Source organism: Rhodococcus chondri, assembly GCF_036327435.1.
GTDB lineage: Bacteria > Actinomycetota > Actinomycetes > Mycobacteriales > Mycobacteriaceae > Rhodococcus > Rhodococcus chondri.
Map to the genome: position 1 here is coordinate 1 of NZ_JAUZMZ010000004.1, position 56954 is coordinate 56954.

Below are 56954 nucleotides of genomic sequence, written 5' to 3' on the forward strand. Positions count from 1 at the left end.
CGATCCGCGCTGCGTTTTTCGCCTCGTCGGCAGAGACTGCGTCGCCGACCTTGCCGGTGCAGGTCAGGGCGCCGTCGACCATCGGCAGTTGACCGGACGTGTAGACGAAGCCCTGGCTGCGCACGGCCGGCACGTAGGCGGCGACGGGCTTGACGACCGGGGGCAACGTTATACCGAGCTCGGCGAGCCGAGCGGTCCAGGTTTGCTCGGCCACGGCCTCAGCCCTTCGGACGCTTGAGGTAGGCGACGTGCTGCTCGCCGGTCGGGCCCTGGAGAACAGTGACGAGCTCCCAGCCGTCGCTGCCCCAGGTGTCGAGGATCTGCTTGGTCGCGTGCGTGAGCAGGGGCACGGTTGCGTACTCCCACGTTGTCGATTCACTCATGTCCTGACCCTATCCGCCGCCCATAGTGCTCGACGACTTATAGGCTCGTGCTCGTGGCAACGCAGACAACTCACTCCGGATCGTGGCCGGCGAAGTCGGCTCAGGCACGCCTGCACTTCGTCTCGGGTAAGGGCGGCACCGGAAAGTCCACCGTCGCGGCAGCGCTCGCACTCGCACTCGCCGCCGGGGGACGGAAGGTGCTACTCGTCGAAACCGAGGGGCGGCAGGGCATCGCGCAACTCTTCGACGTCCCACCGTTGCCACCGGTCGAGACGAAGATCGCGGGCACCGAGGGCGGCGGGACGGTCATGGCGCTCGCGATCGACATCGAAGCGGCGTTCCTCGAGTACCTCGACATGTTCTACAACCTGGGTTTCGCTGGCCGGGCCATGCGCCGGATCGGTGCGATCGAATTCGCCACCACACTCGCGCCCGGTCTGCGCGATGTGATCCTCACCGGGAAGATCAAGGAAACCGTGGTGCGTACCGACCGCACCGGTCGCCACCTCTACGACGCGGTCGTCGTCGACTCACCGCCGACGGGCCGGATCGGCAGTTTCCTCGATGTCACGAAAGCGATGGCCGACCTGGCCAAGTCGGGCCCCATCCGGTCGCAGAGCGAAGGTGTCGTGCGGCTGCTGCACTCCGACGAGACGGTGATCCATCTGGTGACGCTGCTCGAGGCCTTGCCGGTGCAAGAAACCTCGGACGCGGTCGACGAACTGATGGCCGCAGATCTGCGTCTGGGCACGGTGATCGTCAACCGCACCGCGCCCGAACATCTTCCCGAGGACCTCGTCGACGACGTCGCCGCCGGCCGCATCGCCGGAGAATCGATCCGCGCGGCGTTCGCCCGGGCCGGGGTGAAACTGTCCGACGAGGATTTCGCCGGTCTGCTCACCGAAACCATCGAGCATGCCGCGACCCTGCAGGCGCAGCAGGTAAGCGCCGCTCAACTCGACGATGTGAAGGTGGCCCGCATGTCCCTACCCGCATTGGCAGACGGCGTCGATCTCGGTGGGCTCTACGAGCTCGCCGAGGTACTGGCCGAGCAGGGCGTCCGATGAGCGAGTGGGCGGCGCGAACCGCGCCGGCGCTGGACGTGTCGAAGATCCTCGCCGACCCCACCACGCGGGTCATCGTGTGCTGTGGCTCCGGTGGGGTGGGCAAGACGACCACAGCCGCCGCGCTGGCGTTGCGAGCGGCGGAGCGCGGACGCAAGGTCGTGGTGCTCACCATCGACCCGGCGCGCCGCCTCGCCCAGGCGCTCGGGGTGCAGACGCTCGACAACAGCCCGCAGCGGGTGTCCCTCGAGACGGAGGGCAGCGGCGAGCTTTACGCCATGATGCTGAACATGCGTCGTACCTTCGACGACATGGTGCTCGAGCACTCGGCTCCGGACAAGGCTCAGCAGATCCTCGACAATCCCTTCTATCAAACGGTGGCGTCGTCGTTTTCAGGCACGCAGGAATACATGGCGATGGAAAAGCTCGGTCAGCTCGCGTCGAGCAACGAGTGGGATCTCATCGTTGTGGACACCCCGCCGTCACGTAATGCCTTGGATTTCCTCGACGCCCCGCAGCGGCTCGGCGCCTTCCTCGACGGGCGGATGATCCGGATCTTCACGGCACCCGGACGCGGGCTCGGCCGTCTCGTGACGGGCGCGATGGGATTGGCTCTCAAGGCCGTCTCGACCATCGTGGGAAGCCAGATGCTGTCCGATGCGTCGGCGTTCGTGCAGTCGCTGGATTCGATGTTCGGTGGGTTCCGGGAGCGCGCGAACCGCACCTATCAGCTTCTGCAGCAGCCCGGTACAAATTTCATGGTGGTGGCGTCGGCCGAACCGGATGCATTGCGGGAGGCGTCGTTCTTCGTCGAACGGCTCAGCGAGGACCGCATGCCGCTCGCGGGGCTCGTGCTGAACCGGACGCATCCGACCCTGTCGTCGTTACCCGCCGATCATGCCCTGACTGCGGCCGACCTGCTCGCAGAGGAAGGGGGCGAGGATGCGGCGGCCGCCGAAGCGGTGCTGCGCATCCATGCGCATCGGGCGGTCACGGCCAAACGGGAACTGCGTTTGTTGCGCGGGTTCACGGCGGCGAACCCTCGTGTTCCCGTCGTCGGCGTTCCGTCGCTGCCGTTCGAGGTGTCCGACCTCGAAGCGCTGCGAGCGGTCGGGGACCAATTGACCCGCGAGGCGTGAGGCCCGCGGGTCAGGTAGCCGATCGCCCGATCACACGGCGTTCTGGTGCTGACGCTGGGCTTCGAAGAAGTCCGCCCAGGAATCGACCTCGGGATGCTGCTTGAGGAGCGCACGACGCTGACGTTCCGTCATGCCGCCCCACACACCGAACTCGACACGGTTGTCGAGAGCATCTGCACCGCACTGCAGCATCACCGGGCAATGCCGGCAGATGACCGCAGCTTTTCGCTGCGCTGCACCACGTACGAACAGTTCGTCGGGATCTACTTCTCGGCATCGCGCCTGCGTCACCCAAGCGATGCGTGCTTCTGCTTCGTCAACGTGGAGTCGGGCCGTCGGGGTGGTCATGTGCATTCAAGTGCCCCTTTACTCTCCGAACGCCGGTTCACGGAGTTCCGAAAATCGTGCCGACCTCGCCTAGCACGGGCGGGAGGTGCGACTTCCCAATCAAGGTGTTACCTGCATCACACTGCTGTCTCAATCTAGGTAAACAGATGCCCCGGCGCAAGGCGAGATAAACCTTTTCTGGTACGCCCGTGCATAGCCCCATGTCGCGCGCCTCTTCCGCGCCCTGGAATCGGCCGCACGGGGCAACGGGACGTACTGTGTACTCGTGTCGATCCAAGGAACGGTGGCGAAGCTCGCAGGTTGCACGGCCCTCGGCGGCGTTCTGCTGGCGGGGATGCTCTTCCCCGCGGCAGGCGGATTCGGATATGTCTCGAACCGTGCCGCCGACACGGTGGACAACAGTTCCGCCGAGTTGGTGGAGGGTGTGGTCCCCGCGGTCACCACGATGGTCGATACCGCAGGCAACCCGATCGCATGGCTGTACGACCAACGCCGCTTCGAGGTTCCGAGCGATCAGATCTCCAACGAGATGAAGCTCGCCATCGTCTCGATCGAAGACAAGCGGTTCCCCGAACACCAGGGCGTCGACTGGCAGGGCACGATCCGCGCGTTCCTCACCAACACCACCAGCGGTCAGGTCGAGCAGGGCGCGTCCACCATCGACCAGCAGTACGTGAAGAACTACCTGCTGCACGTCGTCGCGAAGACCGACGCCGAGCGTCGCGCCGCCATCGAGACGACACCGGCCCGCAAGATCCGCGAGATCCGGATGGCGCTGACCCTCGACGAGAAGCTCACCAAGGACGAGATCCTCACCCGGTATCTGAACCTGGTGCCGTTCGGCAACGGCTCGTTCGGCATCCAGGACGCCGCCCAGACCTACTTCGGCATCGATGCGAAGGATCTGAACATCCCGCAGTCGGCGATGCTCGCCGGCATGGTGCAGTCCAGTTCTGCGCTCAACCCCTACACGAACCCGGACGGCGTGACCGCCCGCCGCAACGTCGTACTCGACACGATGATCGACAACATCCCGGAACGGGCAGCCGAGATCCGCACGGCCAAGGAACAGCCCCTCGGCGTGTTACCGGAACCGAACACTCTCCCGCGAGGCTGTATTTCCGCCGGTGACCGCGGCTTCTTCTGCGAATACGCCCTGCAATACCTGGAAAGCGCAGGCATCTCCCGCGAGCAGATCGACAAGGGCGGGTACCTGATCAAGACCACCCTCGACCCCGAAGTGCAGGCGTCGGTCAAGTCGTCCCTGGACAAGTTCACCAGTCCGACCGTCGACGATGTGGCGACCGTGATGAACGTCGTCGAGCCCGGCCAGGATTCGCACCGCGTCCTCGCCATGGGCTCGAGCCGCACCTACGGCCTCAACGGTGACGCCGAGGAGACCGTACAGCCGCAGCCCTACTCGCTGACCGGACACGGCGCCGGATCCGTTTTCAAGATCTTCACTGTCGCCGCGGCCATGGAGAAGGGCCTCGGCACGAGCGCGGTCGTCGACGTACCGGCCCGGTACAACGCACGTGGCCTGGGCGACGGTGGCGCGCGCGGATGTCCTCCCAACTACTACTGCGTCGAGAACGCCGCGCCGTACCCGCAGTCGCTGTCGGTGACCGATGCGCTGGCCCAGTCCCCGAACACCGCGTTCGTGAAGTTGATCGAGGCCACGGGCGTCGATTCGGTCGTCGATATCTCCGTCCGGTTGGGGCTGCGCTCGTACCTTCAGCCCAACACTTCCGGGTTCGGTGAGCAGTCGATGGCCGACATGCAGAAAGACCAGCATCTCGGCTCCTACACGCTCGGCCCGACGTGGATCAATCCCCTCGAACTGTCGAATGTCGCGGCGACCCTCGCCTCGCACGGCAAGTGGTGCCCCCCGACTCCGATCGACAGTGTGGTCGACCGGGAGGGCAAGCCCGTGCCGATCACGCAGCAGGCGTGCGAGCAGGTCGTCGAACCGGGCCTGGCCGACACTCTCGCCACCGCCCTCAGTAAGGACACCTCCGCCGGAGGTACTGCGTCGGGCGCGGCCGGCCAGGTGGGCTGGAACCTTCCGGTTGCTGCCAAGACGGGCACCACCGAGTCGCACATGTCGTCGGCGTTCCTCGGTTTCACGAACCGCTACGCCGGCGCCGTGTACACCTACGGCGACTCCCCCACACCCGGCCAGATCTGCGCGAATCCGGTGCGCCCCTGCGGCGACGGCAACCTGTTCGGCGGCACTGCACCCGCACTCACGTGGTTCAGCGCGATGCTGCCCGTCGCCACCAAGTTCGGTTCGTTGGAACTTCCGCCGGCCGATCCTCGCTACGTGCGCGGCGCCGGTAACGCCCAGGTTCCCGACGTCACCGGACTCTCCCGCGACCGGGCCGTGCAGCGACTGCGGGATGCGGGTTTCTCGACCTCCGAGGCCACGGTCAAGGCCGAGGATCGCGCCGGTACCGTCACCGGCAGCTCACCTGCGGGGTCCGCGGTGCCCGGTTCGACCGTGACCATCTTCGTCAGCGACGGTTCGGTCCGGAAGGCTCCCACGACCAGCGCTACCCCGGCGCGGCCGAGCGGTAGCGAGGTACCGGACACGACCGTGCCGTCTGCTCCGGCACCGTTGCCCGGGCGCCAGCCGTCGCAGACGGAGTCCGCGCCGCCGCCGGAATCCGAGTCCGAATCCGAGTCCGAGAGCAGCCCGGCGACAATGACTCCCGAGCGTCCCGACAACTGACCTGCGCTCGGACTACAGACGCGATCGCACCGCCGCGGAAATCCGCTTGCCGTCGGCTTTCCCGGCAGCGATCGCTGTCGCGACCTTCATGACCTGCCCCATGTTCTTGGGACCGGGACGTTCACCGAGCTCGTCGGCGACGCGACCGAGGGCCGTGTCCACCACGTCGACCAGTTCGGCGTCGGTGAGCGGGGTCGGAAGGTATTCGTCGATGATCCGCGCCTCGGCGCGTTCCTTCGCCGCGAGTTCACCTCGACCGTTCTCGGTGTAGATCTCGGCCGCCTCGCCGCGCTTCTTGGACTCGCGCGCCAACACCGTGACGATGTCCTCATCGGTGAGTTCACGAGCCTGCTTACCGGAGACTTCCTCGGTCTGGATGGCGGCGAGCAGCATGCGCAGCGTCGAAGTGCGCAGTGGATCCTTGCTTTTCATCGCCGCCGTCAAGTCGGTTCGCAACGTGGCCTTGAGGGATCCCGTGGTGTCCGTCATGCCCGAAACGCTACGCGGCGACGACGAACCCCGTGCACGGACCAGCCGCAGCGGTACCCTGGAACGGTGCCTGACCTTTCTGCTCTCGGACGTACCGCTGTCGGTGCTGCAGGGGCTGCGGCCCTCGGCCTCGGTTACGCCACACTGATCGAACGCAACGCCTTCACTGTCCGCGAGGTGACGGTCCCCGTCCTCGCTCCGGGGGCGTCGACCCTGCGGGTGCTCCACATCAGCGACCTCCACATGACGCCCAACCAGCGACTCAAGCAGAACTGGTTGCGCGAACTGGACAGCCTCGAACCCGATCTCGTCGTCAACACCGGCGACAATCTGGCGCATCCGAAGGCGGTACCCGCCGTCGTCCAGAGCCTCGGCGGCCTGCTGGCCCGTCCTGGTCTGTTCGTATTCGGCAGCAACGACTACTTCGCTCCGGTGCTGAAAAACCCACTGGCGTACTTCGACAGGGACCACGATCGCGTGTACGGCCCACCCCTGCCATGGGGTGATCTGCGGGCCGCCTTCAACGAGCGCGGCTGGCAGGACATGACGCACGTGCGTCGCGACATCGAGGTCGGTGGTGTCCGCATCGCCGTCGGCGGTGTCGACGATCCGCACCTCGAACGCGACCGCTACGAAACGATCGCCGGGACCACCGATCCATCGGCCGACCTTCGCCTCGGGCTCACCCATTCCCCCGAGCCTCGGGTGCTCGACCGGTTCGCCGAGGACGGCTACGACCTCGTATTCGCCGGCCACACGCACGGGGGACAATTGTGTCTGCCGTTCTACGGCGCGCTGGTGACCAACAGTGGAATCGACCGGTCGCGGGTGAAGGGCCCGTCGCGGTGGGGCGCCCACATGCGACTGCACGTGTCGGCGGGAATCGGCACGTCGCCGTTCGCTCCGGCTCGCTTCTTCTGCCGTCCGGAAGCGACGTTGCTGACCTTGGTTCCCGCTCCGCGCGACGAGATCCGCCGCGCTGCGGGCAGCGCCGCCCAGAGTGCCGGATCTTCCCGCTGACCAGCCGATTTAACCTTCGAGCAAGTCGTGCTGTAAGCTAACCGAGGTTCATCACGGGGTGTGGCGCAGCTTGGTAGCGCGCTTCGTTCGGGACGAAGAGGTCGTGGGTTCGAATCCCGCCACCCCGACTCGTGGAACGAGTAGACAGGGCATCTTTTCCTCACGGAGAAGGTGCCCTGTCGCTGTTCGCGGATAAACATCTCGATCCGGTGATGAGTTCGGGTCCCGGGGTGGGTCGGTACTGGAACCACACCCTGCAGGACCATCCCGGAAGGATCCGGTCATGTTTGCAGCCAGTCCCGCTTTCAGCGGTTTTGCCGTGGACGACATCCCCGCGGCATCGAAGTTCTACGGCGACGTTCTCGGCGTGCCGCTCCCGGAGAAGGACGGAATGCTCCATCTCCACTTGGGCGGAGGCCGCGACGTTCTCGTCTATCCCAAGCCCGACCACGCACCCGCCACTTACACGATTCTCAATTTCCCGGTTGACGACATCGGGCGCGCTGTCGACGAACTGGCTTCGCGCGGCGTGCGATTCGCACAGTACGGCGACTCGGACGAGCGCGGGATCTTTCGCGGCGAGGGCCCGCTGATCGCGTGGTTCCGCGATCCTGCGGGGAACATTCTGTCTGTCCTCGAGGCAGAATCCGGGTCCGCGGAGCCTGTGGTCCGGGCCGTGATCGACGAGTACGTCGCCGCGCGCAATACCAAGGACGTCGACCGGCTCTGCGCGTGCTACGCCCAGGGCACAGCACTGTTCGACCTCGCCCCGCCACTGCGGAAGACCGGTCCCGACGCACAGATGTGGGAGCAATGGTTCTCCGGGTTCGACGGCCCGCTCGACTGCGAAATCCGGGATCTGACGGTGGAGACGGCAGGCGACCTCGCCTTCTGTCACGGACTGTCACGGCTGAGCGCTCGCACTCCCGAGGGAGAGACCTTCACGTTGTGGTTCCGCGTCACCTTCGGGTTGCGGCGCTTCGACGGCGACTGGCTGATCGTGCACGAGCATCAGTCCACGCCGTTCTACATGGACGGTTCGTTCCTGGCCGCCACGGACCTGACCGAGTAGGCGGCCGGCACGGACGCCGCCGATGGCAGAGTGGACGGTGCACACACCCGCCGACACGAAGGACAACGATGGCGTTCTGGGATCAGCTCAAGGCCAAGACCACCGAACTGAGCTCGCAGCTCAAGACCAAGACCGACCAGTTCCGGAACAAGGAATTCGCAAACGGCAGTATGGCCATGTGCGCTCTGATCGCGGCCGCGGACGGAAGCATCGACCCCAGCGAACGTCAGAAGACCGCCGCATTGATCATGAGCAACGACATCCTGGCGGTGTTCCCTCCGGATGAGCTCCGGCAGAAGTTCGATTGGTACTGCAGCAAGCTCGAGTCCGATTTCGACTTCGGCAAGGTCGAGGCCACCGCCACGATCGGCAAGCTGAAGGCCAAGCCCGAGCTGGCACGCGCGGTGATCCAGATCGGCATCATCATCGGTGGCGCCGACGGTTTCTTCGACGATCACGAGAAGGCAGCCGTGCGCAGCGCGTGCCATGCGGTGGGGATCAGCCCCGCCGAGTTCGATCTCTGACCGAGTCGTAAAACGAAGCGGGAGCCGCGAATCGAGATGAGTTCGCGGCTCCGGCTTCGTCAGCGGTTGTCCGGCAACTCTCAGAGGAGCCGGTCGAGGAAGCTGTTGCCGAAGATCCGATGCGGATCGAGACGATCGAAGGCTTCGACGGCCGCATCCCACCCCTCGGCGTCGGGAATTCCGGTCCGGTACATCGCCGGAACGGTCTCCTCGAGGAACCGCGGATTGCGGTACCCGCCTTCGTCGTCGAAGGCCCACCCCTTGGACCACTCGGAGCGGAAGGTGCCGTAGTCGCCCGAGAAGTTCGCCGCCATCCACTGTTCCATTTCCGCGAAGAAGGCAGAGAGGCCGGCCGTTCCGGGGATGGAAACGACGTTCATCCAGACGGCGGTATCCCAATCGGGTCGGTCCGGGCGCGGTCGCACGGGCGACAGGTTCGGGGAGCCGGCCGAGTCGACAAGCACCTCGGCGTCGTTGTCGACACTGCACAGCCGCACTTCGAACGGCCCGTTGACCGGATACAAACCGCGCGAGGCGTAGTCGCTCATGCGCTCGTTCAGCCACGTCGTGAACTCGTGGATGACCCTGGCGATGTTCTCGCGCTTCGTGACGACGACGCCACCGCCCGCGATCACCCGCAGGGTGGTGGCCCGCAGATAGAACAGGAGATCTTTCGACCACCCCCACAGGTCGGTGGTGGCGGTCGCCACGAGGCCGGCCGATACCGCGCCGAGCTGTGAGGCACCGAAGGCGGGGGTGATCGCCTGGGAACCGCTGACCACCTGCCCCAGCGGGGTGGTGACGAGCTCGGGGATGCTGTCGGAGAAGAAGTAGTTGTAGGGCCCGTACACCTCGCGCGAGGCGGGAGGCTTCTCGGGGCTGACCGACCAGATCTTGAGCCACGGTGTTTCGGTGAAGGGAAACCAGATGGCTTCGACGCGGCCGGATTCCTCGACGAACCGTTCGAACGTGCGGCCGTCTGCGCCGGGTGCGGCGAACAGTTCACGCCAGTCGATATCGGTGAAGCTCTGGCACCGCAGTCGGTAGTTTGCACCTGCCTGCAATGTCACCGACGTGATGAAACAGCGGCCGAGGTGGGTGAGCAACGGCGTGATGGCGGGATCGGAGCGGTCGAACTCGCGCAGTTCGTAAGCGCCTGCGCCGTCGTTCCACACGACGGCGGTCATCGCGACGACGAGGTTCGACAGCGAGCCGAAGGACTGACCGGGAACCGCCGACTCCCCTGCTGCGGGATAGGTGGCACCGTGCGCGCCGATGGACAACGCACCGGCGATGCTGATGTCGCCGATGGCGGGTGCATTCGCCCAGCCGAGCCCTTCCCGCTGCAGCGCGACGAGGATGGCTTCGATGCTTGCGCCGGCGCCCGCAGTGACCGTGGCGGGCCTCCCCGCCGGGTCGACCACCACCGAGTTCAGATGAGCCATCGTGTCTATGAGCAGCATCTTGTCGACACTTTCGCCGGGCACGACGGTGAGCGGACTCCAACTGTGCATGGTGCCGCGGGGCCGGACGCGGTAGCCGTGGGCGTGCGCCCAGTTGGTGAGGCGGACGACGTCGTGTGCGTCCCGCGCAGTCGCGGTCCACACGGCGTCGAACCGTACCGTTTTCGCCCAGTTCTCGAAGCGCTGCTGCGACAGCGGGATGTCGGCCGGGAACTCGGGTGGCACCGGGATGGTTGCCCGCGGATCGCCGAGGGGAATCGCCCCGGCGGGGGTCCACCCCACTCCCGCGATCGCGGCGGCGCCGGCCGCTGCTCCGAGGAAGCCACGGCGGCTGAGGGCAGCATCTCGGGTGGGGTCGCTCACGGGGACGAGCTCCGATCTGTCGGGACACAGGAATCAGAGCAAAAATAGAACATGTTCCCATTCGAAGCCAGTGGCTTCGAAAATCCGATCAGAATGCGAGACCCGACGCTTCGAGAGCCCCGATGATGTATTCGGGGGCGCCATCGATCGACCACACCGCAAATCCGGCAGTTGCCAGGGTCAATCCCGGGCCGAGAATGCCCACTTCGAACGCGCCGCCGGCACGGATCGCGAGCAGTTTCGGAAGCTTGAACTCCCACCAGCGTTCGCCGCGCCACGGCACGAACGGCGCGAGGAAGGGAATTCCCTCCTTGGTGATGGCGTCGCCGACGCAGTGCGTCACGCAGCCGAGCGTGACCGCGACACCGAGCCCGGTCGAGCCGACGTCTCCAGGGAACCAGGTCCAGGTCAGGTAGGAGAGGACCGCGGCGGCCGCGGTGACCGCGAACCAGCCGTTGCTCTTCGCCCACTTTCCGAACAATCCCCGCAGGGCCAGCCCGAGGGTGACGAACAGAACCGCGATGATGGCCTCACGGCCGAAGCGCACGACGAGGGCGGATACGCCCGCTCCGAGCAGCGCCGCGAACAGGGCGGTGTGGGTGAGTGTGCGGTGCCCGCCACGGCGCTTGCGGTCGCGCCGGCCCTTGGTGATCGAGTAATAGCCGAGCGACACCTTGTCGACCCCGCGGGCAAATCCTTGACTGAGCGGACCGAACGACCGCGCGACCGTGGACTGCGCGGTGTCGAGATCGGGAAGCAGTGCCGCTCCCGAGCACACTGCCGCGAACGCGAAGGTTTCCGCCGTGGATGTCGGCCCACCCCAGTCTCGCGGCAGCACATCGGCCACGAGCAGGCCGACGAGCGCCCCGGATATTGCGTGGGTGGGACCCATTACCATGTCGTGCAACACCTTTCGTTCGGGTGGCGATCGACGCACCCGGCATGGGAGCGCCGGGAGGCGGACTTCCAACCTAGCAACCACATCCGACACACCTGTCACACGGATGTTCGATTACCTGTCACCCGCCGACGGCAAGCACACGAAGGGCCGCCCACCAGGTCGGTGAGCGGCCCTCGGCAGCGATCCTCACAGTCAGGCGAGCTGCGCCTGCCACATCCAGTGCAGCTGCTCGAGTCGCGCCGTCTGCCCGATGAGCAGATCCTGCGTGACCGGATCGGCGTCGCCGGTCAGCTCGATGCGCTCGCGCATCCGGCCGATGACGGTGGTGAGGTTTCCGGTGATCGACGCGACGACTTCTGCGCCCTTGGTCCAGCCTCCACCGAAGCCCTTGGTGCCCGCATCGCGCGACACGGTGGCCGCGCGGCCATCGGGGCTGACACCGATTGCGGTGAGGCGCTCGGCGGCCTCGTCGGAGAAGTCACGTGCAACGGTGACCAGTTCGTCGAGGTCCAGATGGAGGTTGCGGAACTGCGGGCCCACGACGTTCCAGTGGGCCTGCTTACCTATCAAGGAGAGGTCGATCAGGTCGACGAGAGCGCCCTGCAGGGACTCGCCGGCGACCTTCTGCTTCTCCGGGGACAATGTGCTGGTGATGGGACTGTTCATCTCGGCACTCCTTTCGAATATGCGACAAATGGCGACGATGACGGATGATGGAGGAAGATTCGGACAATGGAAGGACGCTCGACGTGTTGGACACCGGTTCTTTGCTCGTGCTCGCGCTCGCCGCAGTGATCTACTGGTGGGGTCTGCTGTAGGTCAGACCCCTGCGCGCACGCCCTCCTCGACCTTCTTCGCGAGTTCGGCGTCGATGCTGCGCCAATACTCGAAGATGCGCTCGTAGAGTGACTCCGACGTACCGCCCAGAACGTGGCCGACGATGTTGTTCACCAGCCGTTCCCGCTGCGCATCGTCCATGACCTCGCGGACGAGCGTCCCGGCCTGACCGAAATCGTCGTCCTCGGGATGACGGATGTATCCGGCACGCACCGCTTCGGCGCCGAAGGTCCACAGTCCGTCGTCCCCGGCACGCTCCGCATCGGCGTGCGGACCACCGAAGCTGTTGGGCGCGTATACGGGAGTACCGGGATCGTTGAACGAGTACGCCATGTTCCCGTCCTGCGAGTACGAGTCCACCCGACTCCTCGGCGCGTTGACCGGCAGCTGCGCGTGATTGGCACCGATGCGGTAGCGGTGCGCGTCCGCATAGGAGAACACGCGGCCGAGCAACATCTTGTCGGGCGAGTATCCGATGCCGGGCACGATGTTGGACGGCGCGAACGCAGCCTGCTCGATTTCTGCAAAGAAGTTGCGCGGGTTGCGGTTCAGGGTCATGGTGCCGACCTTGATCAGCGGGTAGTCCTTCTGCGACCACACCTTGGTGAGGTCGAACGGGTTGAACCGGTACCCGTCGGCCTCGGCCACCGGCATGATCTGCACGTGCAGGGTCCAGCTCGGGAACTCGTCCCGTTCGATCGCCTGATACAGATCGGCGCGATGAAGATCGGGGTCGGTGCCGGCAAGCACCTCGGCTTCGGCGGCCGTGAGGAATTCGATGCCCTGGTCCGTCTTGAAGTGGTACTTGATCCAGAACCGTTCACCGGCAGCGTTGATCCACTGATAGGTGTGCGAGCCGAAGCCGTCCATGTGCCGCCACGTGCGCGGCAGCCCGCGGTCGCCCATCAGCCATGTCACCTGATGAGCCGTTTCGGGTCGAAGCGTCCAGAAGTCCCACTGCATGGTGTGGTCACGCAGGCCGGAGGCCGGAAGCCGCTTCTGCGAGTGGATGAAGTCGGGGAACTTGATCGGGTCCTTGATGAAGAACACCGGCGTGTTGTTGCCGACGAGGTCGTAGTTGCCGTCCTCGGTATAGAACTTCAGAGCGAACCCACGCGGGTCGCGCCAGGTGTCGGGGCTGCCCTGCTCCCCGGCGACCGTCGAAAAGCGGGCTACCATCTCGGTTTTCGTACCCCGCTGGAAGAGCTTCGCCTTCGTGTACGCAGAGACGTCCTCGGTGACGACGAGCTCACCGAACGCCCCACTGCCCTTGGCATGCACAACCCGCTCCGGCACACGTTCCCGGTTGAAGTGGGCGAGCTTTTCCACGAGGTAATGGTCGTGCAGCAGAATCGGGCCCTGCGCGCCCGCGGTGAGCGAGTCGTCGTCGCTCGCGACAGGATTACCCACGTCGTCGGTAGTGAATCGGGTGTTCGTCATGTGACCTCCGAAGGCTGCTACCCGGCTGGGGGTACGCAGAATCGACACGGATCGCCTCATGCGATCTGTGCTGGTGAACGTTTACGGGGTGTTATCGAGGGGGGTTGTCGCGACAGTCGGGGCACAGACCCCAGAACGTCACCTCGGCCTCGTCGATGACGAAGCCACCGGATTCGGACGGAGTCAGGCACGGAGCGGCGCCGACGACGCAATCGACGTCTACGACGGTGCCGCAATGACGGCAGACGAGGTGATGGTGGTTGTCGCCGGTGCGGGTTTCGAACCGCGCCGGGGAACCGGCCGGCTCGATGCGGCGAAGCAGTCCGGCACCCACACATGCCTTCAGTACGTCGTATACAGCCTGTGTGGAGACGGATCCCAGCTCGCTGCGCACGTGTGCGGCGACCTCGTCGGCGTCCGAATGCGGATGGTCGGCAACCATATTGAGTACGGCAACGCGCGGAGCGGTCACCCGCAGGCCCACGGAGCGCAGTTGCTCCTTCGGGTCGAAGTGGTGCTCATCCGTTTGTTGCATGACACCCAGTATGCCCCTTTTCTGGAATTAGTCAAGAAAAGGGGCATACTGGGTGGAGGCCGCCACGCTCACAGCGGCTCCCCGACAAGCACAGGGCACGAAGCTCAGTCGGCGACCAGCACCGGGACGTCCCGCTCGACGCCCGCTGCAGGAGCCGCAACCTGGTCGATTCGTCGCGGCAGGCCGAAGACCACCAACGCCGCGAGCGCCTCCGCCGCCGCCGCAATCAGGAATGCCACCTGGAATCCCTGCGAGGTGTAGAACACGGCGCCCTGAGTCAGCTCGGCGGGGATCGGGGCAATGTGCGAGTTGTTCATCGCCGCGAAGGCGATGACCGGCAACACCGCCGACAGGATGGCCTGGAGGACACCGACGACGCCGGCGGTGCTCGCCAGCATCTGCGGCGGCACCGCTTCGATCAGCAGGTTCGGAATCGCCGCGTAGGACATACCCATTCCGGTTCCGAAGATGCCGGCGAACACGCCGATCAACAACTTCACGTCCGGCACGAACGCGACACCGGCCGCAGCGAACGCCATCAGGAGGGCACCCGTCACCATCAGCAGTCGCGGCCGAACTCCTCGGCTCACAAGCATGCCGACGACGATTCCGCCTACCACGAGCATGCCGCCGAGCGGTGCCTGGAACAGTGCAAACCCCTTCGCATCGACACCGAATCCGTAGCCGAGCCGGAGGACGATGGGCGTCATCGCCAGCATCGGCAGCAGCAGGGTGAACAGGCTGGTCGTGCCGTAGGCCAGACCGGCGCCGAGCGAGGTCAGGAAGACGGGACGCTGCCGGAGGAGCTCGGGATCCAGCAGCGGTTCCCGGATGTGGCGCGCCGAGAGCAGCCAGGCTCCGAGCAGGACCAGCCCGCCGACGAGGAACGCCAACGTCGAACCACTACCCCAGCCCCACGCGGGCCCGAAGCTGACCGCGATCAGGACGCCGGCGATGCCACTCGACAGAAGGAAGGCTCCCACCAGGTCGATGCTCGAGCGCAGGCGAACAGTGGACTCGGCCGTCGTCGTCGCGATCAGCACGCCGATCACGGCGAGGCCGACCGCCGAGAACCAGAAGACGCTCCGGAATCCGAAGTTGCATCACACTTCGAGGATCGCTGTGACGCCATACACAATTCCGGACAGCGGGAAACTCCTGGAAGAAATGCCGCATATCTGGACAGATCAACGCCCACCGGGCGTCGGTCACAGGTACTGGGTACGTGACACGACGCCCGGTGGGCGTTGACGCTGGGTTCCGCTCAGGAAGCTCGCACTAGACGGGCTGGTTCCCCTTCAGCGCGGCGATCGCCTTGGCGACTCCTTCGCCGTAGGCGGGGTCGCACTTGGTGCAATTGTCGATGTGGCGCTGCACGACGACTTCCTCCGCACCGTCGATCGCCCGCGCGGTGTTCTCGAACAGCACCTGCTTCTGTTCGTCGCTCATGTTGTTGAACAACACCCGCGGCTGGGAGAAGTAGTTGTCGTCGTCCTGGCGGAAGTTCCACCGGTCGGCGACGTCGCCCACCGACTGCTGCGGGTCGCGGTACTCGGCCTGCTCCTGCCAGGCTCCGTAGCTGTTGGGTTCGTAGTGCAACTTGCCACCGTGGTTGCCGTCGACGCGCATCGCACCGTCGCGGTGGAAATTGTTGACAGGGCCCCGTGCCGCATTGACCGGGATCTGGAAGTTGTTGACTCCCAACCGGTAGCGCTGGGCATCACCGTAGGAGAACAGACGGCCCTGCAGCATCTTGTCCGGGGAGAAGCTGATACCGGGCACAACATGGGCCGGGTTGAATGCGGCCTGCTCTACCTCGGCGAAGTAATTGTCGGGGTTGCGGTTGAGTTCCCATTCGCCGACCTCGATCAGCGGATAGTCGCCCTTCGGCCACACCTTCGTGAGGTCGAACGGGTGGTACGGCACCTTGGCGGCGTCGGACTCCGGCATGATCTGCACGCACAGTTTCCACTTCGGGAATTCACCGCGCTCGATCGCGTCGAACAGATCGCGCTGATGGCTCTCGCGATCCCCGCCCACCACCGCGGCAGCTTCCTCGTCGGTGAGGTTCTTGATGCCCTGCTGGCAGCGGTGATGGAACTTGACCCAGAAGCGGTCGCCCGCCTCGTTGATGAAGCTGAAGGTGTGCGACCCGAAACCGTGCATGTGCCGGTACGTCGCGGGGATACCGCGGTCGCTCATGACGATCGTGACCTGGTGCAGCGATTCCGGAAGGTTGGTCCAGAAATCCCAGTTGTTGTTGGGACTGCGCAGATTGGTGCGCGGATCACGCTTGACGGCGTGGTTGAGGTCGGGGAACTTCAACGGATCGCGGAAGAAGAAGACCGGCGTGTTGTTGCCGACGAGATCCCAGTTGCCCTCTTCGGTGTAGAACTTCGCGGCGAAACCACGGATGTCGCGCTCCGCGTCGGCGGCGCCACGCTCCCCGGCCACGGTGGAGAACCGAACGAACATGTCGGTCTTCTTGCCGACCTCGGAGAAGATCTTGGCCTTCGTGTACTGGGTGATGTCGTTGGTCACGGTGAACGTGCCGTACGCGCCGGAACCCTTGGCGTGCATTCGACGCTCCGGGATGACCTCACGATCGAAATGGGCGAGTTTCTCGAGGAACCAGACGTCCTGCAACAGTTGCGGCCCTCGGGGGCCGGCGGTGATCACGTTCTGGTTGTCGGGAACCGGCGCGCCTGCTGCGGTCGTCAACTTGTCCTGGCTCATTGTGGTCCCTTCGTGTGCGTCGTTCGCTCGAAGTCCGAATGCAGTGTTGGTCCCTGCCGCCTCGGGCTGCACGACGGCAGAGCTTCGTCCGCAGACCGACAGGTACTCGAGCACCTATCGATCTGTGTCGACGGTCACACTTCACCATCTTTTCTTGAATAGGTCAAGAAAAGATGGGTAGGGAGAGTCGGCTTCGGAGCGGCTACGACTCACCGACATCGAGACCCTGCGCCGCGGCATAGCTCGCTGCCTGCGCGAAATCGACCTTGGCCCGCTCCAGGCTCGCGGTGCTCCACAACATCGCGTCGACACGGGCGCCACGCAGATCCGCACCATCGAGCCGCAGTCCGCCCGTCCGCGCGCCGGACAGGTCCGCACCGGTCAGCACCGTCTCACGAAGATCGGCATCGACGAGGGTCGCCTCGCGCAACCGGCATCCGCTCAGGTCCGTCTTCCGCAGATCTGCACCTCCGAGGGATGCCAGGCTGAAGTCGACATCGTCGAGCCTGATCGGCCGCAACCGTGCATCGTGGAACACCGAGCCGAGGAAGCTCGAGTTCCGAAATTCGCTCTTGTGCAACCGCGTGTACTCGAAAGTGCAATTTCGGAACGCGGTGCCGACGTGCCGCGATCCGCCCATGTCGGCTCCCGTGAAGTCACAATCGGTGAAGGTGACCACCTCGGTTCGCAGGCCCGAGAGGTCCGCGTCGCGGAAGCTGCAACCGATGTAAGCCCGGTGTCGCCACTGCTGTCCGGTCAGCCGGGCGTCGGAGTAGTCCTCGCCCACGATCTCGTCGATTACGGGCCTCGCAGCGGTATCGGTCATACCGCCAGTCTTCCCCACCGCCGGCCGCGAACCGAAACCGCGAGGCCGCGCTACCGCACGCGCCGGGCCGGACCGGTACGCATCGTTCCCGACGTGATGATCATCCCGTAATGCGTACCGGACCGGAGCCAGTGACTCAGTGTCGGACCTTCGGCGTCGACGGTTACGCGTGCGAGACGGCAGCGGCCCCGGAGCCGGGCCGAGGCCTGGTAACGACCCCCTCCCTCTGCGGGTTGCGCGAACCGGAGGCCACCGCCGATCGGGAGTTCCGGGCTGCGCGGCGACGCCGCGGTCGTGACCTTCCAGCCGTCACCGGTCGCGGAGAAGCGTTCCGTCACGTCTCCGGAGAAGGAGGCGAGCACCTTGGGCAGCTTCCAGTGTTCGCGCCCGCCGTGGACCGACGGCTCGGAGTCGACGGCGATGAACGGCACCGCCATCGCCGGAACCAGCCCGCGCCGCAAGACGGGGCTTGCGAGGATCTCCCGGTACGGACCCACCGGCGAGTCCAGGTAGTCCACCATCATCGCGAGTGTGATCGGCAGCGTGGCACCGCCGGGCCCGTACTCGGCAGCATCCGGCGCGCTGCGATGCCACCACAGGGTCGCGCGCACCCGGGCGGGCCACGGCGGGGGCGGCGACACCGGCCAGTCGGTCCGCTCGTCGGTGCTCTCAGGCACTCTCCACAGCATTGCGCGGTTCCTCTCGTCGGATCGGATGCAGCGGCAGACGCAGAGCTGCGGGCGCCTCCGCGGGTACGACCGGGCGTACCGGCGCCACCGCGTCGACGGGTTCGTACGACGCGCCCAACGTGGGACGGCGATCGAGCTCACCCTTGTTCGGCCACAACGCCATCGCACGCTCTGCCTGCGCGGTGATGGTGAGCGAGGGATTGACCCCGAGGTTTGCGCTGACCACCGAACCGTCCACCACATGCAGTCCCTCGTGCCCGTACGCACGCAGGTACGGGTCGACGACACCCGACTCGGGAGAATCGCCGATGACACAGCCACCCAGGAAGTGCGCGGTCATGGGAATGCTCACCAGGTCCGCGATCGATCCGCCCGCGTCGCCGTCGATCTTTTCGGCGACGCGGCGAATCGCTTCGTGTCCCACCGGAATCCATTCCGGCGGCGGTTTTCCGGGCCCCGGCTTACTGGTCACACCGCGCCCGAACGGACTCCTGCGCGTCGCGAGTTCGAGCGAGTTGTCGTCCGTCTGCATCACGAGTGCGATGACGGTGCGCTCGGACCAGCGCCGCACCGACAGGCTGCGCAGGAACGCACCCGGGTTGCGCGCCGCCACGCCGAAGAACTTCACCAGACGCGGCATACGCCCGCCGCCGTCGACGAGGAGCGCCTGCAGCAGTCCGATAGCGTTGCTGCCCTTGCCGTATCGCACGGGCTCGATGTGGGTGTGGTCGTCGGGGTGGAACGACGACGTGATGGCGACACCCTGGGTGTAGTCGACCGTCCGATCCGTCGCGGTTGCGGCGAGGACCGCCTCGGAATTCGTGCGCACCACCGAACCCAACGTCGGCGACAGGTTCGGCAGGACACCGGTCTCGCGCATCGCGAGCAACAGTCGCGCGGTGCCGTAGGTGCCCGCCGCGACGACCACCTGGTCCGCGGTGAACACGTCCCGCTTCTTGCGGATCCGGTCGGTGCTGCGAGTGTGCACCTCGTAGCCACCGCCCTGTCGCGGAAGGACCCGAGTTGCGGTCGTGAGCGGATGAACCACCGCACCGGCCTGCTCGGCCAGATACAGGTAGTTCTTGACCAGGGTGTTCTTCGCGCCGACCGGGCAGCCGGTCATGCAGCTCCCGCACTCGGTGCAGCCGGTCCGGTCGGGGCCGGCCCCGCCGAAGAACGGGTCGGGCACGGTCTTGCCCGGCTCACCGAAGAACACGCCGACCGGGGTGGTGCCGAACGTGTCGCCGACACCCATCTCCTCGGCCACCTCGCGCATCACCGCGTCTGCGGGCGAGGTGGTGGGGTTGGGACGCACGCCGAGCATCCGTGCGGCCTGGTCGTAGTAGGGCGAGAGTTCCGATTCCCAGTCGGTGATGTGCCCCCACTGCGGATCCTCGAAGAATCGGGACGGCGGCCGATACAGCGTATTGGCGTAGTTGAGGGAGCCGCCCCCCACTCCGGCTCCGGCCATCACGAGAACGTCGGGCAGCAGGTGGATGCGCTGCACGCCGTAACAGCCCAGCGCCGGAGCCCACAGGTACTTGCGCAGGCGCCAGCTTGTTTTCGGAAGTTCGTCGTCGGCGAAGCGCCTACCGGCCTCGAGCACTCCGACGCGGTAGCCCTTCTCGGTGAGGCGCAGCGCCGCGACACTGCCACCGAAGCCGGAACCGATGACCAGGACGTCGTAGTGGGTCATGCATTCACTCCCGAAGTCTCGGTCCGCGCGACATAGTTTTCCAGGTCGAATCGTTTGGTGCGTGCTCGGTACTGCCACGTGAAGGTCGGCCACATCACCGAATTCCGCCCCTTCCCGTCGATGTACCAGCTACTGCATCCACCGGCGTTCCAGACGGTGCCCTCGAGTGCGGGATCGAGCTCCTCGGTGTACCGGCGCTGTGCGTCGGCAGTAACCTCGACGGTCGCGAGGTGCCGGCTCCGCATCGTGCGAAGGGCGTCGGCGATGTAGTGGGCCTGGGATTCGAGCATGTAGACGATCGAGCTGTGCCCGAGGTTCGTGTTGGGTCCGTACATGAGGAAGAAGTTGGGGAATCCGTGGACGGAGATGCCGAGGTGAGCGGCGGGGCTGCCGTCCCAGACTTCCGCGAGGCTGCGGCCGTCGGATCCGTGAATATGCTGGGCTGCAGGGGGTTCGGTGGGGGTGAAGCCCGTTCCGAAGATGATCGTGTCGACCTCGTACTCGTTGCCCGCGTCGTCGACCACACCTTTCTCGGTGACGGCGGACAGGCCGGACGACACCACTGTCACATCCGGTCGCGTGATCGCGGGGAACCAGTCGTTGGACAACAGGATTCGCTTGCACGTGATTGCGAAGTCCGGAGTGAGCCTGGCTCGCAACGTGGGATCGGAGACCTGCTTGCGCAGCACGTAGCGAGCACGTCGCTCGAACAACGGCAGTGCGTGCTTTCGGGCGAACGGCTTGGTCATGCCGACGACGTAGAGTTCCTTCTGCCCGTACACGGCCCCGCGGACGGCTTTCTGCAGGGCGGGAAATCGCCGGTACAGCGTACGGACCGAACGAGCGATGGCGTGGTCGCGCTTGGGCATGACCCACGATGCGGTGCGCTGGAACAACGTCAGGTGTGCCACGCGATCGACGATTGCGGGCACATATTGGATCGCCGATGCGCCCGTGCCGATCGCCGCGACGCGTTCACCCGTCACATCGTGACTGTGATCCCACTCGGCGGAGTGGAACATCTTGCCGCGGAACAACTCCAGTCCCGGAACCTTCGGGTACTTGGGGGTCGAGAGGGTCCCGGTGGCGGCGACGAGGATATCGGCGGTGAGGTCGCCGCGCGAGGTCGACACCGACCAGCGTGCGCGTTCGGCGTCCCAGTGCGCATCGCGCAGTTCGCACTCGAACATCGTCCGGTCGGTCACGCCTTCTTCTTGCGCGACGCGGCGCAGGTACGCGTAGATCTCCTCCTGGGTTCCGTGGGCCCTCGCCCAATCCGGTTCGGGAGCGAACGAGAACGAGTACAGCGCGCTGGGCACATCGCAGGCGGCACCCGGGTAGGTGTTGACCCGCCAGGTTCCGCCGACGTCGGGTCCGCGTTCGATGACGAGGACGTCGGCGTCAGGGTTGTCGCGAAGCAGGGTGGCTGCCATGCCGATTCCACCGAACCCGGCGCCGACAACGAGGGTGTGCACATGATCGGGCAATGCTACGAGAGTCACTTCATCACCAATGCCTTCCAGACCGGAAGCAGCCGCTCCCGGTATTCGCGGTCGGATTCAGGGGTTCGCATCAGGGCCGACACGGCGAAGCCCCGCGCCAGCTCGATGCCGAGGTCGATGGCATCAGGGCTCACACGATCGCCCATGATCTCGAGGCATCCGGTGCGCAACGCGTCGGATACTTTGCGTTCGAGCGGGATCATCGCTTCGTGGAGCGAGGGATCGGTACGTGCGGCGACCCACAACTCGAGTGCCGCGTCGAAGAGGGGTCCGGAGAAGGCGTCGAACAGTGCTTCGAATCCGCACTCCGGGTCGGGGCGGACCTCGAGGGTCTCGGTGAGGCGCTTCTCCACGAGGTGTTCGACGGCGGCTACGACCAGCGATTCCTTGGTGGGAAAGTGGTGCAGCTGCGCGCCTCGCGAGACGCCGGCGCGCTTGGCGATGCCCTGCGTGCTGGTGCCTGCATAACCGTGTTCGACGAGGGAGTCGACGGCCGCGTCGAGCAGCTTGGCGCGGGTGGCCGCGGTGCGTTGCGCCTGGGTACGCGTGGCGCCTGCCACAGTGCTGTGGATCACGCTACAGATCGTAACGGCAAACCAACAAACAGTCCAGACTGCTTGTAAATCGGTCGAGGGTGAGGGTCTCCGCCGTCAGGGTCCCGCTCGCCGCATCGGCACGTGATCGATCCCCGCCTCGAGATAGTCCGGCCCCGTTCGCCGGAATCCGAAACGCTCGTACCACTTCTCGAGGTACGCCTGCGCGGAGATTTCGATCGGTTGCGCGAATTCCTCGAACACTGCCTCGAACACTGCCTCGAGCAACCGTGCCGCAAGCCCGTGTCCGCGCGCATGTTTCGCGGTGGTCACACGGCCGATGTGGAGCGCCGGACCGTCGAAGAGCACTCGCAGCGTCGCGAGCACGTCACCGTCCTGCTCCGACCAGAACAGTGTTGTGGTCGGCTCGAGATCGCGGCCGTCGAGTTCGGGCTCGCAGATGATTCCCTGCTCGTACACGAACACGTCGATGCGCAATCGAACGATCCGATAGAGGGTCGCCGGATCGATGCGGTCGAGGGTCGCGAAGCGAATGGACGGCACGCGCCCCATCCTAGGGATCGGCGCTACGGCCACCGCAACGGACGAGGGACCCATTCCTTCCCGGAACGGGCCCCTCGCTCGAGCATGACGGTCGATCGGTCAGACGAGCAACTCCGCGATCTGGATCGTGTTGAGCGCAGCGCCCTTTCGCAGGTTGTCGCCCGAGACGAACAGCGCGAGACCACGTCCTTCCGGCGCACCCGGATCCTGACGGATACGACCGACCAGCGACACGTCGTCCCCGGCTGCGGCGAGCGGCGTCGGCACGTCGACGAGCCGGACACCCGGTGCGTTCGCGAGGATCTCCTGCGCACGCGCGGCCGACAGCGGACGCTCGAACTCGGCGTTGATCGACAGCGAGTGACCGGTCACGACCGGGACGCGCACGCACGTACCCGAGACCAGCAGGTCCGGAAGACCCAGGATCTTGCGCGACTCGTTGCGAAGCTTCTGGTCCTCGTCGGTCTCGCCCGAACCGTCGTCGACGATCGACCCGGCCAGCGGCAGCACGTTGAACGCGATCGGCGCGACGTACTTGTCCGGGGCGGGGAAATCGACCGCACTGCCGTCGTGGACGAGCTTCTCGGCGTCGCCGATGACGGCCCGCGCCTGGCCGAGGAGTTCCTCGACGCCGGCGATACCGCTACCGGACACCGCCTGGTAGCTCGAGATGACCAGACGCTGCAGGCCCGCCTCGTCGTGGAGCGCCTTGAGGACCGGCATCGCGGCCATGGTCGTGCAGTTCGGATTGGCGATGATGCCCTTCGGCGGGTTCTTCGCCTCCTCCGGGTTGACCTCGCTCACCACGAGGGGAACGTCGGGATCCTTGCGCCACGCCGACGAGTTGTCGACGACGGTCGCGCCGGCCGCCGCGAACCGTGGGGCCTGCGCACGCGACAGGGTCGCGCCGGCCGAGAACAGGGCGATGTCGATGCCCTTCAGATCCTCGTCGGAGGTGGCGGCCGCATCCTCGACGACGATCTCCTCACCGCGGAACGGCAGCTTCTTGCCGGCCGAGCGGGCCGACGCGAAGAACCGGACCTTCTCGGCAGGGAAATTGCGCTCCTCGAGGAGCGTGCGCATGACGATGCCGACCTGGCCGGTGGCACCTACAACAGCGATGGTGGTCATGTCGGTTACCGTCCCGTTCCGGCGTGTACGACGGCCTCTTCCTGGCCGCCGAGATCGAACGCGGTGTGCAGGGCACGGACCGCGTCGTCGAGGTCTGTGTCGTCGACCAGTACCGAGATGCGGATCTCGGAGGTCGAGATGAGGTCGATGTTGATGCCTGCTTCGGCGAGCGCCTCGCAGAACTGTGCAGTGACACCCGGGTGGCTCTTCATGCCCGCCCCGACGAGCGACACCTTGCCGATGTGATCGTCGAAGAGCACCTGCGTGAAGCCGATGTCTTCCTGGCGCTTGGTGAGCAGTTCGACGGCGCGCGGGCCGTCGTCGGTCGGCAGGGTGAAGGTGATGTCGGTCTTGCCGGTCTCGACCTTCGAGATGTTCTGCAGCACCATGTCGATGTTGATCTCGGCGTCGGCGACAGCGCGGAACACCTTCGCGGCGTAGCCGGGCGTGTCGGGCAGCCCGACGACGGTGACCTTCGATTCGCTGCGGTCGTGTGCAACGCCGGTGATCAGGGCTTCTTCCACGGGGATGTCCTCCATCGATCCGGACACGATGGTGCCGGGCTTGGTGGTGTACGACGAACGAACGTGCACGGGCACGTTGTAGCGGCGGGCGTACTCGACGCACCGCAGCATCAGTACCTTCGCGCCGCACGCGGCGAGTTCGAGCATCTCTTCGAAGGTGACCTTCTCGAGACGCTGCGCGTCCTTGACGATGCGCGGATCGGCGCTGAAGACGCCGTCGACGTCGGTGTAGATCTCGCAGACGTCGGCGTTCAGCGCGGCAGCGAGCGCGACCGCCGTCGTGTCCGACCCACCGCGGCCGAGGGTCGTGATGTCTTTGCTGTCCTGGCTGACGCCCTGGAAACCGGCGACCAGCACGATGTTGCCCTCGTCGAGGGCGGTGCGGACGCGGCCCGGGGTGACGTCGATGATCTTCGCCTTGCCGTGGCTTCCGGTGGTGATCACGCCGGCCTGCGATCCGGTGAACGACCGGGCCTGTGCACCGAGGGAATGGATAGCCATCGCGACCAGGGCGTTGGAGATGCGTTCGCCCGAGGTGAGCAGCATGTCCATTTCGCGTGCCGGCGGAACCGGGCAGACCTGCTGGGCGAGGTCGAGGAGTTCGTCTGTGGTGTCTCCCATGGCCGAGACCACGACGACGACGTCGTTGCCGGCCTTCTTGGTCTCGACGATCCTTTCAGCGACGCGCCGGATCCGCTCGGCCGTTGCGACCGAGGATCCTCCGTACTTTTGGACGACGAGTGCCACGCTGGCGAACCTCCGGGGTCTTGGGTACAAGTCCAGTGGACAAGCTTACCGATGGCACCGGGAGGTCGGAGGTGCGCCCTATCAGGGCACGGTCGTACGCAGAAGCATGACGTTGTAATCACTCCAGCGTGAGGCCGTGAAATAGAGGTCCTTCCCCGAGGACCACGGATGGACATACGGCGCGTAGAGGCCGCCGATCCGGGTGTGGTGCACGAGTTCGATCGGTGGGCTCCACGGACCTTCCGCAGCGGAAGCGGTCCGCATCTCGATCGCGCCCCGGTCCTCGTTGCCGTAGAGCATCACGAACTCTTCGCCCGTCCAATGCACCGACAACTCACTGACCGGCGCACCGACGACGGGACTCGCTGCGTCGACCGCGTCGAGCATCCAGGCTTCACCGGTCCAGTACTCGTACGCGGCGAGATCGAGGATCTGCCCTTCGGGCACCCGCGCGACGTGCGCGGAGCCGAATCGGCCCTGCGGTGTGCCGAAATCGTAGACGTAGCCGCCGTGTCGCACGTATGCGTGCTGCTGAAAGTTCGCGTTGCCCGGCGACACCTGCTGGACGCCCGGAACGTCGAGCGGAACATTGAGGCGGACGGTGGCGGGGTGGAGTTCCCAGTTCTCGCCGTTGTCGTGCGACGACGCGATCATCGAGGCATTGGTCCACCATTCCCCGTGATCACCCCACTTCCGCACGGACATGGCGTTGATGAACTGCACCCCGCCGACCGCGATACCGGCGGTGGGGATCACGGTCTTCTCGATGCCGTCGATGCCGAGGCTGCCGATGAGTTCGCGGGCGAAGTGGGGTGCGGCGGTCTCCACCGGCGCTCCGGAGTAGATGTCGCCGGGAACGGGGTCGGGCACGCTGATGCCGTCCGACAGATCGTCGTCGGCCGTCCGCATGAGTGTGTTGTGGCGCCATTGCTGATCGGCGGCGGAGCAGTCGCCGAAGGTGTCGCCGAACGCCATGAGCACCTGACGCTCGGCACCGGTCCTGCCGTTGTCCCACATGATCCCGAGGTCTGTGCCGGAGATCGAGAAACGGGTGTCGGTGCGGTTCTCGCTGCGCGGCCCGGTCACCCACGCCACTGTTCTGACCGGTCCCGAATGCAGGGTGGGCAGCGGCCCCTGATACGCGTCACCCCGGGGACGACTGCTACCCAGACTCCCACTTCCGGGGCCACTACTTCCGGGGCCACTACTTCCGGGGCCACTACTTCCGGGGCCACTGCCGACGGAGCCACTGCTGCCGGGCCCGGGGTTGCCACACGGCTCAGCGTGGGCGGTCGGCGCGAGGGGCACTGCGATACCCATGGCCAGAACCAGCGCGCACGCACCCGTCACCGTCGACGTGATCGATCTCATGCGCCCGCCCCTCACCAGGATCGAGTTACTGGTGTTGTTGGTGTTACCAGAGTTTCTCCGGTGGACGCTAGGTGACGAAATCTTGATGCGTGAGCCTCATCCGTATCGATCAGGTCACGAACCTGCAGCGTGTTCACGCAGGACTGTCGTGGGGTGCCCGTGGGCGAAGTCGAATACGAGGCGTTAGAATGCTTTGCATGCAGCGCGCGCTTCTCCTCGGCCGCCGCGGCGGGATCTGACCAGACCGGCTTCCCGTCGCGGGGTTTCGACGCGCCGGTCGATATTCTGATCAGGACTCACAAGTCCCCATTTATTGGAGTACGTCATGTCACCCGCCGACGCTTTCACTTCCGGTTCGCGCACCATCACGCCGCCGAGCAAGCCCGCCCCCAGCGATCAGTCCGCATGGAACAAGCAGAAGAACTCGTCCATGCCCACCTACCGGTACCGGCCGTTCGCCGAAGAAGTCGAGCCGATCACCCTGCCCGACCGCACCTGGCCCGACAAGATCATCGATCGTGCGCCCGCGTGGTGTGCCGTCGACCTGCGCGACGGCAACCAGGCGCTCATCGATCCCATGAGCCCGGCCCGTAAACGTCGCATGTTCGATCTGCTGGTCCGCATGGGCTACAAGGAGATCGAGGTCGGATTCCCGTCGGCCAGCCAGACGGACTTCGATTTCGTCCGCGAGATCATCGAGGACAACGCGATTCCCGACGACGTCACCATCCAGGTGCTGACGCAGGCGCGACCCGAGCTGATCAGGCGGACCTTCGAGGCGTGCGCCGGTGCGCACTCGGCCATCGTGCACTTCTACAACTCGACCTCGATCCTGCAGCGTCGCGTCGTGTTCAAGGCCGACCAGGAGACGGTCAAGAAGATCGCCACCGACGCCGCCGAACTGGTGCTGGCCGAGGCGCAGAACCACCCGGACACCCACTGGCGGTGGGAGTACTCCCCCGAGTCCTACACCGGAACCGAGCTGTCGTACGCCAAGGAAGTCTGCGACGCCGTCGTCGACACTTTGGGCGCGACCCCCGAGAACCCGGTCATCCTCAACCTGCCGGCGACCGTCGAGATGGCGACACCGAACGTGTACGCCGATTCGATCGAGTGGATGCACCGCAACCTGGCCAAGCGCGACTCGATCATCCTGTCGCTGCACCCGCACAACGACCGCGGCACCGGTGTCGCGGCGGCGGAGCTGGGCTACCAGGCCGGCGCCGACCGCATCGAGGGTTGCCTGTTCGGCAACGGTGAACGCACCGGCAACGTGTGCCTGGTGACGCTGGGCATGAACATGTTCAGCCGCGGCGTCGACCCGCAGATCGACTTCTCCGACATCGACGAGATCCGCCGCACCGTCGAATACTGCAACCAGCTGCCCGTGCCCGAGCGGCATCCCTACGGCGGCGACCTGGTCTACACGGCCTTCTCCGGCAGTCATCAGGACGCCATCAACAAGGGCATCGACGTGATGAAGAGCGACGCGGAGAACGCCGGCATCGACGTCGACGACCTGACCTGGGCCGTTCCCTATCTGCCGATCGACCCGAAGGACGTCGGCCGCAGCTACGAGGCCGTGATCCGCGTGAACTCGCAGTCCGGCAAGGGCGGCGTCGCCTACATCATGAAGCACGACCACGGCCTGAATCTGCCGCGGCGGCTGCAGATCGAGTTCTCACAGGCGGTACAGAAGGTCACCGACGGTGAGGGTGGCGAGGTCAGCCCCAAGGAGATGTGGGACATCTTCCACGAGGAGTACCTGGCCCCGATCGCGCCGCTGGAGCGGGTCCGCCAGAAGGTCGCGGCAGCCGAGACCGACGACGGCGAAGACACCATCACCGCCGTGCTGAAGGTCGACGGCGTCGAAAAGGAAATCGTCGGCACCGGCAACGGCCCGCTGGCCGCCTTCGTCGACGGCCTCGAGTCGCTGGGCTACCAGGTCGCCGTCCGCGGCTACGCCGAGCACGCGATGTCCTCGGGCGACGACGCCAACGCCGCCGCGTACGTCGAAGCCGACGTCACCCGGCCCGACGGCACCACCACGCTGGTGTGGGGCGTGGGTATCGCGCCCTCGATCACCGTGGCGTCGCTGCGCGCGGTCGTCTCGGCGGTGAACCGGGCGCACCGGTAACGTACGACGTTCGGCGGCGGCGGTTCCCTGCGGGGAGCCGCCGCCGCCGTCTGTCGCAGGCCTGTACGAAGGGCCGGATCAGGAGGCCTCGCCGTCCCACACGACGTGGCCGTCGTCCCGGATACGCGCACCCGACGCGGGTTCGTGGGCAACCGTGCGGCCGTCGTGCATGAGGTGTAGTACCTCCCGCTCGAAGCGCAGGACGACGACGTCGGCGACGAGCCGCCGGTGACAACGCCACCACACGCTTTCGCTGCACATCATCGCGGTGGAGCATCCGGCCGATTCGTCCAGCAGTTCCTCGAGCGCCTCGCCGAACTCGGTGCTGCGCGTGTGCGCGGCATAGGCCGCGAACTGCTCGACCCGCCACCACGGGTCCTCCGTGTCGGTGCCGGCGGGTAACCGGCGCCGCCCGCCGAGCCGTTGTTCGAGCCGGTATGCGACCCCCGCGTCGGGTAGCCATTCGCCCATCGCGTCGCTCGCGACGTCGGGATTGCGGCGGCTCCCCGGGAACCTCCTGATGTCGACGAGCGATTCGACGCCCGCCGACCGCATCAGCGCGGTCAGCTCCGGGCGTTGCAAACGGCCGTGTCCCACTGAAAGCAACATCTGTCCGGGATACCCCGTATCGGGCGATCCGATCATCGAGTCGGGCGGCTACGACCACGTAACACACCTGTGGAAAACTCGGCGCGTGGCTACAACGACGGGAATCACGACGCGGGGGCGCCTCGCACTGCGGGCAGCGAAGGCCGCCGCCTGGGCATCGCGCAGCGCCGGGCGCGGCAACGGTTCGATGATCGGCGGACTCATCGCCCTGAAGATCGATCCGGGTTTGATGGCGCAGCTCGGGCGCGGCCGCCGGACCGTGCTCATCACCGGAACGAACGGCAAGTCCACCACCACCCGGATGACGGCCGCCGCTCTCGAAACCCTCGACACCGTCGCCACGCAACCCGACGGCGCGAACATGGATGCCGGCATCGTCTCCGCCCTCGCGGCGAACCCCGATGCCGCACTCGCCGCGATCGAGGTCGACGAACTGCACACGCCGCACGTCGCGGATGCCCTCACCCCGGAGGCCATCGTGCTGCTCAATCTGAGCCGCGATCAGCTCGACCGGGTCGGCGAGATCAACATGATCGAACGCAAGCTGCGGGCCGGGCTGCAACGTCACCCCGACGCGGTGATCATCGCGAACTGCGACGACGTGCTCGTCACGTCCGCCGCCTACGACAACCCCAACGTGGTGTGGGTCGCAGCCGGTGCCGGATGGGCCGGTGATTCGGTCAGCTGCCCCCGCACCGGCGAACCCATCGTCCGCGAGGGTGATCACTGGTACAGCACCGGATCGGACTTTGCTCGGCCACAACCCGATTGGTGGGTCGACGACACAAACCTCTACGGCCCCGACGGACTCGTGCTGCCACTGACCTTGACGCTGCCCGGTCGCGCGAATCGTGGCAATGCCGCGCAGGCCGTCGCTGCGGCGGTCGCTCTCGGCGCCGATCCGGCGAAGGCGGTGGCGGCGACAACCGTGGTCGAGGAGGTCGCCGGACGTTACAAGACCGTGCAGGTCGGACCCCATTCGGTGCATATGCTGCTCGCGAAGAATCCGGCGGGCTGGCAGGAAGCCCTGTCCATGATCGACCCGGCCGTCGACGGACTCGTCATCGCCGTCAACGGTCAGGTACCCGACGGCGAGGACCTGTCGTGGCTGTGGGATGTGCGCTTCGAGCACTTCGAAGGGGTTCAGGTGGTGGCGTCCGGTGAGCGCGGCACCGACCTCGCGGTGCGCCTGACCTACGCCGGAGTCGACCACACCCTCGTCCCGGACCCGTTGCGCGCCATCGCGTCCTGCCCACCGGGCCGTGTCGAGGTACTGGCCAATTACACCGCGTTCCGAGATCTGAACACTGCGATCACGAGGGGAGCCACTCATGTCTGAGTCGACCGTGCGAATCGGCCTGGTACTGCCCGACGTGATGGGCACCTACGGTGACAGCGGCAATGCGCTGGTGCTGCAGCAGCGACTGCGGATGCGCGGCCACGACGCCGAGATCGTCGAGATCGGACTGAGCGATCCGGTGCCCGACTCCCTGGACCTGTACACCCTCGGCGGCGCGGAGGACTCGGCGCAGCGCCTCGCGACGCGTCACCTGCAGCGCTACCCCGGATTGCAGCGCGCCGCCGAGCGCGGCGCGCCGGTGCTCGCGATCTGCGCGGCGATCCAGGTGCTGGGCCACTGGTACGAGACGTCGTCCGGGGAACGCGTCGACGGTGTCGGCCTGCTCGATGCGACGACGTCGCCGCAGCAGGTTCGCTCGATCGGGGAGGTTGTCACCACTCCCATCACCGACGCGCTCAGCCTCCCGCTCACGGGATTCGAGAACCACCGGGGCGGTACCACTCTCGGCCCCGACGCGCGCGGCCTCGGCCGTGTCACCCGCGGTGTCGGCAACGGCGTCGGGGACGGTCTCGAAGGCGCCGTGCAGGGTTCGGTGATCGGCACGTACCTGCACGGTCCGGTCCTGGCACGCAATCCGGAACTCGCCGATCATCTGCTCGCCCGAGCCCTGCAGGTGGACAGCCTGCCGCCGCTGGATCTTCCCGAGGTCGAGCTGCTACGCCGCGAACGTCTGCGCGCGTAGACAACTCAGCTGTGAACGCCGGCGTGCTCGACGATCAACCGGCCGAGTTCGTCGGGCACCTCGTCGGGAATCCAATGGCTGACACCTTCGAGCACCTCGAGCCGGTACGGCGCCGACACGTATTTCCCGGTGCCGTCCGCTCCGGCTCGGGTAAGGGCGATGTCGCCGTCGCTCCACACCATCAGCGTCGGCACTCGCACGCGACCGACGGTTTCGCGGGGATCGGCGAAGAACAACGCCCGGTACCAGTTCACCCCGCCCCGCACAGCCGACGCGTCGGCCATCCGCGCTGCGTCGCGTTCGGCGGTTTCCGGGGGCTGTCCTGATCGGCGCAGCACGAACCGAGTAACCGCGTCGTTGCTCAACAGCATCTCCGGGATCCACGGAAGCTGGAACGCGAGGATGTACCACGACTTCAGAAGCTGAGGACTCGTGACCATCGCTCGCATGAATGCGGCCGGGTGCGGCACCGACACGGCAGTGAGTGTGCGCACCAGATCGGGTCGGCGAGCCGCGACGACCCACGCGACGACCGCGCCCCAGTCGTGGCCGACGAGATGGACCGGGCCGCCACCGATGGCACCCACCAGCGCAACGATGTCGTCGACGAGGGCCGGGATGCGGTAGTCGCGTCGCCGGCCGGGCCGGGCGCGCGGCGAGTATCCCCGCTGGTCGGGAGCGATGGTGCGGTATCCGGCCTCGTGCAATCGCGCGGCCACGGCGTCCCACGAGCGGGCGTCCTGCGGGAAACCGTGCAGAAGCACCACGGGTTCACCGTCGATCGGGCCCTCGTCGCGAACATCGAAGGTCAGGCCTTCACGCTCGACGGTATCGATCCGCTTCCCCACGCGTCCCCCTCGAAACTCCCCTGAACAGGGGTTCGGCCCGGTATGCGCTTCTGCACATTCACCGGGCCGGATCTCTGCTTCACGAGCCTCTGTCGTCCTCGGACGTCTGCTCGATCCGCACCCCTTATGTTACGCACATCACACCGAGTGCGCAATACGTGTGCGAACTTCTGCCGTGACCGACGGTGTGTACCGGAGCCGCCGGTCAGGCCGTCCCGGCCAGCGCTTCGATGGCGGCCTGCAGTTTCGCGGTGGCATCGTCGGCGACCTCACGAAGGCCCGGCTGATCGGCCACCTGCACCATGATCGCCGGGTTCATCGCATCGACGATCACCGTTTCCGAATCGGCCGGGTCGGTGCGCACGACGACGTTGCACGGCAGCAACAGTCCGATCTGCCGGTCGACGTTCACAGCCCGATGAGCAAGCGGCGGATTACAGGCTCCGAGGATGACGTAATCCTCCATGTCCTCGTCGAGCTTGGCCTTGAGCGTGGCCCGCATGTCGATCTCCGTGAGGACACCGAATCCCTGGTCGGCGAGGGCTTTTCGCGTGCGATCCACGGCATCGGGGAAAGAGGTGCGCAGGGTGGTCGAGAGGGCGAGCGTCATGAACCGGTCCTTTCCTCACTGTCGGGCGAGCGTATCGTTTCTCGTCGTCGCCGTCAGGCGAGCGCCAGAAACAGCTTTTCGAGTTCGGCCTCGGTCATCGGTTCGCCACCTTCACGAGCTTCGCCGGTCATGCATTCGCGTAGCCCTGTGGCGACAATCTTGAATCCGGCACGGTCGAGAGCGCGTGACACCGCGGCGAGCTGCGTCACCACGTCCTTGCAGTCGCGGCCCTGCTCGATCATCGAGATGACTCCGGCGAGCTGGCCTTGTGCCCGCTTGAGCCGGTTGAGTACCGATGCGATGGATTCTTCGTCTCCGACCATGTTCCTGTCCTTTCATCGGGTGTTCTACCCAGTGTACCCCTGGGGGTATGCCTCGGGTCAGGTCGCCGGCGACACCGCACGCACGCGGGTGGCGAGGCGGCGCACCGGGCAGTCCGGCCGTCGCCGGCAGTCCAGCGACACCGCGCCCGCGACCAGTACGGCACCGGCCACCGCGAGACCGACCGCGGGATGCACTTCCTGCGCGATGATCACCGACGACATCACGAGCACGAACCAGCCGAAGGCCTTGCGGAGGACCTCGGGGTCGACGAGCGAGGTCAGACGGCCGCCGATCAGGCTGCCGACGACGGCGGCAGCGGTGACCATTCCCGCCAGTTTCCAGTCGATCTGGACCGTCGAGAGGTATCCGCCCAATCCGGCGAACGACTTCATCGCGATGACCACCAGCGAGGTGCCCACCGCCACCGGCATCGGAAGTCCGCCGAGGAGCGCGAGCGCCGGCACGACGAGGAACCCGCCGCCCGCGCCGACGAGGCCGGTGACCAGGCCGACCACTACACCGTCGAGCAGGATCTTGCCCACCGGCATCGTCTTCTCACCCTCGCCGGCACCGGCGACCTTCTTCCGTCCACGCAACATCGCGATCGCGGTGGCGATCATCATGGCCGCGAACGCGAGAAGCAGCACGGTGCCAGGGATGAAGCGGGACAAGAGCCCGCCGACGAACGCGCCGACCATCCCGGCGAGACCGAACAGAATGCCGGTGCGCCACTGGACGCGTCCGCCGCGAGCGTGAGAGATCGCGCCGACCGCGCTGGTGACGCCGACGACGAGCAGCGACGTGGCGATCGCTTCTTTTGCATCCATACCGGCGACGTAGGCCAGCAGGGGCACGGTGAGAATCGATCCTCCGCCGCCGAGCAACCCGAGGGTGACACCGACGAGGACCGCAAGTGCGACGGTCAGCGCGATCATGGCTACTTCCCTTCGGTCTGGGAGGTCTTCGCCGCCACCAGTTCGGCGACGATGGTTTCGGGGTCGCACGACCGGCCGCGGTTGTACGGCAGTTTCGACAGCAGCATCCCCATGGCGCACGTGTTGGACAGCGCCGCGAAACTGAGGCCGCCACCGATGCCGGCGGCGAGCCACTTCAGCTTGGGAGCGGCAACGCTACCGAGGACGGACCCGAGGACGATGGATCCGGCGACGAGCCGCACCTGACGTTCGAGGTCCCATCGTTCTGCGCCGCGATTGACATTCAGGCCGGCCGCCTGCCATGCGTTCATGCCACCTTCGAGGATGTGCACGTTGAGGAGGCCGGCCTCGCGCAGTGTGCCCTCAGCGTCCGTGGCGCGCTGGCCCGACCTGCAGACGAGGACGACGCTCTCGTCGAAGTGGGCGAGGAATTCGTCGCGGTGTTCCCGGAGCAGGTCCAGTGGCACGTTGTATGCCCCCGGGATGTGGACGGTGTCGAATTCGCCCGGGGTGCGCACGTCGATCACGCGGACGTTCTTTCCGGAATCGAGCTGCTCGCTCAGGGCGTGCGGGTCCACAGAGGCGGGAGTCGAGGTCATGGTGGCCTTTCGGAGTAGCGCTCGGGGCAGGGCCCCGGAATCGGACTGTTGACACCCCGGGGGGTATCTTTCGACGGCAACTCTACACATACCCCCTTGGGTATACGCAACCCATAGTGCGATACCCCACCCCGTACTTGACATACCCCCGGGGGTATCTCATAGTGGATGACATCAGCAGACGAACCGGCCCACCGCCGGGAAGGAGACCCCTATGATCCTCGAGCAGTACTACATCGAGTGCCTGTCGCATGCGTCGTACCTGGTCGGTGACGAAAACACCCGTCGGGCCGTCGTAGTGGATCCGCGACGCGACATCAGCGAGTACCTCGCCGACGCCGAGCGGCTGGGCCTGACCATCGAAGGCGTCATCAACACGCACTTCCACGCCGACTTCGTCTCCGGGCACCTCGAACTCGTCGACGCGACGGGAGCATGGATCGGCTTCGGCGAAGCCGCCGAGACCGAATACCCGATCCGCCGGCTGAAGCACGGCGAGCGCATCTCACTCGGCGACGTCGACCTGGAGATCCTGTCCACACCCGGCCACACGTGGGAATCGATCAGCGTCGTGGTGCGCGAGAAACCGGATGCCGAACCCACCGCCGTCCTGACGGGCGACTCGCTGTTCATCGGCGACGTGGGCCGACCCGACCTGGTGAACCTCGGAGACAGCTCCACCAGCGATCTCGCACGTGCGATGTACCGCACCATCCACGAGACGCTGCTGAAGCTACCGGACACCACCACGGTGATGCCGGCACACGGCGCCGGATCGTCCTGCGGCAAGAACCTGTCGACCGAACTGACCTCGACGATCGGCGAGCAGCGCCTGACCAACCCGTCGGTGCAGCCGATGCCCGAGGACGACTTCGTCGCACTGGTCACCGACGGCCAGCCGGCCGCTCCGGCGTACTTCTCGGTCGACGCCGCAATGAACAAGCGCGTGCACCCGCTGCTCTCCGCGGGGCACACCGTACCCTCACTCGATCCCGCCACCGTGGCTCAGGAAATCCGATCGGGAACAAAGGTTCTCGATGCACGCGGTGTCGATGACTTCGCCGCCGGGCACCTTCGCGGCTCGGTCAACGTGGGATTCGACGGCCGGTTCGCCGAGACCGGCGGCATGGTCGCGGAGGTCGGTGAGCGGATCGTGCTCATCACGTACCCGGGTGAAGAGCAGCAGGCGGCGCTCCGCCTGTCCCGGATCGGCTCCGACAACACTGTCGGCTACCTCAACATCGACAGCGACGGCCGGTTCCCCGACGAGCTCGCCGACCTCGTCCAGCAGGCCCGGCGTACCACCATCGACGAACTCGACGCACTGCTCGCCGAGGATGCGGTGACCCTCGTCGACATCCGCAACCCCGGAGAGCGTGCGGAGGGTGCCATCCCGGGTTCGGTCGCAGTTCCCTTGGCGCAGCTTCGCACTCGGCTCGAGCAGGTGCCGACCGGGAAACCGATCGTGGTGCACTGCGCCGGCGGCTGGCGCTCGAGTGTGGCGGCGTCGCTTCTCCGTTCGCAGGGATTCGAAGACGTGACCGACCTCGAGGGCGGCTACAACGCCTGGGCCGAGCAGCACGTCGCCGCCTGACACCGAAACCTATCTACCTCTACCTACATACCTACCCGAGGAGAAGACCATGTGCTATCCCGTCGATTGCCCACGCTGCGGAAAGACCGGCTGGGGAGGCTGCGGTAACCACGTCGACGCCGTGATGGCGGCGGTACCCGCCAACCGACGCTGCACCTGCGACACCACCGCTACCGAGAAGAGCGACAAGGGCGGGTTCATTCGGTCACTGTTCGGCCGCTGACTCGGCTCCGGCCGACTGGTCGAGCATCCGCGAGGGCGCATAGTTGGCCCACCCCGTCTGCGGCCAGTTGAACCACCCCGACGACGCGAGCGTGCCGCCGTCGGGGTGGAGAGTGGTCCCGGTGATGAAGGACGACAGTCCCGAGGCGAGGAACACCACACTGTTCGAGATGTCCGAGACGTGGCCCGCGCGCCCCATGGGAATCGCGATCCGCGCTCCGGCAGGCGTGGTCATCGCGGGATCGCCGGCACCGAACCTCGCAAGATTCGGTGTCGGAACGAAGTCGGGCGCAACGTTGTTCACCCGGATCCCGTCGGGGGCTACTTCGACGGCGAGCGTGCGGGCGAACTGCTCCACGGCCGCCTTCGCGGCGGAGTAGACGGCGAACCCGGGTGCCGCTCGATGCGCTTCGATGGTGGTCAGGTTGACGATGCTGCCGCCGCGACCCCCGGCCTGCATTCGCGGCACCGCCAGGGAGCATGCCTGCAGCACGTGCGACAGGTTGGTGCGGACAATGGCGTCCCAGCCCTTCGCGGCGGTATCGACGAACGGCGAGCGGAACGTGCCCCCGACGATATTGACGAGCGTGTCGAGTCGACCCCAACGCTGGTCGACGGCCTCGAACAGGCTCGACAACACGTCGGCGTCACGGACGTCACCGTGCTGAACGAGGGCGTCGATCCCCCGCTCGGCGAGGGTGCGGCGCAGTGCGTCGGCGGCGGTGGAGTCGAGGTCGATCACGGCCGGTCGAACACCGTTGGCGACAAGGTCGTTCACGATCGCCTCACCGAGTCCGCCTGCTCCGCCGGTAATCACCGCGACGGTGCCGTCCAGCCCGGCACGCTCTTCGAACCATCCCACGGCAGTGTCCCTCACGACAGGTACGTCGAGCCGAAGGAATCGAGGAACTCGAGAGTCGCGGACAGACCTTCGATCCGGCACGACACGAGAACCCAATCGACACCGGCCTTCTCGAGCTCGGCAAGATTCTCACGATGACCGTCGACGTCGACGGTGGGCTCTGCGATACCGCGGCTGTAGGAGTACACGACATCGATGTGATCGGAACGCCCGGCCGCAACCGCCTTCTCGCGCATCTCGGCGATATCGTCAGCCAGTTGCTCGGTCGAGCCGAGCCCGCGGGTTCGCGCGGTGCTGCTCAACTGATCGCCGCCGGACATCGGCATCCAGCCTTGCGCGCGTTCGGCTACTCGGCGCCGCGTGAGCTTCGAATTGCCACCGATCCAGATCGGAATGGGGTTCTGGACCGGCCGTGGCCGGGCGATGACATCGCGCGCGCTGAAATGCCTGCCTCGGTAGCTGAACGACTCACCGCTCCAGTGCATGGGCAGCACGTCGAGTGCCTCGTCGAACAGAGCGTTGCGTTGATCGAAGTCGACACCGAGCGCATGGAACTCACTTTTCTGGTACCCGGTGCCGAGCCCGAGAACGAAGCGCCCGCCGGAGAGCGTGTCGAGGGTCGCGGCCGCCTTCGCCAGCAACAGCGGGTTGCGGTAGGGCGCGACAGCGAGGTAGGTCAGCAGCCGGATGCGTTCGGTCGCGCCCGCCACGTAGCCGAGAGCAACGACGGGGTCGAGGGTCTGATGCCCACCGGAGGACAGCCACCGCGCGCCCGGGGCCGGATGCTCACTGAACGAGAACCCGTCGAAACCGGCCCTCTCGGCGGCAACGGCCACCTCTTTCACCGGGCCCGGATCGAGGACGTGACCATCGGGACCGTTGATCTCCGGGTAGTGGAAGATGTAGCGCATTGTCACAGGTGAGCACCCCTCCGGCGAACTGTCGCGTCGTTCCTGCCAAGCGCTCAGGCACGCATGTTCTCGAGTATTGGAATTACCTTTTCATTCGAAGATAGTCTGATTCTCCTCTGATGCAATATGTGAAGCAGACATAAACTGCCCCTCGGGGACTCCCGGATTCCACGACCCTGGGCCGAGGGGAGGAAATGAAGCGAATACTCCTCGCGATGGTGCTGATCGCCATCTCGGGTTGCTCGGGCGGGAGTGACTCGCAGGATCGGCCCTCGTCGCAGACAGTCGATGCAGTGGACGCAATGTGCGGCGATCCCGGCAGCGTCGACCGGCGCTATGTCCACTCCGTGAGCACCGACGGGCGCTACTTCGAGGATCAGCACGGCGATCCCATCCTCATCCGTGGCGATTCGCCGTGGTCAGGGGTGGCGGACTGGTCTCCCGAGCAAGCCGAGTTCTACTTCGCCGATCGTGCGGCCCGTGGATTCAACGCGTCCATCCTCTCGGCGATCGTCGTACCCGACAACGGCGGACCGCGCTATGAGGGAGCTACCTTCGACGGCCTCGAGCCGTTCGCCGACGGCGACATCACAGCATGGAACGAGCCGTACTGGTCCCGCGTCGACGAGTTCTTCCGGACCGCCTGCCGACACGGACACACCCTGTTCCTCTACCCGATGGACGGATGGAACCTCGCCCACGTATTCGCCTCGACGACCCCGGATCAGGCCTTCACATACGGCCGGATGTTCGCCCAGCGCTACTCGCAGTTCCCCAACATCGTCTGGATGACCGGCGGGGACTATTCGCCCGACACCGAGGACCGTGCAGCCGGAGCCGAATCGGACCACGTCCTGCGCGCGATGCTCGACGGGATCCGAGCCGCCGGATCGGACCGACCGTTCTCGATCCAGCTAGGACCCGAGAAGTCGCTTTCCACGGACAACGCGTTCTGGGAACCGCTGGTGGACTGGAACTTCGTCTACACGTACATGCCGACGTACAAGGCGGTGCTCGACGGATACACCCGGCCGCCAGGAACGAGGGATCCGCGCCCCGCACTGTTCTCCGAGGGGAATTACGAAGGTGAGAACAATCAGAGCGAGACGGCACCGACAACCGACGAGACGCTTCGACGACAGGCGCTGTGGGCGTTGACCTCCGGCTCGCCAGGCGAATTTCGGGGCTCCGACGACTGGGAGTTTCTGGAGGGATGGGAATCGCGCCTGGACACACCGGCCGTGGCGCAACTCGCGGCCATTCGCGATCTGTGGCAGTCGTGGCCGTGGTGGCAGCTCGTACCCGACGTCGACGAGCCACTCGTCGTGGAGGGACGCGGCGCCCGACAGGCGAGCGATGAGATGCTCGACGTCCTGGACAACGACTACGTCACCGCTGCCCGCACGCCCGACGGTTCTCTCGCCGTCGTCTATGTGCCGACGCGGCGGGCGATCCGACTGGATCTCTCGCTGGTTCCGCAGACGGCGACTCTCGCGTGGATCGACCCGGCTGATGCCGGTGGCCCGTCCAGGGTGGCGGAGATCGACCGGAACGGCAACGTGTCGAGCCCGGGTCCGAACCGGGACGGTGACGAGGACTGGCTCCTGGTGATCAGCACGTGAACCGCCGGCCGCCGCTACCTCGCGTCGGCACCGTCCAGCAGCCACCGGCCGTCCACACGCTTCAGGGTGATCAGGAATCGGGTTGCGTCGGTACGGCCCTCGGGCACCACCACGTTCTTCACATCCTGGTCGAGGAACACCAGCACGGTGGCGACGTCGCCGTCGAGCGATTCGAGCCCGGCGTGATCGGCGCGGGCGACCGACGCCCCCTGCCCGTTTTCGACCAGGCCGCGTAGGTCACGCGCGACGCCGTTGTACTTCTCGGAGAACTCCGCAGTCGAATTCGCCGTCACGGCCGCGAGCGACTCGTCGAAGCTCTGGTAGTCGTATGTACCGAGCGCCACGGCATATTCCCGCGCCTTGCCGACCGCTTCAGCGCGCAGCGACGCGACCTCCTCGGCCTGCCACCAGCGGAAGCCGGAGAATGCTGCGGCGAGCACCAGCAGCACGATGACCGCGAGGACCACCCGGCGCGAGCGGCTTCCGCTGCTCGCGGCTCCCCGCAACGCGACGGTAGCGCCGTTCTCCCCTGCCGTATCGGTGGTCGTGTCGGTGGAGGTCGTGTCTGCGGGTGCCATCAGTTACCGAGTCCTTCCAGCAGCGTCTGCCAGTAGTCGAGCGCTTCCAGCCCGGTGGGAATGAGCAGCGGGTCGGCGGCCATATCGGGGCCGGTGACCCGGCCGGGAGTGATCTGGTTGCCGAGCCCCAGATCGTTCGGCCGGGGGGCGACGTGCGCTCCGCGCTGGGCGAGGTCTTCGCCCGGCGGGCAGTAGAGCGACAGGTTCGGTTCCCGTGGGCTCTCGTCCCCGACCATGGTGCGCTGGGTGTCGTAGTAACACACCGGCCCCTGTGTCGCTACGAGCGAGAAATCGGCGATGTTCCCGTGCACGATCCCTGTCAGATCCTTCAGTGCTGCCGGCATCGAGTCCAGGCCCGCAGCGAGTCCCGGTGCGCGGGGTCCGAGAACTTCCCCGACCGTGACCAGATTGGTGATCAGCACCCCGAAGTCGTCCTTGGTGGCCGCGAACAGGTCTTCGGTGCGCGAGAGGGCCTCCGGTGACCTGTCGAGCAGGTACACCAGCGAATCCCGGCTGCCGACCAACTGATCGGACACATCGCGCATCGCGCGCACGGAACCGGGAAACGAGTCGGCGTTCCGCGACATCGCGTCCACCAGGCCGAGCCCCTCGTCGAGCAACGTCGCGATGGCCGGTGCTCGCGCAGCAACCATCGTCGACAGCGTATCGGCGTTCTCGAGCAGCGCCTGCAGTTCGGGGCCGGTGCCGTCGAGGGCTGTGCCCCAGGTTTCGCCGAGCGTGACGATCGAATCGGCGTCGAGGCTGTCGACGAGCTCGGTCATGTGCACCAGCAGCCGGTCGAGTCGCATGCTCTGCTTCTCCGCCGGCACATCGAGTGTGTCGCCGCTCTGCAGGTAGGGCCCGGCAGAAGTGGTGGGCTCGATGTCGAGCGCGAGAATGCCGATGGCTGTCGCGGTGGAGACACGACCCGTGCTGCCCACGGGGATCCGAGTCCCGGGATCGAGTGAGAGCGCCGCGGTCGATCCCGAACCGCCGGGGTTGATGCTCACGGATTCGACCTCCCCCACTGCGACACCGCGGTAGGTGACGGACGTGCCCGGGCCGATGCCGCGGCCGTCCGTCAGCTCCGCGCGGATCTCGACCACCGTTCCGAAGCTCTGCGGTCCCAGCACGTATCGGACACCGAAGAAGGTGGCCAGGACGCCCACGACGACGAACAGCACCAGTTGGACGAGGACGGGTCGGTTCATCGGGTTCCGCCTCCGAGCAGATCGGCGAGACCTTCGGCGACGTCGGCCTGTGGCAGCGGCAGCGGAGCACCGCCGTCGAGCGGCATACCACCGGTGACCAGCAGATCGATCGCCGCAGGAATATCGAATGCGCCGTCGAAGAGAAGGTAGTCGCCGTGCACGGCGCTGTTGAACCCGTCGATGAAAGTATTCATTTCGACCAGTGCCGATCCGACCGTGTTGTTGAAATCCCGGATGCCGGCCGTAATCTCGGCGACGTCGTCGACGGAATCACCGATGGTCTCGCCGTGGGCCATCACCGCGTCCATCGACGCCACGACCGACGACGTACTCGAGACGAGAGTGCGCAGGTCTTCATGCTGTGCGGCCAGAAGATCCACCATCCGGGCGCTGTCTGCAATTCCGTTGTCGATGAGCTCCTGCTGCTGGGCGAGGCGCTCGGCGACCGAGTCGACCGCCAGAAGGGTCCGTTCGAGGTGGCCGCTGTTGTCGTCGGCCAGCGTCATGGTGGTGTCCAGCCGTGTGAGCATCGCGCGGATCGATTCACCGCGGTTGCCGAACGCTGCGTCGAGTTCGGTTGTGATGGTGCTCAACTGGTCGAGCCCACTGCCGTTGACGACCTGTCCGAGCATCGCGAAGGTCGATTCGATGTCGGGCCCCACTTCGGTCCGTTCGATGACATCACCCTCGGCAAGCAGTTGCGACGACTTCTCCTCGGGCATGTCGATCTGGATGTAGGGGCTCCCCAAGGCAGACGGAAGACGCACGGAAGCAGCTACATTCGCGGGAAGATACGCCGATTCCGACATACTCAGCTGAAGGCGTGCCCGCCGGCCGTCGGTCTCCATCGAATGCACGCGGCCCACCACCGCCTGACCGGCGCGTACCTCGGCACCGAGATCGATGCGGTCGGCGCTGGTGAACTCCGCGGTCACATAGTAGGTGTCGCCCGGACCGCTCCGTCCGAGGGGAAGTTCCTGCAAACTCAACCCGCACCCCGTGGACAGAGCCGCCACGGCGATCAGCACGACGGTGATGCCGAGCTTTCCGGGGCGCATCACCGGGGTCCTCCTTCACCCAGGGCGCGGTCGAGCGATTCGGGCACGAGGTCTGCGAACGGGTCGGCCAGGTCGAACGGAACAGTGATCGGATTGGTGAATCCCGCACCGGTGCACAGCGGTAGACGTTCACGCTCGCACAGTTCCCTCGCCCGCGGAAACTGGTTGATCTGGGTCGAGATGTTCAAACGGATCCGGCCACGGCCGTTGGGCCCGATCGCATTGTCGATGTTCTGCATCGCCAGCGGCAGTACATCGAACAACTCGGCGAAACCGACCTCGTGGGCGGCGAACGTGTCGGTGAGGGTCCGCGCGTTCGCTGTGATCGCTTCGAGGTCGCCGCCGCGTTCGGCGAGCAAGGTGTCGAGCCGGTCCAGGATCGTGGTCAGGTTCGCGATGGGGCCGCCGACATCGAGGTTCTGCCGCTGCATTTCCTCGCCGAGTTCACCCATTCCGTCGACGAGGTCGGACAACGAGCCCTGCCGGGAGTTCACGGCTGCGACCGCGACCCCGAGATCGTCGATGAGAGCACCGATATCGCCGGACTTGGCGCCGATCACCGACGTGGCCTGGCTCAGCGAAACGATGGCGTCGTTCATCTGATCCCCCAGACCGGCGGTGGCGTCGGCGGACAGTTCCAGGGTGCGTCCGAGGTTGCCGTTCCCCGGCCCGAGCGCGGCCGCGAGAGTGTCGACACTTTCGAGCATCTCGTCCCAGTTGATCGGAGCATGACTTCGCTCCGTGGGAAGCACGTCACCGTCCTCGAACTTCGGTCCCTGGCGGTAGGCGGGTCCCAATTCGATGAATCGGTCGCTGATCACCGACGGGTTCATCACGAACGCCGACACGTCGGCGGGCAGGTCGATCTCGGACGGCACTGTCATCGTCACCTCGACGACGGTGCCGGAGGGGCGGACGTCTTCGACCGTACCGACGGGCAGCCCGAGGACCGCGACGTGACTACCGGGGTAGATGCCGCTCACCGACGCGAACTGCGCCGTCACGGTGCGGGTGCGGTCGGGTCCGGCGATGTACCACAGACCGGCCCCACACAACGCGAGGACGAGCACCGTTGCGATGCCGCGCAGCAGCCAGGTCTTCGCACTGGGGTTCATCTGCAACCCTCCATGACTCCGATGGAGCACAGGAAGTTGTCGGGCAGCGGGCCTGCCGGCGCGTGCACGTCGACCCACGTTCCGTTGCCGGCGGCATCGGTGGCGGCGCGCAGAGCCGCCGGCAACCTGGTCAGGATCAGGTCGATGTCGGCGGCGTTCGCCTCGAGTGTGTCGGTGACCGACTGCAGGTTGACGAGCAACGCGTCGATCTCCGCCGAGTTGTCGGTGAGGAACGTGGCCGCGGACTCGGTGAGTGCCCGCAGATCGTCGACGAGCTGCATGAGGGCTTCTTTGCGGGCCGCAAGAATGCTCACCACCGCCGTCGAGTTTTCCACCAGCATCGACAGATCCTCACTCTGGGCCGTGACCACCGACGTCAACGATTTCGATGCGCGCAGCAGCGACGTGATGCGGGCATCGTTGCGCACCAGCATGTTCGATGTCGCTTCGATGCCGGCCAGTGCGTCCGCGATCTGCCGGGAATCGGGGGGCATGACCTCGGTGAGGGTGTGCATCATCGCTTCGAGGCCCTCGACATCGAGTCCGTCGGCCACATGCTGTGCATCGGTGGTCAATTCGTCGAGGCTGTACGGAACAGTGGTGCGTGCCAACGGGATGAGGTCGTCGACGAGTTCCCCGGCCCCGGCAGGGGTCACCGAGACGTACCGCTTACCGAGAATGGTCCGGAGCTTGACCTCCGCCGTGGACCGATCGCCGAGGCCCTGTGAACGGTCGATCCGGAAACTCACCACGACACGGTCGCCTGCGAGATCCAGGGATTCGACACGACCCGCGGGAACACCCGCGACGTAAACCGGATCGTTGGGCGCAAGCCCCGCAGCGTTGACGAATTCGGCGGTGAACGCGTGGGTGCGCAACCAATAGGTGACGGTCGGCGCCGACAACGCGACCAGCATGACCACCGCCAACAGCGCGATGCCGGTGACACCCAGCAAGATCGGATCGGCATTGCGGTCGTGACGCCCCGAAAAGATGGCCGCGACCGTGTCCTTCACCTTGCGTGCGGTCTTCATCGGCACACCTCCGAGTAGGCGGCACCGAAGATGTTCGTCTCGAAGTCACCGTTCTTGATGGTGAAGTTGCACATGTAGAGGTTGAGCCAGCCGCCGTAGTCGCCGATCCGGTTGATGTTGTGCGCCAGCTCCGGAAGTGCTTCCATCGTGCGGTTGAAGTTGTCGGTCTGCGGAATCCACGCGTCGGTCATCACACGCAGGTCGGTGACCGTGGTGTCGAGCGGAGCCATGCTCCCGGACATCAGAACGGCGGTCGACCGCACTGCCGACGAACCGCGGTCGACAAGGTTTGCGAGCTGGTCGGTCTCGCCGCCGAGTGCCTGCCCGACCACGTTCAGTCCGGTGATGAGCCGGGCCACCTCGTCGCTGCGCCGGTCGACGACGGCGACGAGTTGCTCGAGGTTTGCGATGACGTCGTCGAACACCTGTTCTTGATCGACGATGTCGGAGCTGACGGATGCCACGTGCAGCAGCAGGGATTCGAGGGTGCCGCCCTGGCCCTGGAATGCATCGACGACGGAGGTCGCCAGTGTGTTCATCTGTGCCGGATCGATGGCCTCGAACAGGGGCTTGAATCCGTTGAGCAGCGCGGTGAGGTCCACGGGCGGTCGAGTCTGCTCGATCGGGATGGTCGAACCTTCCGGCAGGATCTGCCCGGACGTGTCGTCGGGTAATCGCAGTGCGACGTAACGGACCCCGATCATGTCGCCGTAGTTCACCTCGGCGGTGACATCGGTTGTCAGGTCATGGACGGACTCGATTTCGAATGCGACCCGGGCCCTCGATGTCCCGTCGTCCTGCGGTGCGAAGGATACGTCGGACACGCGTCCCACCCGCACACCCGCAAGGGTGACGTCGCTGCCCGGGGTGAGCCCCTCGATATCGGTGAATTCGGCGGAATAGCCGCTGGTCGAACCCGAGACCGGACGGTCGAGAGTGTTTCCGACGACCACCGCAGCGAGCACGCCTGCCAGGCAGAATGCGGCAAGCCGCAGGCCGGGTCCGGTCAGGGAGTTCACGGGATGCTCACCGCCGTTCCGCGGACGAGCGGCGCCAACAGGATCGAGGCCGCGGTGGACGGATCGAACCGGGTTGCCGCGGGATCGGCCGGGTCGGCTCCGCCGGCGATCTGCTCGAGGAAGCCGAGCGGTTGCCGTTCGGCCGCCGCCAGGATCGGCTGCCGTTCGACGCTCGACGTCCGAACAGGATCACCGCAGTTGGACCCGTCCAGTCCGGGATAGCGGGGACAGTCGGCGCTGGTGTACGGCATCGGATCGGCCGGGTCGGCGACCGCGGTGATGTTGAAACGTCCGGTGGAGAATACGCGGCCTCCCGCCTCCCCGAAGATCGACAGGTATCGCAGGGTCTCGTCGAGCCCCGCGGTGTCACCGGCGAACGCGCCTATGACCGGTGCACCGTTACGCACGATCGCGATCGTGTTGTCGGTGTTCGCGTCGAGCACGCCGGCGCCTTCGACGCTCAGGGCGGCACCACCAGCGAGCAGACGGCCGATCCCGTCCTCGCGGGCCAGCACGATCTCCGAGAGTTCGGAGGCGTTCCGCATGACGGCGACGACGTCGTCGGTGGCCGCCGACATGGATTCGGTGACGCCCGCGACCTGCGGCGATGCTGCCAGCCCGGCCTCGACGAGCGGACCCAGATCTTCGGACAACGCCGCCATCCGGTCGATGGTCCGGCCGAGTGTCGCCCCGCGGCCCTGCAGCGCCTGACTCATCGCGTCGAGCGCGGTCGCGAGTTGGTCGGGACGGAGTTCCGCCAGCAGCGCCGCCGACCGGTAGTACAGGTTCGAAAGCTGTGCCGCCTCGGCGGAGGTGTCGACGGCGACCTCGCTTCCGTCGGTCAGGCGCGGTCCGATCGCGGGATTCTCGGGCGCTACGAGGTCGAGGAACACGTCGCCGAACAGCGTGCGCGGCACAACACGCATTTTCACCGACGCCGGAATCTCGCGGATCTTGTCGGCGCGGATCTGCATGGTGAGGCGGGATCTGGTGACACCTGCGTCGAGGCCGACAAGGGAGCCGACGTGCACACCCTGGTACTGCACGCCGGCGGAACCGAAGATCGGTCCCGCCTCGGCCGGCAGCACCGCGGTGACTTCCGGATCTCGCGACAGTGAGCCCGATCCCGACGCCACGAGCAGCGTGCCCGCGACGACGATGACTGCGGTGGCCACCACGCCGATCACCGCGAGCATGCCGCGGCCGAGGCCGTCGTGGCGATTCCTTCTGCGCCCGACAGGGGCCTGGCCGTCCGTCGGCAGAGGCGCGGTGCGCAGTGCCGTCACGAGATTCCCACCCCTGGAATGGTCGGCACGAGCCCCCACAGCGCGAAGGTGAGCACCACGTCGGTCACGCCGATCGCCAGAATGCTCGTGCGCAGCGCACGGCCGGCCGCGTGACCCACGCCCTCGGGCCCGCCGGACGCGTGAAAACCGTAGGAGCAATGCACGATTGCGACGATCACGGCGAACACGATCGCTTTCGTGAGCGAATACCACAGGTCGCTCGGGGACAGTGCGAGGTGGAAGTAGTAGTCGTAGGTTCCCGCCGAGTTTCCCTGGAAGTTCACGACCACGAGCCGGGTCGCGACATACGACCCGAGGAGCCCGACCATGTAGATCGGTACGACGCACACGGCCGCGGCGATCAGCCGGGTGCTCGCGAGGAAGGGAACCGAGCGGACGGCCATCGCATCGAGTGCGTCGATCTCGTCGGAAATCCGCATCGCACCGAGCTGGGCCGTGAATCCGGTTCCGACCTTCGCGGCCAACGCAATCGACGCCACCACGGGTGCGAGCTCGCGGGTATTGGCGATCGCGGAGAGCATCCCCGACAGCGATGTCATGCCGATCAGCTCGAGGCCGCGCTGGGTTTCGACGCCGACCATCATCGCCGCGACAGCGGACATCGCGAACACGATGCCGATGGTGCCGCCCCCGGCGAGCAGCGATGCGTAGCCGAAACTGACCTCACCGACGTGGTAGAGCACGTGCTTGAAATAGCGGTGGAGCGCGGTGGGAATGCCGGCGACGGTCTTGAAGGAGAATACGACGTGGCGGCCCATGCCCGCGAAGCCGTCGACGACGGTGGTCGCGGGGCGGCGTGTCGCGGAGCGGACCCGTTCGGCAGTTGAGTACGAAACCATCAGTAGGTACCCACCGCCGGGACCATGACCGTGTACATCTGGGACAGAACGGTGTTGGCGACGAAGACCATGACGAAGGCGAGAACCACGCCCTCGTTCACCGCATCGGCCACCCCACTGGGCCCGCCCTTGGCGTGCAGCCCCTTGAAGGATGCGATCAGCGCCGAAGTGGCGCCGAAACATGCCGATTTCACCATGGCCGTGGCGAAGTCGGACAGTCGGCCGTATTCGCTGAGGGTGCGCAGGAAGGCGCCACCCGAGCCGTCGTTGAGGTAGATCTCGTACAGGTAGCAGGCCGCGATGCCGACGAGTGTGACGAGCGCACACAGCATCATCGACACGAGCACCGAGGCGATGAGGCGGGGCACGACGAGACGTTCGACGACGTTCAGGCCCATCACCTCCATCGCCTCGATCTCTTCCCGGATGGTGCGAGATCCGAGGTCGGCGCAGATGGCGGAGCCGCCGACGCCCGCGAGCATGAGCGCGCACACCAGCGCCGCGGCCTGGCCCACCACGACGAACGCGACGATGGCGCCCGAATAGGCACCTGCGCCGAGTTGACCGGCCAGGGAGCCGACCGACACCGCGATCAGCACCCCGACGGGCAACATGAGGAGCAGGGACGGTCCGCTGCAGACCTTCGCGATGAACAGTGACTGGGTGAGGGTCTCTCCCACCGACAGTCGGCGCCGCGCCAGGACCCGCACGGTTGCCACGAGGGTTTCGAGTGAGAAGCCGACCAGCGCACCGACCTGAATCGCCACGTCGTGCACAGGCCCCTTGGCCTTCGGCAGCTCGAATGCCACTTTCCCACCCCCCTCGGTGCTGGTGCCATCGCTTCTCGGACCGAACGATTCGCCGAAGCCTCTTGCGTCCTGCTACCTTCGCCGCGCTGCGCCCTCCGCGCTGTGCCCTCCGCGCTCAGCCTTGCGCGACCGCAGGCAGGCCGTCCCGCAACTGTCCCTTGACGACCTTGCCGCTCGCGTTGCGTGGCAGCGCCTCGACTATCACCAGTTCCTTGGGGTGCTTGTACCGCGCGAGATGGTCGTTCAGGTATGGCTGCAACTCCTCGACGGTGAGATCGTCGTTGCCTGGCGCCAGCGCGACCACGGCAACGGGAACCTCGCCCCACTTGGAATCGGGACGCCCGATGACGGCGGCTTCGAGGATCTTCGGGTGCCCGAACAGGACGTTCTCGACCTCGGCGCAGTAGATGTTCTCACCGCCCGAGATGATCATGTCCTTCTTACGGTCGACGACGTACACGAAACCTTCGTCGTCGACGCGCACGAGGTCGCCGGAGTGGAACCAGCCGCCGTAGAACGCTTCCGAGGTGGCCGCCTCGTTGTTCCAGTACTCGCGCATCATGGTCGGGCCGCGGTACACGATCTCGCCGACCTGCCCCGGAGCGACGTCGTTCATCTCGTCGTCGACAACGCGGGCCTGGACCGTCGGAATGACCTTGCCGACCGAGCCGAGCTTGCGGATCGCGTCTTCCCCGTCGAGGACACACGTGATCGGCGACATCTCGGTCTGTCCGAACACCGCCACGTTCGAGGCATCCGGGAAGTTTTCCGCCATCGCCCGCAGGATCGTGTCGGAACTGGGTGCGGCACCCCAGGAGATGCTGCGCAGCTTCAACTTTCGCGGGTTCGCCTGTTGCGCGGCGCACACCGCCTGCCACTGCACCGGCACCAGGAACAAACTCGTGACCTGTTCCGCCTCGAGCACATCGAGCAGGGCGTTCGGATCGAACGCGCCGACCGGGTGGATGACGGTGGTCACGCCCAGCATCAGGTTCGGTGCCATCGCGCCGAGCGCGGCGATGTGGAACATCGGCGAGGCACAGAAACCGATGGAGTCGTCGGAGAACAGGTGGAACGCCCGAATGCAGGTGAGCGACTGCGCTTCCATGTTCGAGTGGGTCAGGACGGCACCCTTGGGCCGGCCGGTGGTGCCCGACGTGTACATGATGAGAGACGGGGTGTCGTTGGGGATGTCGACGAGGGAACGCGGCTCGCCGTTCTCCGAGATCAGGTCCTCGTAGGCGAGGGAGTCGCCTTCGGGATCGACGCCGACGACGATGGAAAGGTCGAGTCCCTCGGACCGGGCTCGGGCTGCAGCGGCCAGCGGAACGAGCGGGCCTTCCGCGACGATGGCCTTGGAACCGGAATCGGCCACCAGGAAGGCGACCTCGGGGGCTGTGAGCCGGAAGTTCACCGGCACGGCGATGGCACCGACGGCGTTGGCAGCGAGCACGATCTCGAGGTACTCGGGTCGATTGAGCATCAGGATGATGACGCGGTCGCCGAAGCCGATTCCGCGGCGAGACAGGGCGTCAGCGAGCTTTTCGACCCGCTCGTGCAACTGCATCCAGGTGATCGATTCGCCGGCGAACCGAAGTGCGACGCGGTCGGGGATCATCTGCGCGTGCCGGGCGAGCTGATTGTTCCAGTTGTTGCGGCGGTAGCGCTGCGATTCCGAGATGGCGGAGGGGGCGACCATCGGTGATCCTCTCGTGACGGGGCAAGGATGCGAACACGGCCCGACGCCGCGCGCTGATGTGAGGCACATTACAGGTTGCCGACCGATTGGGCCAGACATTTGTTAACGAGGATTCTTCGACGCGACAGCCCCGCGTATGCGGCGGGGCAGTTCCGTCCAACGGACGGAATGCGGCACCGAAATCACGTCCTAGCACGCTTTTCTCTCGACCCGAAAGCAACTCGCGTACCGAGGCCTTCCTGTGCCACGACGTCGGAAGTGCACGCTGCCTGCTACAAGAATCGCGGTGGCCGTTTCTGCAGCATCGCGGTGGCGCCCTCCACGAAATCGGGCGAGCCGAGCAACTCGACCTGCCCGGACTTCTCGAGATCCAGCGCGGCGTCGAGCGCGGCGAGGGTCGCGGCATTGAGCGACTGCTTGGTCAGTGCGAGGGCGCGGCGAGGTCCCTGGGCGGTGCGTGCCGCGACGGCATCGACGTGCGCGGCGAGTTCCGCATCCGGAAGCGTGCGGGCGACGAGACCGAACCGATCCGCATCGTCGGCCGAGACACGTTCGCCGAGCAGCGCCATCTCCGCGGCCCGCGCACGCCCGATCGCGGCCGGCACCAGCAGGCTCGCTCCACCGTCCGGCATGAGGCCGATGTTGACGAATGCGAGCAGGAAGTAGGCGCTCTCCGCGGCGTAGGTGAAATCTGCGGCGATCGCAATCGACACGCCGACACCCGCGGCCGGCCCGTTGACCGCCGCGATGACGGGCACCGGCACGCTCACGATCGCACGGATCAGGTTGTTCGCGACGTCCATCACCTCGCCGGGATCGACGGGATTCTGCGCGGCGGACGTGAGATCCGCTCCGGTGCAGAATGCCGATCCCTCACCGGTGAGGACGATGGTGCGTACGCGTTCGTCGTGTCCGGCGGCGGTGACCGCGTCACTCAACGCGCGCAAGGTGGGCAGATCGATCGCATTCATCCGCTTCGGGCGGGCGATGGTCAGCCGCAGGATGCCGTCACAGAGCTCCGACCGCAACCCTTCGACTTCGGCGCTGTTCATGCGCGAACCCCCGCACCGGCTCCGACGAACCCGCTCAGGCGATCCGTGATGATCGATTCGGCCTCGGTCACCATGCGGTCGACCAATTCGGCGACGGTCGGGATGTCGTGGATGAGCCCCTGGCTCTGACCGGTCGACCAGATACCGGCGTCGAGGTCGCCGTCCTCGAATACCTTGCGACCCCGTGCCCCGGCGACCAGATGCGCGATGTCGGAGAATTCGGCGCCACGCGACTCGATCTCGACCACCTCTTCGCTCACGGCGTTCGCGGCGACGCGGGCGGTGTTGCGGAGGGTGCGGAAGATCAGCTCGGTGTCGCGTTCGGTGTTCGCCACGATCTGCGCCTTGACCGATTGGGCCACCGGGGATTCGACGGTGCACATGAATCGGGTTCCCATGTTCACGGCGTCGGCCCCGAGCGCGAGAGCCGCGACGAGTCCGCGGGCGTCGGCGATGCCACCGGACGCGATCACGGGTATGTCGAGCACCCGGGTGGCAGCCGGAATGAGGACGAGGCCGGCGACGTCGTCTTCCCCGGGGTGTCCCGCACACTCGAATCCGTCGATGCTCACCGCGTCGACACCGATCCGCTCCGCCTTGACGGCGTGGCGCACGCTCGTGCACTTGTGGATCACCTTGATACCGGCGTCCTTGAAATGCGGCAGGTGGTCGACGGGATTGGCTCCCGCCGTCTCCACGATCTCGATACCCGAATCGATAACGGCCTGCCGGTATTCGGCGTACGGCGGCGGGTCGATCGACGGAAGAATGGTGAGATTGACCCCGAACGGCTTGTCGGTGAGTTCACGGGTGCGGGCGATCTCGCGCACGAGATCCTCCGGGGTCGGCTGGGTCAGTGCGGTGATGAAGCCCAGCGCGCCGGCCTCGGCGACCGCCGCGACGAGTTCGGCGCGGCCGACCCACATCATGCCGCCCTGGACGATGGGATGCTCGACACCGAAAATCTCGGTGAATCGGGTTCTCACGGGTCCTCCTCGGATCCATTCGGATGTGCCGGAGGCCGGCACCTTCCCCTGGGCGACATGCCCGACGATTCTGAAGAATTGTCGTTAACTTTGAGGTGTCGCCACTCGTTTGTCAATACGTTCTGTACTGCAGTTTTCAGGTCAATACTCGATATTGGCCGTTCACTTCACGGGGCCACGGCTGTTACCTTTAGAGTGAGTGAACCTCCCGCGGCACAGTCGCGGACCCCCATGTATCGACAAGGAGTTCCGGTGGCCGAACCCGCGCAGGTCGATGCGCGCACGCGTACAGGCGCCGGCACGCCGCCCTCCACGGTGCGCCGCCGACCGAAGAATCGGAAGGCGCAGATCGCAGCTGTCGCGGCCGAGGCGTTCAGCGAGCGCGGCTATCACGGCGTGAGCGTCGACGAGATCGCAACCGCCGTAGGCATTTCCGGTCCTGCCCTGTATCGGCACTTCCCGAACAAGTACGCACTGTTCCGGCATGCGGTCAACGAACTGACCGACGCCCTCGAGTCCGCGCTCGCCGATCTCGATGCGGGGTCGGGCGAGGACCCGGACGACGAGCTCGACCGCCGACTGCTTGCTGTCATCCGCACCACCATCGAGAACCGTCGCACCGGCGGCCTGTACCGCTGGGAACGGCGCTACCTGTCCGGTGAAGATCGCGCGCAGATCCGCGAGAAGATGGCCGCCATCAACCGGCGGCTCGGCCATAGCATCGCCCGCTTGCGCCCCGACCTCACCGACGCCGACTACGTTCTGCTCGGCACCGCGGTGCTCAGCATCATCGGATCCATCACGACCCACCGTGCGCCGCTGTCGAACCGCCGGCTTCAGCAACTCCTGCTCGGAGCGTCCCGCGCGGTGGTCGCCGTCCCGCTCGCGCCGGCCGAGCACGAGCACGAGCCGACTCCGCGCGCACAGGGACTCGCGGTGTCGAACAAGCGGGAGGTACTGCTGCACGAGGCGGTGCTGCTGTTCGACGCGCGCGGTTATCACGAGGTCAGCATCGAGGAGATCGGCGCGGCCTCCGGGATCAACGCGTCCGGCGTCTACCGCCATTTCCCCAGCAAGGCAGAGTTGCTCGCGGCGGCATTTCACCGAGCTGCCGACCGCCTTGCCATGATCGTCGGCACCGCACTGTCCGAATCCTCCACGCCCGCCGAGGCGGTCGACGCCCTCACCGACGTATACGTCCGGGTGGCATTCGAACACAGCGAACTGATGTCGGTGTACTTCGCGGAGATCGGCAACCTGCCTGCTCACCATCGCAGCGACCTCCGCAATATCCAGCGCCTCAACATCGAGGACTGGGCAGGTCTCGTGGGCGAACTGCGTACCGAACTCTCACCTGTCGAATGCCGCTTCCTGGTGCATGCCGCGCTGAACCTCGTACTCGACGTCGGGAATGTAATGCATTTCCGCGCCACCGAATCCAACCGGCTTCGCGTCCGGCAGATGATGCGTGCAGTCCTACTCGGCACCGCGGTGTGACACAGCCGTGTCCCCCCGGCGACCATGACATCCGGCGCAAAACTCACCTTCGACAACCCCTGGGAGAAGACATGGATGCGGTTCGGGAAGTCGCCGAACTACGGGCGCGCACCGGCAGGATCGATCCACGCGAACTCGACGCGCTGTGGAAGCGTCTCGAGCCTGCGCGAATCGCGGATCTCACCGGTTACCGTTGGCGCGGATTCAGTTTCGACACCGGTAATCGCACCCACCGCCTACTCGGGCAGGCCCGTTGGTACGGAAAGTCGTTCGTCTCGCCCCTCGAGGTACATCCGCTGGTGTGTTACGACGAGAACGGTGAGTTGTTCTCCGACAAGCAGACCGGCCGCGGTGAGGCGAGCCTCTGGGAGGTCGGGTTCCGCGGCGAAGTGACTGCGACGATGGTGTACGACGGCATGGCCGTGTTCGACCATTTCAAGAAGGTCGACGACAACACGGTGATCGGCGTGATGAACGGCAAGGGCAAGCTCGTGTTCGACGACGGTGAGCACTACTGGTTCGGCCTCGAACGCGACGTCGCGCTCTGACCTCTCGGCATACCCCCATCAGGATTCGACCCCCCGGCGTCAGATGATGCGGCGTCGGGAGGCCATGCGGCGGCGCATGTCGCGCAGGTAGAAGGTGGCCGACAGCTGACGCACCCCGCGGGGAATCTTGCGGTACACGGGGGGAAAGATCCTCCAGAACAGGTCGAACCGACGCTGATCGCGCGGGCTCCACGGCAGCGCGAACTCCTCGCGGATCCGCGGGGGCAGCAGCCCGATCGTCATGAAGCGCTGCAACGGCATCATCAGCCGCACCGGCAGTGGGGAGTCGCCGCCGGAGAGCAGGTTCCTCGTGAACGCGCGTACCTTCTCGTCGACCTCGACGGTCGCGATGATGTCGTCCCAGTATGCGTCGAACTCTGCCCGGCTCCTGGGCCACATGTCTTCCTTGACCTGCAACGCCGTTCCGTAGACCGCCGACCGGCGGTAGATTCGCTCGGCATCGGTGTCGGAGAGTGCGCCGAAGATTCGCTCGTACATGGTCACCCCGTTGCGGTACAGCGTTGCCGCGACCCACAATTGGAGTTCGGGATCGAACGCGTTGTAGGTCTCCGCCCGCACCGGGACGTGCGCTTTGTTGACCAGCCGCACGATCTCCTTCCGCTCCGCGGAGGTCCCGAGGGTGACGGCGTAGACGTACGTCATGGTGGTGCGCAGCCGGTCGAGCGGACGCTGCAAAGTGGTGCTGTGGTCGGCGACGCCGTGCCCTACCCCCGGGAGCGCGAGCTGAAGCAGCACGGTCGAGCCCGCGCCGAGCAGCAGCATTGCTTCCCCTACGAAGTCGGCGAGATCGACGGATCCTTCCGGAACGGGTGCGCGTTCCGCGATCGGAACGGTGTGGGGAGCACGTGCGTCGATCCGGGTCACCATGGAGGCCTCCTCGTGACGAAAAGTCGGATGCAGCCTTGCCGTTCGAATTGTGCACACCCGTATTCAGATAGGCAAGGGCGCGGTTGCCGGTGGAGGTGTGCCCTAGTCCGACACCTCCCCTGCCTGCAGTTTCTCCCGGTGCGCGAGCAGGCGTGCCGCGGCGTCGTCGAACTGCAGCAGCGTCTGGCTGATCACCTCGTTGTGATCCCGGGCCCGCAGCGCAGCGATCAACCGGTCGTGGGATTCGACGGCGAGCACACACCAACTCGAATCCCGCGCGTACAGGCGATACGGGATGGTGCGTGCGGCCGTATTGAGAAACCATGCGAGTTTGGGACTGCCGGCGATGCGATTGAGCTCGCGGTGGAATTCGAACTCGGCCTCGGCTATCCGCTCGACGTCGGGCATCACCCCTTCCCGGAGGGTGACCAACTCGCGCAGCGCGTGGTTGCAGGCCGTCAACCGGTCGAGGTCGTCGTCGTCGGCCCGGTCCACAGCGCGAAGCGCGAGTTCGACGGCGATCTGGCCCTGCAGCCAGAAGATGTCGTCGACGTCGGTCGAGGTCATCGGCGCCACGCGGTAGCCACGGTTGGGCGCCGATTCGACCATGCCCTCGCCGCGTAACGTCAACAGCGCTTCACGAACCGGGGTGACACTGACCCCCAATTCGGCTGCGGTCTCGTCGAGCCGGACGAAATCGCCCGGCCGGAGGGCACCGGCCATGATCATCCCGCGAAGGTGATCCGCGACTTCGTCCGAGAGCTGCGGCCGTCGGCGCATCCTCGACGTTCCGGCTCCTCCGCCGCGCGCCTCCTTTACCGGCCCGGGGGTATGTATCGGTGCTGCCATCTCGTCTCCTGACCGTCCTCGCCATTACCGCCTCAGGGGCTTGTCCAGTCGGTACGAGGAGCCTAATGTGAGGTCCACTACAGCTATCACATCAAATATATGTGATGTGGTCCGTCAGGAAGCGTCGAAAATGACCCAGAATCTCAGCACGTCGGAGACCACGGACGCCGCCGGCGACCAGTCCTCCCCCACCTTCGCCAGCCTCGACCCACGCAGCGGGGACGTGATCGCCGAGTACCCGGTCGACGGACCCGCCGCGGTCGAGGAGGCCGTCGACCGCGCCCGGATCGCCGCGCGCTGGTGGGAGGCGCAGGGCTTCCGTGGTCGCCGCGAATGGCTGCTCGAATTCAAGAAGGCGATCGCCTCCGATGCCGCCTCGCTCGCGAATGTCGTATCCCGCGAAACCGGCAAGCCGTACGGCGATGCGTTCCTCGAGGTGATGCTCGCCGTCGAACACCTCAACTGGGCTGCGCACAACGCCAAGAAGGTGCTGAAACCGCGCAAGGTGCCGTCGGGGCTCGC

General features: G+C 66.2%; 57 protein-coding genes and 1 tRNA gene (1 of these 58 running past the window's edge). 16 read left to right on the forward strand and 42 right to left on the reverse strand.

The genetic code is table 11. From position 1 onward, the window contains the following. The coding region (locus Q8814_RS01360; protein WP_330150202.1) for a RidA family protein at positions 1–214 on the reverse strand (214 nt) is incomplete at its 3' end. A gap of 4 nt (positions 215–218) precedes the next feature. Further along, positions 219–383 (reverse strand): hypothetical protein, encoded by a 165-nt coding sequence (locus Q8814_RS01365; protein WP_330150203.1) that lies wholly within the window; start codon positions 381–383, stop codon positions 219–221. Positions 384–430: 47 nt separating this feature from the next. On the opposite strand from Q8814_RS01365, the gene Q8814_RS01370 reads away from it, so the two are divergent. Both Q8814_RS01370 and Q8814_RS01375 read left to right on the forward strand, forming a co-directional pair. Continuing rightward, the gene (locus tag Q8814_RS01370) at positions 431–1450 is read left to right on the forward strand and encodes an ArsA-related P-loop ATPase (protein WP_330150204.1); all 1020 of its coding nucleotides are present in this window, start codon (positions 431–433) and stop codon (positions 1448–1450) included. Next, positions 1447–2586 (forward strand): ArsA family ATPase, encoded by a 1140-nt coding sequence (locus tag Q8814_RS01375; protein WP_330150205.1) that lies wholly within the window; start codon positions 1447–1449, stop codon positions 2584–2586. Before Q8814_RS01370 ends, Q8814_RS01375 begins: the two co-directional genes overlap by 4 nt. Before the next feature lie 30 nt (positions 2587–2616). Here Q8814_RS01375 and Q8814_RS01380 read toward each other — a convergent pair whose 3' ends face one another. Beyond that, positions 2617–2940 (reverse strand): WhiB family transcriptional regulator, encoded by a 324-nt coding sequence (locus Q8814_RS01380; protein ID WP_330150206.1) that lies wholly within the window; start codon positions 2938–2940, stop codon positions 2617–2619. Between the two features lie 277 nt (positions 2941–3217). Between Q8814_RS01380 and Q8814_RS01385 the strand changes: the two genes are divergently transcribed. Further along, positions 3218–5665 (forward strand): penicillin-binding protein, encoded by a 2448-nt coding sequence (locus tag Q8814_RS01385; RefSeq protein WP_330150260.1) that lies wholly within the window; start codon positions 3218–3220, stop codon positions 5663–5665. A 12-nt stretch (positions 5666–5677) separates the two neighbouring features. On the opposite strand, the gene Q8814_RS01390 is transcribed toward Q8814_RS01385, so the two are convergent. Continuing rightward, complete coding sequence (locus Q8814_RS01390; protein ID WP_330150207.1) at positions 5678–6154, reverse strand: GatB/YqeY domain-containing protein; 477 nt, start codon at positions 6152–6154, stop codon at positions 5678–5680. Between the two features lie 66 nt (positions 6155–6220). Here Q8814_RS01390 and Q8814_RS01395 point away from each other — a divergent pair, with 66 nt between their 5' ends. From Q8814_RS01395 to Q8814_RS01410, 4 genes are all read left to right on the forward strand, one after another. Next, positions 6221–7174: a metallophosphoesterase gene (locus Q8814_RS01395; protein ID WP_330150208.1), complete on the forward strand. Its 954-nt coding sequence runs from the start codon at positions 6221–6223 to the stop codon at positions 7172–7174. A 54-nt stretch (positions 7175–7228) separates the two neighbouring features. Then, positions 7229–7302: transfer RNA gene (locus Q8814_RS01400), tRNA-Pro, on the forward strand. Positions 7303–7457: 155 nt separating this feature from the next. Beyond that, entirely contained in the window at positions 7458–8246 is a 789-nt protein-coding gene (locus Q8814_RS01405; protein WP_330150209.1) for a nuclear transport factor 2 family protein, read from the forward strand. A gap of 68 nt (positions 8247–8314) precedes the next feature. Next, a complete protein-coding gene (locus Q8814_RS01410) occupies positions 8315–8770 on the forward strand; it encodes a tellurite resistance TerB family protein (protein ID WP_330150210.1) in 456 nt (151 codons plus the stop codon). An 80-nt stretch (positions 8771–8850) separates the two neighbouring features. On the opposite strand, the gene Q8814_RS01415 is transcribed toward Q8814_RS01410, so the two are convergent. The 16 genes from Q8814_RS01415 to Q8814_RS01490 all read right to left on the reverse strand — a co-directional run bounded on the left by Q8814_RS01415 (position 8851) and on the right by Q8814_RS01490 (position 26343). Next, positions 8851–10596, reverse strand: a complete 1746-nt coding sequence (locus Q8814_RS01415; protein WP_330150211.1) for a cholesterol oxidase substrate-binding domain-containing protein — start codon at positions 10594–10596, stop codon at positions 8851–8853. 88 nt (positions 10597–10684) lie between these two features. Further along, positions 10685–11494 (reverse strand): metal-dependent hydrolase, encoded by an 810-nt coding sequence (locus tag Q8814_RS01420; protein WP_330150212.1) that lies wholly within the window; start codon positions 11492–11494, stop codon positions 10685–10687. A 195-nt stretch (positions 11495–11689) separates the two neighbouring features. Then, complete coding sequence (locus Q8814_RS01425; RefSeq protein WP_330150213.1) at positions 11690–12163, reverse strand: Dps family protein; 474 nt, start codon at positions 12161–12163, stop codon at positions 11690–11692. Between the two features lie 153 nt (positions 12164–12316). Continuing rightward, positions 12317–13774, reverse strand: a complete 1458-nt coding sequence (locus tag Q8814_RS01430) for a catalase (protein WP_330150214.1) — start codon at positions 13772–13774, stop codon at positions 12317–12319. Positions 13775–13865: 91 nt separating this feature from the next. Further along, positions 13866–14309 carry a Fur family transcriptional regulator gene (locus Q8814_RS01435; protein ID WP_330150215.1) on the reverse strand — a complete coding sequence of 148 codons (444 nt, stop codon included), beginning with the start codon at positions 14307–14309 and terminating at the stop codon, positions 13866–13868. A 104-nt stretch (positions 14310–14413) separates the two neighbouring features. Further along, positions 14414–15352: an MFS transporter gene (locus Q8814_RS01440; protein ID WP_330150216.1), complete on the reverse strand. Its 939-nt coding sequence runs from the start codon at positions 15350–15352 to the stop codon at positions 14414–14416. A gap of 235 nt (positions 15353–15587) precedes the next feature. Then, positions 15588–17045, reverse strand: coding sequence for a catalase (locus tag Q8814_RS01445; protein WP_330150217.1), 1458 nt, complete (start codon positions 17043–17045; stop codon positions 15588–15590). A 202-nt stretch (positions 17046–17247) separates the two neighbouring features. After that, the gene (locus Q8814_RS01450) at positions 17248–17871 is read right to left on the reverse strand and encodes a pentapeptide repeat-containing protein (protein ID WP_330150218.1); all 624 of its coding nucleotides are present in this window, start codon (positions 17869–17871) and stop codon (positions 17248–17250) included. A gap of 50 nt (positions 17872–17921) precedes the next feature. Continuing rightward, on the reverse strand, positions 17922–18557 hold the full coding sequence (locus Q8814_RS01455) for an acetoacetate decarboxylase family protein (RefSeq protein ID WP_330150261.1): 636 nt from the start codon (positions 18555–18557) through the stop codon (positions 17922–17924). Further along, complete coding sequence (locus Q8814_RS01460; RefSeq protein WP_330150219.1) at positions 18541–20256, reverse strand: GMC family oxidoreductase; 1716 nt, start codon at positions 20254–20256, stop codon at positions 18541–18543. Before Q8814_RS01460 ends, Q8814_RS01455 begins: the two co-directional genes overlap by 17 nt. After that, positions 20253–21758, reverse strand: coding sequence for a flavin-containing monooxygenase (locus Q8814_RS01465; RefSeq protein ID WP_330150220.1), 1506 nt, complete (start codon positions 21756–21758; stop codon positions 20253–20255). Before Q8814_RS01465 ends, Q8814_RS01460 begins: the two co-directional genes overlap by 4 nt. Beyond that, the gene (locus Q8814_RS01470) at positions 21755–22333 is read right to left on the reverse strand and encodes a TetR/AcrR family transcriptional regulator (protein WP_330150221.1); all 579 of its coding nucleotides are present in this window, start codon (positions 22331–22333) and stop codon (positions 21755–21757) included. The genes Q8814_RS01465 and Q8814_RS01470 overlap by 4 nt, the downstream gene beginning before the upstream one ends. A 75-nt stretch (positions 22334–22408) precedes the next feature. Beyond that, complete coding sequence (locus Q8814_RS01475; RefSeq protein WP_408015799.1) at positions 22409–22864, reverse strand: GNAT family N-acetyltransferase; 456 nt, start codon at positions 22862–22864, stop codon at positions 22409–22411. A gap of 90 nt (positions 22865–22954) precedes the next feature. Beyond that, positions 22955–23986 carry an aspartate-semialdehyde dehydrogenase gene (locus tag Q8814_RS01480; protein ID WP_330150223.1) on the reverse strand — a complete coding sequence of 344 codons (1032 nt, stop codon included), beginning with the start codon at positions 23984–23986 and terminating at the stop codon, positions 22955–22957. Between the two features lie 5 nt (positions 23987–23991). Beyond that, the gene (locus tag Q8814_RS01485; protein ID WP_330150224.1) at positions 23992–25257 is read right to left on the reverse strand and encodes an aspartate kinase; all 1266 of its coding nucleotides are present in this window, start codon (positions 25255–25257) and stop codon (positions 23992–23994) included. Between the two features lie 81 nt (positions 25258–25338). Beyond that, positions 25339–26343 carry a DUF4185 domain-containing protein gene (locus tag Q8814_RS01490; protein ID WP_330150225.1) on the reverse strand — a complete coding sequence of 335 codons (1005 nt, stop codon included), beginning with the start codon at positions 26341–26343 and terminating at the stop codon, positions 25339–25341. Positions 26344–26953: 610 nt separating this feature from the next. Here Q8814_RS01490 and leuA point away from each other — a divergent pair. Further along, the gene (leuA, locus tag Q8814_RS01495) at positions 26954–28765 is read left to right on the forward strand and encodes a 2-isopropylmalate synthase (protein WP_330150226.1); all 1812 of its coding nucleotides are present in this window, start codon (positions 26954–26956) and stop codon (positions 28763–28765) included. Positions 28766–28843: 78 nt separating this feature from the next. Here the strand turns inward: leuA and Q8814_RS01500 are convergent, their stop codons facing one another. Then, positions 28844–29374 carry a DUF488 domain-containing protein gene (locus tag Q8814_RS01500; RefSeq protein WP_330150227.1) on the reverse strand — a complete coding sequence of 177 codons (531 nt, stop codon included), beginning with the start codon at positions 29372–29374 and terminating at the stop codon, positions 28844–28846. A gap of 85 nt (positions 29375–29459) precedes the next feature. Between Q8814_RS01500 and Q8814_RS01505 the strand changes: the two genes are divergently transcribed. Both Q8814_RS01505 and Q8814_RS01510 read left to right on the forward strand, forming a co-directional pair. After that, positions 29460–30713, forward strand: a complete 1254-nt coding sequence (locus tag Q8814_RS01505) for a Mur ligase family protein (protein WP_330150229.1) — start codon at positions 29460–29462, stop codon at positions 30711–30713. Continuing rightward, the gene (locus tag Q8814_RS01510; protein ID WP_330150230.1) at positions 30706–31416 is read left to right on the forward strand and encodes a type 1 glutamine amidotransferase; all 711 of its coding nucleotides are present in this window, start codon (positions 30706–30708) and stop codon (positions 31414–31416) included. The genes Q8814_RS01505 and Q8814_RS01510 overlap by 8 nt, the downstream gene beginning before the upstream one ends. 5 nt (positions 31417–31421) lie before the next feature. Here the strand turns inward: Q8814_RS01510 and Q8814_RS01515 are convergent, their stop codons facing one another. The 5 genes from Q8814_RS01515 to Q8814_RS01535 all read right to left on the reverse strand — a co-directional run bounded on the left by Q8814_RS01515 (position 31422) and on the right by Q8814_RS01535 (position 34732). Beyond that, positions 31422–32264, reverse strand: a complete 843-nt coding sequence (locus Q8814_RS01515; RefSeq protein ID WP_330150231.1) for an alpha/beta fold hydrolase — start codon at positions 32262–32264, stop codon at positions 31422–31424. 205 nt (positions 32265–32469) lie between these two features. Continuing rightward, positions 32470–32874, reverse strand: a complete 405-nt coding sequence (locus Q8814_RS01520) for a DUF302 domain-containing protein (RefSeq protein WP_330150232.1) — start codon at positions 32872–32874, stop codon at positions 32470–32472. A gap of 53 nt (positions 32875–32927) precedes the next feature. After that, complete coding sequence (locus Q8814_RS01525; protein WP_330150233.1) at positions 32928–33197, reverse strand: metal-sensitive transcriptional regulator; 270 nt, start codon at positions 33195–33197, stop codon at positions 32928–32930. 57 nt (positions 33198–33254) lie between these two features. Continuing rightward, complete coding sequence (locus Q8814_RS01530) at positions 33255–34133, reverse strand: sulfite exporter TauE/SafE family protein (protein ID WP_330150234.1); 879 nt, start codon at positions 34131–34133, stop codon at positions 33255–33257. 2 nt (positions 34134–34135) lie between these two features. After that, complete coding sequence (locus Q8814_RS01535; protein ID WP_330150235.1) at positions 34136–34732, reverse strand: rhodanese-like domain-containing protein; 597 nt, start codon at positions 34730–34732, stop codon at positions 34136–34138. Positions 34733–34946: 214 nt separating this feature from the next. Here Q8814_RS01535 and Q8814_RS01540 point away from each other — a divergent pair, with 214 nt between their 5' ends. Both Q8814_RS01540 and Q8814_RS01545 read left to right on the forward strand, forming a co-directional pair. Beyond that, positions 34947–36326, forward strand: a complete 1380-nt coding sequence (locus tag Q8814_RS01540) for an MBL fold metallo-hydrolase (protein ID WP_330150236.1) — start codon at positions 34947–34949, stop codon at positions 36324–36326. A gap of 49 nt (positions 36327–36375) precedes the next feature. Beyond that, positions 36376–36549: a hypothetical protein gene (locus Q8814_RS01545; protein WP_330150237.1), complete on the forward strand. Its 174-nt coding sequence runs from the start codon at positions 36376–36378 to the stop codon at positions 36547–36549. Here the strand turns inward: Q8814_RS01545 and Q8814_RS01550 are convergent. Both Q8814_RS01550 and Q8814_RS01555 read right to left on the reverse strand, forming a co-directional pair. After that, on the reverse strand, positions 36532–37410 hold the full coding sequence (locus tag Q8814_RS01550) for an SDR family NAD(P)-dependent oxidoreductase (RefSeq protein WP_330150238.1): 879 nt from the start codon (positions 37408–37410) through the stop codon (positions 36532–36534). The genes Q8814_RS01545 and Q8814_RS01550 overlap by 18 nt on opposite strands. A gap of 11 nt (positions 37411–37421) precedes the next feature. Further along, entirely contained in the window at positions 37422–38321 is a 900-nt protein-coding gene (locus tag Q8814_RS01555; protein WP_330150262.1) for an LLM class F420-dependent oxidoreductase, read from the reverse strand. Positions 38322–38515: 194 nt separating this feature from the next. Here Q8814_RS01555 and Q8814_RS01560 point away from each other — a divergent pair, with 194 nt between their 5' ends. Next, positions 38516–39943 carry an apiosidase-like domain-containing protein gene (locus Q8814_RS01560; RefSeq protein WP_330150239.1) on the forward strand — a complete coding sequence of 476 codons (1428 nt, stop codon included), beginning with the start codon at positions 38516–38518 and terminating at the stop codon, positions 39941–39943. A 14-nt stretch (positions 39944–39957) separates the two neighbouring features. Here the strand turns inward: Q8814_RS01560 and Q8814_RS01565 are convergent, their stop codons facing one another. The 12 genes from Q8814_RS01565 to Q8814_RS01620 all read right to left on the reverse strand — a co-directional run bounded on the left by Q8814_RS01565 (position 39958) and on the right by Q8814_RS01620 (position 52650). Beyond that, positions 39958–40521, reverse strand: a complete 564-nt coding sequence (locus Q8814_RS01565) for a hypothetical protein (protein WP_330150240.1) — start codon at positions 40519–40521, stop codon at positions 39958–39960. Then, positions 40521–41732 (reverse strand): MlaD family protein, encoded by a 1212-nt coding sequence (locus Q8814_RS01570; RefSeq protein WP_330150241.1) that lies wholly within the window; start codon positions 41730–41732, stop codon positions 40521–40523. The genes Q8814_RS01565 and Q8814_RS01570 overlap by 1 nt, the downstream gene beginning before the upstream one ends. Further along, positions 41729–42790: an MCE family protein gene (locus tag Q8814_RS01575; RefSeq protein ID WP_330150263.1), complete on the reverse strand. Its 1062-nt coding sequence runs from the start codon at positions 42788–42790 to the stop codon at positions 41729–41731. Before Q8814_RS01575 ends, Q8814_RS01570 begins: the two co-directional genes overlap by 4 nt. Next, positions 42790–43905, reverse strand: a complete 1116-nt coding sequence (locus Q8814_RS01580) for an MCE family protein (protein WP_330150242.1) — start codon at positions 43903–43905, stop codon at positions 42790–42792. Before Q8814_RS01580 ends, Q8814_RS01575 begins: the two co-directional genes overlap by 1 nt. Next, on the reverse strand, positions 43902–44939 hold the full coding sequence (locus Q8814_RS01585; RefSeq protein WP_330150243.1) for an MCE family protein: 1038 nt from the start codon (positions 44937–44939) through the stop codon (positions 43902–43904). The genes Q8814_RS01580 and Q8814_RS01585 overlap by 4 nt, the downstream gene beginning before the upstream one ends. Beyond that, the gene (locus Q8814_RS01590) at positions 44936–45958 is read right to left on the reverse strand and encodes an MlaD family protein (RefSeq protein ID WP_330150244.1); all 1023 of its coding nucleotides are present in this window, start codon (positions 45956–45958) and stop codon (positions 44936–44938) included. The genes Q8814_RS01585 and Q8814_RS01590 overlap by 4 nt, the downstream gene beginning before the upstream one ends. Beyond that, positions 45955–47244, reverse strand: coding sequence for an MCE family protein (locus Q8814_RS01595; protein WP_330150245.1), 1290 nt, complete (start codon positions 47242–47244; stop codon positions 45955–45957). Before Q8814_RS01595 ends, Q8814_RS01590 begins: the two co-directional genes overlap by 4 nt. Beyond that, a complete protein-coding gene (locus Q8814_RS01600) occupies positions 47241–48104 on the reverse strand; it encodes an MlaE family ABC transporter permease (RefSeq protein WP_330150246.1) in 864 nt (287 codons plus the stop codon). Before Q8814_RS01600 ends, Q8814_RS01595 begins: the two co-directional genes overlap by 4 nt. After that, on the reverse strand, positions 48104–48913 hold the full coding sequence (locus tag Q8814_RS01605; RefSeq protein WP_330150247.1) for an MlaE family ABC transporter permease: 810 nt from the start codon (positions 48911–48913) through the stop codon (positions 48104–48106). Before Q8814_RS01605 ends, Q8814_RS01600 begins: the two co-directional genes overlap by 1 nt. Positions 48914–49028: 115 nt before the next feature. Beyond that, a complete protein-coding gene (fadD5, locus tag Q8814_RS01610) occupies positions 49029–50612 on the reverse strand; it encodes a fatty-acid--CoA ligase FadD5 (RefSeq protein ID WP_330150248.1) in 1584 nt (527 codons plus the stop codon). Between the two features lie 272 nt (positions 50613–50884). Next, a complete protein-coding gene (locus Q8814_RS01615) occupies positions 50885–51664 on the reverse strand; it encodes an enoyl-CoA hydratase (RefSeq protein WP_330150249.1) in 780 nt (259 codons plus the stop codon). Continuing rightward, on the reverse strand, positions 51661–52650 hold the full coding sequence (locus Q8814_RS01620) for an NAD(P)H-dependent flavin oxidoreductase (protein ID WP_330150250.1): 990 nt from the start codon (positions 52648–52650) through the stop codon (positions 51661–51663). The genes Q8814_RS01615 and Q8814_RS01620 overlap by 4 nt, the downstream gene beginning before the upstream one ends. Before the next feature lie 252 nt (positions 52651–52902). Here Q8814_RS01620 and Q8814_RS01625 point away from each other — a divergent pair, with 252 nt between their 5' ends. Together Q8814_RS01625 and Q8814_RS01630 are read left to right on the forward strand one after the other, a co-directional pair. Beyond that, positions 52903–54147 carry a TetR/AcrR family transcriptional regulator gene (locus Q8814_RS01625; RefSeq protein ID WP_408015800.1) on the forward strand — a complete coding sequence of 415 codons (1245 nt, stop codon included), beginning with the start codon at positions 52903–52905 and terminating at the stop codon, positions 54145–54147. Positions 54148–54218: 71 nt separating this feature from the next. Beyond that, positions 54219–54695: a DUF4334 domain-containing protein gene (locus Q8814_RS01630; RefSeq protein WP_330150251.1), complete on the forward strand. Its 477-nt coding sequence runs from the start codon at positions 54219–54221 to the stop codon at positions 54693–54695. 39 nt (positions 54696–54734) lie between these two features. On the opposite strand, the gene Q8814_RS01635 is transcribed toward Q8814_RS01630, so the two are convergent. Both Q8814_RS01635 and Q8814_RS01640 read right to left on the reverse strand, forming a co-directional pair. Next, positions 54735–55583, reverse strand: coding sequence for an oxygenase MpaB family protein (locus tag Q8814_RS01635; RefSeq protein WP_330150252.1), 849 nt, complete (start codon positions 55581–55583; stop codon positions 54735–54737). A 102-nt stretch (positions 55584–55685) separates the two neighbouring features. Further along, positions 55686–56363, reverse strand: coding sequence for a GntR family transcriptional regulator (locus Q8814_RS01640; RefSeq protein ID WP_330150265.1), 678 nt, complete (start codon positions 56361–56363; stop codon positions 55686–55688). 199 nt (positions 56364–56562) lie between these two features. Between Q8814_RS01640 and Q8814_RS01645 the strand changes: the two genes are divergently transcribed. Continuing rightward, on the forward strand, positions 56563–56954 hold the 5' portion of the coding sequence (locus tag Q8814_RS01645; RefSeq protein ID WP_330150253.1) for an aldehyde dehydrogenase family protein. 1129 nt of this gene lie beyond the right edge of the window; the window shows 392 of its 1521 coding nt (coding positions 1–392); it begins with the start codon at positions 56563–56565; its stop codon lies beyond the right edge, outside the window.

Excerpts from the sequence above, each read along its gene's own strand:
- Q8814_RS01365 (WP_330150203.1), bottom strand. The coding sequence starts at position 383 with ATGAGTGAATCGACAACGTGGGAGTACGCAACCGTGCCCCTGCTCACG.
- Q8814_RS01375 (WP_330150205.1), top strand. The coding sequence starts at position 1,447 with ATGAGCGAGTGGGCGGCGCGAACCGCGCCGGCGCTGGACGTGTCGAAG.
- Q8814_RS01380 (WP_330150206.1), bottom strand. The coding sequence starts at position 2,940 with ATGCACATGACCACCCCGACGGCCCGACTCCACGTTGACGAAGCAGAA.
- Q8814_RS01390 (WP_330150207.1), bottom strand. The coding sequence starts at position 6,154 with ATGACGGACACCACGGGATCCCTCAAGGCCACGTTGCGAACCGACTTG.
- Q8814_RS01405 (WP_330150209.1), top strand. The coding sequence starts at position 7,458 with ATGTTTGCAGCCAGTCCCGCTTTCAGCGGTTTTGCCGTGGACGACATC.
- Q8814_RS01410 (WP_330150210.1), top strand. The coding sequence starts at position 8,315 with ATGGCGTTCTGGGATCAGCTCAAGGCCAAGACCACCGAACTGAGCTCG.
- Q8814_RS01420 (WP_330150212.1), bottom strand. The coding sequence starts at position 11,494 with ATGGTAATGGGTCCCACCCACGCAATATCCGGGGCGCTCGTCGGCCTG.
- Q8814_RS01425 (WP_330150213.1), bottom strand. The coding sequence starts at position 12,163 with ATGAACAGTCCCATCACCAGCACATTGTCCCCGGAGAAGCAGAAGGTC.
- Q8814_RS01430 (WP_330150214.1), bottom strand. The coding sequence starts at position 13,774 with ATGACGAACACCCGATTCACTACCGACGACGTGGGTAATCCTGTCGCG.
- Q8814_RS01435 (WP_330150215.1), bottom strand. The coding sequence starts at position 14,309 with ATGCAACAAACGGATGAGCACCACTTCGACCCGAAGGAGCAACTGCGC.
- Q8814_RS01445 (WP_330150217.1), bottom strand. The coding sequence starts at position 17,045 with ATGAGCCAGGACAAGTTGACGACCGCAGCAGGCGCGCCGGTTCCCGAC.
- Q8814_RS01450 (WP_330150218.1), bottom strand. The coding sequence starts at position 17,871 with ATGACCGATACCGCTGCGAGGCCCGTAATCGACGAGATCGTGGGCGAG.
- Q8814_RS01460 (WP_330150219.1), bottom strand. The coding sequence starts at position 20,256 with ATGACCCACTACGACGTCCTGGTCATCGGTTCCGGCTTCGGTGGCAGT.
- Q8814_RS01475 (WP_408015799.1), bottom strand. The coding sequence starts at position 22,864 with ATGGGGCGCGTGCCGTCCATTCGCTTCGCGACCCTCGACCGCATCGAT.
- Q8814_RS01480 (WP_330150223.1), bottom strand. The coding sequence starts at position 23,986 with ATGACCACCATCGCTGTTGTAGGTGCCACCGGCCAGGTCGGCATCGTC.
- leuA (WP_330150226.1), top strand. The coding sequence starts at position 26,954 with ATGTCACCCGCCGACGCTTTCACTTCCGGTTCGCGCACCATCACGCCG.
- Q8814_RS01500 (WP_330150227.1), bottom strand. The coding sequence starts at position 29,374 with ATGTTGCTTTCAGTGGGACACGGCCGTTTGCAACGCCCGGAGCTGACC.
- Q8814_RS01510 (WP_330150230.1), top strand. The coding sequence starts at position 30,706 with ATGTCTGAGTCGACCGTGCGAATCGGCCTGGTACTGCCCGACGTGATG.
- Q8814_RS01520 (WP_330150232.1), bottom strand. The coding sequence starts at position 32,874 with ATGACGCTCGCCCTCTCGACCACCCTGCGCACCTCTTTCCCCGATGCC.
- Q8814_RS01525 (WP_330150233.1), bottom strand. The coding sequence starts at position 33,197 with ATGGTCGGAGACGAAGAATCCATCGCATCGGTACTCAACCGGCTCAAG.
- Q8814_RS01530 (WP_330150234.1), bottom strand. The coding sequence starts at position 34,133 with ATGATCGCGCTGACCGTCGCACTTGCGGTCCTCGTCGGTGTCACCCTC.
- Q8814_RS01535 (WP_330150235.1), bottom strand. The coding sequence starts at position 34,732 with ATGACCTCGACTCCCGCCTCTGTGGACCCGCACGCCCTGAGCGAGCAG.
- Q8814_RS01540 (WP_330150236.1), top strand. The coding sequence starts at position 34,947 with ATGATCCTCGAGCAGTACTACATCGAGTGCCTGTCGCATGCGTCGTAC.
- Q8814_RS01545 (WP_330150237.1), top strand. The coding sequence starts at position 36,376 with ATGTGCTATCCCGTCGATTGCCCACGCTGCGGAAAGACCGGCTGGGGA.
- Q8814_RS01555 (WP_330150262.1), bottom strand. The coding sequence starts at position 38,321 with ATGCGCTACATCTTCCACTACCCGGAGATCAACGGTCCCGATGGTCAC.
- Q8814_RS01560 (WP_330150239.1), top strand. The coding sequence starts at position 38,516 with ATGAAGCGAATACTCCTCGCGATGGTGCTGATCGCCATCTCGGGTTGC.
- Q8814_RS01565 (WP_330150240.1), bottom strand. The coding sequence starts at position 40,521 with ATGGCACCCGCAGACACGACCTCCACCGACACGACCACCGATACGGCA.
- Q8814_RS01570 (WP_330150241.1), bottom strand. The coding sequence starts at position 41,732 with ATGAACCGACCCGTCCTCGTCCAACTGGTGCTGTTCGTCGTCGTGGGC.
- Q8814_RS01575 (WP_330150263.1), bottom strand. The coding sequence starts at position 42,790 with ATGCGCCCCGGAAAGCTCGGCATCACCGTCGTGCTGATCGCCGTGGCG.
- Q8814_RS01580 (WP_330150242.1), bottom strand. The coding sequence starts at position 43,905 with ATGAACCCCAGTGCGAAGACCTGGCTGCTGCGCGGCATCGCAACGGTG.
- Q8814_RS01585 (WP_330150243.1), bottom strand. The coding sequence starts at position 44,939 with ATGAAGACCGCACGCAAGGTGAAGGACACGGTCGCGGCCATCTTTTCG.
- Q8814_RS01600 (WP_330150246.1), bottom strand. The coding sequence starts at position 48,104 with ATGGTTTCGTACTCAACTGCCGAACGGGTCCGCTCCGCGACACGCCGC.
- fadD5 (WP_330150248.1), bottom strand. The coding sequence starts at position 50,612 with ATGGTCGCCCCCTCCGCCATCTCGGAATCGCAGCGCTACCGCCGCAAC.
- Q8814_RS01615 (WP_330150249.1), bottom strand. The coding sequence starts at position 51,664 with ATGAACAGCGCCGAAGTCGAAGGGTTGCGGTCGGAGCTCTGTGACGGC.
- Q8814_RS01630 (WP_330150251.1), top strand. The coding sequence starts at position 54,219 with ATGGATGCGGTTCGGGAAGTCGCCGAACTACGGGCGCGCACCGGCAGG.
- Q8814_RS01635 (WP_330150252.1), bottom strand. The coding sequence starts at position 55,583 with ATGGTGACCCGGATCGACGCACGTGCTCCCCACACCGTTCCGATCGCG.
- Q8814_RS01640 (WP_330150265.1), bottom strand. The coding sequence starts at position 56,363 with ATGCGCCGACGGCCGCAGCTCTCGGACGAAGTCGCGGATCACCTTCGC.